This is a genomic window from Flavobacterium sp., assembly GCF_035195345.1.
In the GTDB taxonomy this organism is placed as follows: Bacteria; Bacteroidota; Bacteroidia; order Flavobacteriales; family Flavobacteriaceae; genus Flavobacterium.
Genome location: NZ_CP136574.1, coordinates 519,044 through 576,714, shown reverse-complemented (window position 1 = coordinate 576,714; position 57,671 = coordinate 519,044). Strand labels below are relative to the sequence as shown.

The 57,671-nt window shown below is 32.2% G+C and carries 42 protein-coding genes and 3 tRNA genes (1 of these 45 cut by a window edge); 29 read left to right on the top strand and 16 right to left on the bottom strand.

The annotated features are described in order from the left end of the window. Window positions 1-123 precede the first annotated feature (123 nt). From RSE15_RS02705 to secA, 3 genes are all read left to right on the top strand, one after another. On the top strand, window positions 124-693 hold the full coding sequence (locus RSE15_RS02705) for a cob(I)yrinic acid a,c-diamide adenosyltransferase (protein ID WP_324069452.1): 570 nt from the start codon (window positions 124-126) through the stop codon (window positions 691-693). Between the two features lie 176 nt (window positions 694-869). Further along, window positions 870-1,091: a DUF2795 domain-containing protein gene (locus RSE15_RS02700; protein ID WP_002986941.1), complete on the top strand. Its 222-nt coding sequence runs from the start codon at window positions 870-872 to the stop codon at window positions 1,089-1,091. 88 nt (window positions 1,092-1,179) lie between these two features. After that, window positions 1,180-4,536: a preprotein translocase subunit SecA gene (secA, locus tag RSE15_RS02695; protein WP_324069451.1), complete on the top strand. Its 3,357-nt coding sequence runs from the start codon at window positions 1,180-1,182 to the stop codon at window positions 4,534-4,536. Window positions 4,537-4,614: 78 nt separating this feature from the next. On the opposite strand, the gene RSE15_RS02690 is transcribed toward secA, so the two are convergent. Together RSE15_RS02690 and uvrA are read right to left on the bottom strand one after the other, a co-directional pair. Continuing rightward, window positions 4,615-5,811: an LETM1-related biofilm-associated protein gene (locus tag RSE15_RS02690; protein WP_324069449.1), complete on the bottom strand. Its 1,197-nt coding sequence runs from the start codon at window positions 5,809-5,811 to the stop codon at window positions 4,615-4,617. Further along, window positions 5,811-8,603 carry an excinuclease ABC subunit UvrA gene (uvrA, locus tag RSE15_RS02685; protein WP_324069448.1) on the bottom strand — a complete coding sequence of 931 codons (2,793 nt, stop codon included), beginning with the start codon at window positions 8,601-8,603 and terminating at the stop codon, window positions 5,811-5,813. The genes RSE15_RS02690 and uvrA overlap by 1 nt, the downstream gene beginning before the upstream one ends. Before the next feature lie 342 nt (window positions 8,604-8,945). Here uvrA and RSE15_RS02680 point away from each other — a divergent pair, with 342 nt between their 5' ends. The 13 genes from RSE15_RS02680 to RSE15_RS02620 all read left to right on the top strand — a co-directional run bounded on the left by RSE15_RS02680 (window position 8,946) and on the right by RSE15_RS02620 (window position 31,278). Next, a complete protein-coding gene (locus RSE15_RS02680) occupies window positions 8,946-11,018 on the top strand; it encodes a T9SS type A sorting domain-containing protein (protein ID WP_324069446.1) in 2,073 nt (690 codons plus the stop codon). A gap of 108 nt (window positions 11,019-11,126) precedes the next feature. Beyond that, window positions 11,127-13,934, top strand: coding sequence for a triple tyrosine motif-containing protein (locus RSE15_RS02675; RefSeq protein ID WP_324069445.1), 2,808 nt, complete (start codon window positions 11,127-11,129; stop codon window positions 13,932-13,934). A 312-nt stretch (window positions 13,935-14,246) separates the two neighbouring features. Next, on the top strand, window positions 14,247-17,399 hold the full coding sequence (locus RSE15_RS02670) for a glycoside hydrolase family 2 TIM barrel-domain containing protein (RefSeq protein WP_324069444.1): 3,153 nt from the start codon (window positions 14,247-14,249) through the stop codon (window positions 17,397-17,399). An 18-nt stretch (window positions 17,400-17,417) separates the two neighbouring features. Further along, complete coding sequence (locus RSE15_RS02665; RefSeq protein WP_324069443.1) at window positions 17,418-18,842, top strand: Ig-like domain-containing protein; 1,425 nt, start codon at window positions 17,418-17,420, stop codon at window positions 18,840-18,842. A gap of 34 nt (window positions 18,843-18,876) precedes the next feature. Further along, the gene (locus RSE15_RS02660) at window positions 18,877-19,683 is read left to right on the top strand and encodes a glycoside hydrolase family 16 protein (RefSeq protein ID WP_324069442.1); all 807 of its coding nucleotides are present in this window, start codon (window positions 18,877-18,879) and stop codon (window positions 19,681-19,683) included. Window positions 19,684-19,792: 109 nt separating this feature from the next. Beyond that, on the top strand, window positions 19,793-23,263 hold the full coding sequence (locus RSE15_RS02655) for a 1,3-beta-D-glucan phosphorylase, GH149 family (protein ID WP_324069441.1): 3,471 nt from the start codon (window positions 19,793-19,795) through the stop codon (window positions 23,261-23,263). A 96-nt stretch (window positions 23,264-23,359) separates the two neighbouring features. Then, window positions 23,360-24,640: a glycosyl hydrolase family 17 protein gene (locus RSE15_RS02650; RefSeq protein WP_324069440.1), complete on the top strand. Its 1,281-nt coding sequence runs from the start codon at window positions 23,360-23,362 to the stop codon at window positions 24,638-24,640. Between the two features lie 46 nt (window positions 24,641-24,686). Further along, complete coding sequence (locus RSE15_RS02645; RefSeq protein WP_324069439.1) at window positions 24,687-26,132, top strand: glycoside hydrolase family 30 protein; 1,446 nt, start codon at window positions 24,687-24,689, stop codon at window positions 26,130-26,132. Window positions 26,133-26,136: 4 nt separating this feature from the next. Further along, window positions 26,137-27,660 (top strand): MFS transporter, encoded by a 1,524-nt coding sequence (locus tag RSE15_RS02640; RefSeq protein WP_324069438.1) that lies wholly within the window; start codon window positions 26,137-26,139, stop codon window positions 27,658-27,660. Next, complete coding sequence (locus RSE15_RS02635; protein ID WP_324069437.1) at window positions 27,660-28,595, top strand: glycoside hydrolase family 17 protein; 936 nt, start codon at window positions 27,660-27,662, stop codon at window positions 28,593-28,595. Before RSE15_RS02640 ends, RSE15_RS02635 begins: the two co-directional genes overlap by 1 nt. Then, the gene (locus RSE15_RS02630) at window positions 28,588-30,279 is read left to right on the top strand and encodes a family 16 glycosylhydrolase (protein WP_324069436.1); all 1,692 of its coding nucleotides are present in this window, start codon (window positions 28,588-28,590) and stop codon (window positions 30,277-30,279) included. The genes RSE15_RS02635 and RSE15_RS02630 overlap by 8 nt, the downstream gene beginning before the upstream one ends. 219 nt (window positions 30,280-30,498) lie before the next feature. Continuing rightward, window positions 30,499-31,083: an RNA polymerase sigma factor gene (locus RSE15_RS02625; protein WP_324069435.1), complete on the top strand. Its 585-nt coding sequence runs from the start codon at window positions 30,499-30,501 to the stop codon at window positions 31,081-31,083. Window positions 31,084-31,134: 51 nt separating this feature from the next. Next, a complete protein-coding gene (locus RSE15_RS02620; protein ID WP_324069434.1) occupies window positions 31,135-31,278 on the top strand; it encodes a hypothetical protein in 144 nt (47 codons plus the stop codon). A 32-nt stretch (window positions 31,279-31,310) separates the two neighbouring features. Here RSE15_RS02620 and RSE15_RS02615 read toward each other — a convergent pair whose 3' ends face one another. Further along, window positions 31,311-31,961 carry an endonuclease III domain-containing protein gene (locus tag RSE15_RS02615; protein ID WP_324069433.1) on the bottom strand — a complete coding sequence of 217 codons (651 nt, stop codon included), beginning with the start codon at window positions 31,959-31,961 and terminating at the stop codon, window positions 31,311-31,313. Between the two features lie 279 nt (window positions 31,962-32,240). Here RSE15_RS02615 and bcp point away from each other — a divergent pair, with 279 nt between their 5' ends. After that, window positions 32,241-32,693 carry a thioredoxin-dependent thiol peroxidase gene (gene bcp / locus RSE15_RS02610; RefSeq protein WP_324069432.1) on the top strand — a complete coding sequence of 151 codons (453 nt, stop codon included), beginning with the start codon at window positions 32,241-32,243 and terminating at the stop codon, window positions 32,691-32,693. A 50-nt stretch (window positions 32,694-32,743) separates the two neighbouring features. Here bcp and RSE15_RS02605 read toward each other — a convergent pair whose 3' ends face one another. From RSE15_RS02605 to RSE15_RS02590, 4 genes are all read right to left on the bottom strand, one after another. Further along, window positions 32,744-33,589, bottom strand: a complete 846-nt coding sequence (locus tag RSE15_RS02605) for a hypothetical protein (protein ID WP_324069431.1) — start codon at window positions 33,587-33,589, stop codon at window positions 32,744-32,746. A 17-nt stretch (window positions 33,590-33,606) separates the two neighbouring features. Beyond that, window positions 33,607-34,425, bottom strand: coding sequence for a 3-deoxy-8-phosphooctulonate synthase (gene kdsA / locus RSE15_RS02600; RefSeq protein ID WP_324069430.1), 819 nt, complete (start codon window positions 34,423-34,425; stop codon window positions 33,607-33,609). Between the two features lie 93 nt (window positions 34,426-34,518). Continuing rightward, complete coding sequence (locus RSE15_RS02595) at window positions 34,519-34,980, bottom strand: 2-dehydro-3-deoxyphosphooctonate aldolase (RefSeq protein WP_324069429.1); 462 nt, start codon at window positions 34,978-34,980, stop codon at window positions 34,519-34,521. A gap of 1 nt (window position 34,981) precedes the next feature. Next, a complete protein-coding gene (locus RSE15_RS02590) occupies window positions 34,982-35,485 on the bottom strand; it encodes a DUF4199 domain-containing protein (protein WP_324069428.1) in 504 nt (167 codons plus the stop codon). A 101-nt stretch (window positions 35,486-35,586) separates the two neighbouring features. Here RSE15_RS02590 and RSE15_RS02585 point away from each other — a divergent pair, with 101 nt between their 5' ends. The 3 genes from RSE15_RS02585 to RSE15_RS02575 all read left to right on the top strand — a co-directional run bounded on the left by RSE15_RS02585 (window position 35,587) and on the right by RSE15_RS02575 (window position 36,914). Beyond that, window positions 35,587-36,153, top strand: coding sequence for a YeeE/YedE family protein (locus tag RSE15_RS02585; protein ID WP_324069427.1), 567 nt, complete (start codon window positions 35,587-35,589; stop codon window positions 36,151-36,153). A gap of 4 nt (window positions 36,154-36,157) precedes the next feature. After that, window positions 36,158-36,571 carry a DUF6691 family protein gene (locus RSE15_RS02580; protein WP_324069425.1) on the top strand — a complete coding sequence of 138 codons (414 nt, stop codon included), beginning with the start codon at window positions 36,158-36,160 and terminating at the stop codon, window positions 36,569-36,571. Window positions 36,572-36,647: 76 nt separating this feature from the next. After that, window positions 36,648-36,914, top strand: coding sequence for a heavy-metal-associated domain-containing protein (locus tag RSE15_RS02575; protein ID WP_324069424.1), 267 nt, complete (start codon window positions 36,648-36,650; stop codon window positions 36,912-36,914). A gap of 126 nt (window positions 36,915-37,040) precedes the next feature. Here the strand turns inward: RSE15_RS02575 and RSE15_RS02570 are convergent, their stop codons facing one another. Next, complete coding sequence (locus RSE15_RS02570; protein WP_324069423.1) at window positions 37,041-37,802, bottom strand: C40 family peptidase; 762 nt, start codon at window positions 37,800-37,802, stop codon at window positions 37,041-37,043. Between the two features lie 87 nt (window positions 37,803-37,889). After that, window positions 37,890-39,068: an acetyl-CoA C-acyltransferase gene (locus RSE15_RS02565; protein ID WP_324069422.1), complete on the bottom strand. Its 1,179-nt coding sequence runs from the start codon at window positions 39,066-39,068 to the stop codon at window positions 37,890-37,892. A gap of 322 nt (window positions 39,069-39,390) precedes the next feature. Between RSE15_RS02565 and RSE15_RS02560 the strand changes: the two genes are divergently transcribed. From RSE15_RS02560 to RSE15_RS02545, 4 genes are all read left to right on the top strand, one after another. Then, a tRNA-Ser gene (locus tag RSE15_RS02560) sits at window positions 39,391-39,474 on the top strand. 13 nt (window positions 39,475-39,487) lie between these two features. Then, window positions 39,488-39,562, top strand: a tRNA-Pro gene (locus tag RSE15_RS02555). Between the two features lie 14 nt (window positions 39,563-39,576). After that, window positions 39,577-39,650, top strand: a tRNA-Arg gene (locus tag RSE15_RS02550). Window positions 39,651-39,774: 124 nt separating this feature from the next. Beyond that, window positions 39,775-40,371, top strand: coding sequence for a hypothetical protein (locus RSE15_RS02545; RefSeq protein WP_324069421.1), 597 nt, complete (start codon window positions 39,775-39,777; stop codon window positions 40,369-40,371). Window positions 40,372-40,614: 243 nt separating this feature from the next. Here RSE15_RS02545 and RSE15_RS02540 read toward each other — a convergent pair whose 3' ends face one another. The 6 genes from RSE15_RS02540 to RSE15_RS02515 all read right to left on the bottom strand — a co-directional run bounded on the left by RSE15_RS02540 (window position 40,615) and on the right by RSE15_RS02515 (window position 50,970). Continuing rightward, window positions 40,615-41,478 (bottom strand): bestrophin family protein, encoded by an 864-nt coding sequence (locus RSE15_RS02540; protein WP_324069420.1) that lies wholly within the window; start codon window positions 41,476-41,478, stop codon window positions 40,615-40,617. A gap of 24 nt (window positions 41,479-41,502) precedes the next feature. Then, a complete protein-coding gene (locus tag RSE15_RS02535; RefSeq protein ID WP_324069419.1) occupies window positions 41,503-42,807 on the bottom strand; it encodes a TolC family protein in 1,305 nt (434 codons plus the stop codon). Between the two features lie 4 nt (window positions 42,808-42,811). Further along, the gene (locus RSE15_RS02530) at window positions 42,812-45,898 is read right to left on the bottom strand and encodes an efflux RND transporter permease subunit (RefSeq protein WP_324069418.1); all 3,087 of its coding nucleotides are present in this window, start codon (window positions 45,896-45,898) and stop codon (window positions 42,812-42,814) included. A 14-nt stretch (window positions 45,899-45,912) separates the two neighbouring features. After that, entirely contained in the window at window positions 45,913-46,998 is a 1,086-nt protein-coding gene (locus RSE15_RS02525) for an efflux RND transporter periplasmic adaptor subunit (RefSeq protein WP_324069417.1), read from the bottom strand. Between the two features lie 162 nt (window positions 46,999-47,160). After that, window positions 47,161-49,263 carry an ATP-dependent DNA helicase RecG gene (gene recG / locus RSE15_RS02520; RefSeq protein ID WP_324069416.1) on the bottom strand — a complete coding sequence of 701 codons (2,103 nt, stop codon included), beginning with the start codon at window positions 49,261-49,263 and terminating at the stop codon, window positions 47,161-47,163. A 111-nt stretch (window positions 49,264-49,374) separates the two neighbouring features. Then, window positions 49,375-50,970 carry a family 16 glycosylhydrolase gene (locus tag RSE15_RS02515; RefSeq protein ID WP_324069415.1) on the bottom strand — a complete coding sequence of 532 codons (1,596 nt, stop codon included), beginning with the start codon at window positions 50,968-50,970 and terminating at the stop codon, window positions 49,375-49,377. Window positions 50,971-51,111: 141 nt separating this feature from the next. Here RSE15_RS02515 and RSE15_RS02510 point away from each other — a divergent pair, with 141 nt between their 5' ends. The 3 genes from RSE15_RS02510 (at window position 51,112) to RSE15_RS02500 (ending at window position 55,206) form a co-directional block, all read left to right on the top strand. Next, a complete protein-coding gene (locus RSE15_RS02510; protein ID WP_324069414.1) occupies window positions 51,112-53,178 on the top strand; it encodes a M1 family metallopeptidase in 2,067 nt (688 codons plus the stop codon). 167 nt (window positions 53,179-53,345) lie between these two features. Continuing rightward, window positions 53,346-54,365 carry an enolase C-terminal domain-like protein gene (locus RSE15_RS02505; RefSeq protein WP_324069413.1) on the top strand — a complete coding sequence of 340 codons (1,020 nt, stop codon included), beginning with the start codon at window positions 53,346-53,348 and terminating at the stop codon, window positions 54,363-54,365. A gap of 37 nt (window positions 54,366-54,402) precedes the next feature. After that, window positions 54,403-55,206 (top strand): SDR family oxidoreductase, encoded by an 804-nt coding sequence (locus RSE15_RS02500; protein ID WP_324069412.1) that lies wholly within the window; start codon window positions 54,403-54,405, stop codon window positions 55,204-55,206. On the opposite strand, the gene RSE15_RS02495 is transcribed toward RSE15_RS02500, so the two are convergent. Continuing rightward, a complete protein-coding gene (locus RSE15_RS02495; RefSeq protein WP_324069411.1) occupies window positions 55,207-56,073 on the bottom strand; it encodes a Brp/Blh family beta-carotene 15,15'-dioxygenase in 867 nt (288 codons plus the stop codon). It abuts the gene before it with no gap. A 120-nt stretch (window positions 56,074-56,193) separates the two neighbouring features. On the opposite strand from RSE15_RS02495, the gene RSE15_RS02490 reads away from it, so the two are divergent. Next, window positions 56,194-56,928 carry a bacteriorhodopsin-like gene (locus RSE15_RS02490; protein WP_324069410.1) on the top strand — a complete coding sequence of 245 codons (735 nt, stop codon included), beginning with the start codon at window positions 56,194-56,196 and terminating at the stop codon, window positions 56,926-56,928. Between the two features lie 131 nt (window positions 56,929-57,059). Further along, window positions 57,060-57,671 carry the 5' portion of a fructose-6-phosphate aldolase gene (fsa, locus tag RSE15_RS02485; RefSeq protein ID WP_324069409.1) on the top strand. It continues 45 nt past the right edge of the window, so 612 of the gene's 657 nt are visible here — the first part of the coding sequence; it begins with the start codon at window positions 57,060-57,062; its stop codon lies off the right edge, out of view.

The following is a 57,671-nucleotide window of genomic DNA, read 5'->3' as shown; positions in this document are numbered from 1 at the left end:
AACAGCTATTAAATTAGCCAATTTTGCAACGAAATTAAATACCGAAGAATATAGAACACAATTAAAAAAAATGTAGCGACAAGTCATGACTTGTCTTATCTATTGTTTAAAAAATTAAGTAAAATGAAAGTATATACAAAAACGGGCGATACCGGAACTACAGCTTTATTTGGGGGAACACGTGTGCCAAAACATCACATACGAATAGAAAGTTATGGCACAGTAGATGAATTAAATTCGCATATTGGATTAATTCGTGATCAAGATATAAGTGATTTGTATAAAAAAGTATTAATAGAAGTACAAGACAGATTATTTACCGTAGGAGCAGTATTGGCAACTCCACCTGAAAAAGAAACCTTAAAAAATGGGCAGCCTCGCTTACAAAATCTAGGAATAATAGAATCAGATATCGAGTTTTTAGAAAACAAAATTGATATCATGGAAGAGTCTTTACCTCCAATGACGCATTTTGTTTTGCCGGGTGGTCATACAACAGTGTCATATTGTCATATTGCTCGTTGTGTTTGTCGTAGAGCGGAGCGTTTAGCGGTGCATTTGAATGACATAGAGCCAACGGATGCATTCGTAATTAAGTACCTAAACCGACTTTCTGACTACCTTTTTGTCTTGGCACGAAAGTTGTCCTATGATTTGAACGCTGATGAGGTACAATGGATCCCTCGAAAGTAGTAAACAGAGTTTAGTTTTATGCTAAAAAAGAAGCCAAAAGGCTCTTACTGAACACTAAAAACTAATCACTGTAGACTAAAAAAATAAACGTTCTTAAATTTTTAAAAAAAAAGTAAAAAAAAACTTGCCTTATTGGGTAATAAATTTATTTTTGCATAAACTAAAATCGATAAAAGATGTATTGGACATTAGAATTAGCATCCTACTTAAGTGATGCCCCTTGGCCAGCAACCAAAGATGAACTTATCGACTATGCTATCAGAACTGGAGCTCCATTAGAAGTGGTGGAAAACTTACAGTCTATAGAAGACGAAGGAGAAATCTATGAATCAATGGAAGAGATTTGGCCTGATTATCCTACTGACGAAGATTATCTTTGGAATGAGGATGAATATTAAAAAATAAATAAACACAACAGAAACAAGTCTCTTCACCGAGACTTTTTTTGTGGTTATATTTGCAAACCTATTTTAGAAAATAAAAATTATGAGTATCATAAATTCAATATTGAAGGCTTTTGTGGGAGATAAATCCGAGAAAGATGTAAAAGCGATTCAACCACTTATTAAAAAAGTAAGATCTTTTGAGAGTGCATTACAAGCATTATCTCATGATGAATTACGTGCTAAAACGGCCGAATTCAAAGCTAAAATTCAACAAGCTCGTGCTGAAAAAGATGCTAAAATTGCCTCTTTAAAACAAGACGCTGAACAAACACAAGATATTGATGCTCGTGAAGATATTTATAGTGAAATAGATAAAATCGAGAAAGAAGCATATGAAATTGCTGAGAAAGTATTAAACGAAATTCTTCCAGAAGCATTTGCTGTAGTTAAAGAAACTGCGCGTCGATTCAAAGAAAATACTTCTTTAACAGTTACTGCCACTGCAAAGGATAGAGAATTATCAGCTTCTAAGTCATATATAACCATTGAAGGCGACAATGCTGTTTGGGTAAATTCTTGGAATGCTGCTGGAAAAGCAATTACTTGGGACATGATTCACTACGACGTACAGTTGATCGGTGGAGTCGTGTTGCACCAAGGTAAAATTGCCGAAATGCAAACAGGAGAAGGAAAAACATTAGTAGCAACATTACCATTATACTTAAATGCCTTGACTGGAAACGGTGTACATTTAGTAACTGTGAATGACTACTTAGCAAAACGTGATAGTACATGGAAAGCGCCCTTATTCGAGTTTCATGGATTAACGGTGGATTGTATTGATAATCACCAACCAAACTCTCCAGAAAGAAGAAAAGCATACGAAGCCGATATTACTTATGGAACAAATAACGAATTTGGTTTCGATTATTTGAGAGATAATATGGCACACGCACCAGAAGATTTGGTTCAACGTAAGCATAATTTTGCTATTGTTGATGAGGTCGATTCAGTTTTAATTGACGATGCTAGAACGCCATTGATTATTTCTGGACCTGTTCCTCAAGGTGATCGTCATGAGTTTAATGAATTAAAACCGAAAGTTGATAACTTAGTAACTTTACAACGTAAATTAGCTACAGATTGTTTAACAGATGCAAAACGTTTGTTCAAAGAAGGAAATGCTAAAGATGCTGGATTTAATTTATTACGTTCATACAGAGCGTTACCAAAAAGTAAAGCCTTAATCAAATTCTTATCGGAAGAAGGAGTAAAACAATTGCTTCAAAAAACCGAAAATCAATACATGCAAGATAACAACAGAGAAATGCCTAAAATTGATGAGGCGTTATACTTTGTTATCGAAGAAAAAAACAATCAAGTTGAGTTAACGGATAACGGAATCCAATATTTATCTCAAGATACGGATTCGCAATTCTTTGTTTTACCAGATATTGGAACAGGAATTGCTCAAATTGAAAGAGAAAATTTAGAACCAGAAGTAGCTGCTGAACGTAAAGAAGAATTATTCCGTGATTTCTCAATAAAATCAGAACGTATTCACACGTTAACGCAGTTATTAAAAGCATACACTTTATTTGAAAAAGATACCGAATACGTTATCATGGACAATAAAGTAATGATTGTAGACGAGCAAACAGGACGTATTATGGATGGTCGTCGTTACTCAGATGGTTTACACCAAGCAATCGAAGCAAAAGAAAACGTAAAAATTGAAGCTGCTACTCAAACCTTTGCAACGGTTACCTTACAGAATTATTTCCGTATGTACAGCAAATTAGGAGGAATGACAGGAACTGCGTCAACTGAAGCGGGTGAGTTTTGGGAAATCTACAAATTAGATGTGGTAGAAATTCCAACCAACCGTCCAATGGCTCGTAAAGACAAAGACGATTTAATTTACAGAACGGTTCGTGAAAAATTCAATGCAGTTATCGAAGATGTAGTGAAATTATCAGAGGAAGGAAGACCTGTGTTAATTGGAACCACATCGGTAGAAATTTCGGAATTATTAAGCCGAATGTTAAAAATTAGAGGTATTCAACACAATGTATTGAATGCTAAAATGCATAAAAGTGAAGCTGAAATTGTAGCTGAAGCTGGAAAACCTGGCGTAGTTACGATTGCAACTAATATGGCAGGTCGTGGTACCGATATTAAATTATCTGACGAAGTTAAAAAAGCTGGTGGTTTAGCAATTATTGGAACAGAGCGTCATGATTCGCGTCGTGTTGACCGTCAGTTAAGAGGTCGTGCAGGTCGTCAAGGTGACGTGGGTAGTTCACAATTCTACGTGTCTTTGGAAGATAACTTAATGCGTTTATTCGGTTCAGAAAGAGTAGCGAAAGTGATGGATAGAATTGGTCTAAAAGAAGGTGAAGTTATTCAACATTCGATGATGACAAAATCTATCGAAAGAGCTCAGAAAAAAGTAGAGGAAAATAACTTTGGTGTTCGTAAACGTTTGTTAGAATATGACGACGTAATGAACGCACAAAGAGAAGTAGTATACAAAAGAAGACGTCACGCTTTACACGGCGAACGTTTGAAAGTGGATATTGCAAACATGATGTATGATACTTGTGAATTAGTAGTAGAGCAAAACAAACTGGCAGAAGATTTTAAAAATTTCGAATTTGAATTGATTCGTTATTTTTCAATCAGTGCACCTGTAACTCCAGCTGAATTTTCAAAATTATCAGCGAGAGAAATTACTGGAAAAACTTATAAAGCGGTTTTAGCACATTACGAAGAAAAAATTGCTAGAGATGCTCACGAAGCGTATCCAATCATTAAAAATGTATATGAAAACAATAATGGTCAGTACCAAAGAATTATTGTGCCATTCTCTGACGGAATCAAATCTTTAAACGTAGTAACTGATTTAGAAAAAGCATATAGTTCAGAAGGTAAATCGTTGGTAGCTGATTTTGAAAAAAATATCACGTTAGCTATCGTAGATGAAGCTTGGAAAAAACACTTACGTAAAATGGACGAATTGAAACAATCGGTTCAGTTAGCGGTTCACGAACAAAAAGATCCATTGTTAATTTATAAGTTTGAAGCCTTCAACTTGTTCAAAAAAATGATTGATTATGTAAATAAAGAAGTAATTTCATTCTTATTCAAAGGTGATTTACCTTCGCATAATTCATCAGATATTCAGGAAGCTAAGCAAGTAAAGCAAAAAGAAAACTATACTGAAACTAAAGAAGATTTAGATAGTGAAGATACGGCAGCACAAGCAAAAAGAGCAGGAGAAATGGCAAGCCAAAGACCTCAAGTAACGGAAACGATTACAAGAGAAATGCCAAAAATCAATCGTAATGATACCGTTACTATCAAACATGTAATGAGTGGAAAAAGCGAAACCATGAAATACAAAAAAGCAGAAAGCATGATTGCTTCTGGTGAATGGGTTTTAGTAAACGAATAATTAAAACACAACAATAGATAAGTCCCTAATTACTGATGTAGTTAGGGACTTTTATTTTTTAATTGTTACTAAAAAAAATTAATCTTCTAAATTTTCATTAAAGGCAGAAGGCAATAATTGAGGAATAAATTTTATCAAAATAGGTAATAACAAACTGCCGCCTGGAAGTAAAAAAATGGTCAAAGAAGGGATGGTTTTACAAACATCTAAAAGTTGTTTTTTAACTTTCTTTTTTTCTTCTTTGCTTAAATCTTTTGTAGTAGATTTTGCTAAAAGTTGCATTAATTCACCACTTTCTTTAATTTCTTTCGTTAATCTATCTTTATTGCGAATGATTAGCTTGGTAACATTTTTATTAGCTTGTTCGTAAAAATGTTTTATAGGATTTGAATAATTAAAGAAAGGTATTTCTGCTTTGTACTGATTGATGAAAAAATTAATATCACTAATGCTTTTTTGAAGAATTATTCCTTCTAAGTTTAAATCGGTATTGATATTTTTTAAAAATACAACTTCATGCTCTTCTAATTTTTCATCGCTCCATAACGCCATTTGAGCAATATCCAATAGGTATAATTTCTCTAATAATTCGGTATATTTTAGCAGTTTAATATCTGAGAATTCAATAGAATCAATGGTTGAAAATTTGGTATAACGAATGGAGTTTTCAAACAGCTTTACCAATAATTCATCATATTTTGTTTTATTTACCTTCGTTTTTAGTGCTAAAGAAACAATTTTAATACAATCCGATTCTACATTTTTCAGGTAATCTGAAGCTAGTTCTTTGTTTTTTAAATAGGAATGAAATGCTAATACATCAATAAATAGTAACGCATTGGTTATAATATGCGAAAAGTTTTTAGTAATACTATTTTGATTCGTTTGAATTCGATCATCAATAACTTTTTCTAAGCGAGAACTATGAGAACCTTCGGGTAACATTTTTTTGATAAAATTCAGGTTTTCTGGCTGAATGATGTTGTAAAATTGGTAAACAGCACTAATAAAATCTTTCGAATTTGCGTCTTTATTTTCGAGGGAATAAATTGAAAATAAGGTATTTAAAAATCCTACTTTTGTTATTTCATCATACGACCATTTGGTAGTATTTAGATTTTCTTTCAATTGAAAATTTACTACATAGCCATAAATAAAACCTGTTTTTCTACAGCTCTCATAAAAAGACAAATAATCACCTTGAAAATCAATGAAATTAGCACGATTCTCAGCAAAAAACTTGTCAATCCATCCGATTGTAGAAGGGTTTATCATTATTTTAATTTTTCTTTTAAATATTTTCCTGTAATTGAATTCTTGTTTTTAGCTACTTCTTCTGGTGTGCCAAAAGCCATTAATTTCCCACCGTTTTCGCCACCTTCAGGACCAATGTCTAAAATATAATCAGCACATTTGATTAAGTCTAAATTGTGTTCAATTACGATAATCGAATGGCCTTTTTCTAGTAAAGCATCAAATGAAGCTAATAATTTTTTAATATCGTGAAAATGCAAACCAGTTGTGGGTTCATCAAATACAAATAATGCTTTATCTTTTATGGTTCCTTTCACTAAGAACGAAGCTAATTTTATACGCTGTGCCTCGCCACCTGAAAGGGTAGAAGAAGATTGTCCTAATTGTACATATCCCAAACCAACATCTTGTAAAGGTTGTAATTTTTGCGTAATTTTTGTTTGTTTTTGTTCGGTAAAGAAATGCAAAGCTTCATCAATGGTCATTTTTAAGACATCATCAATGTTTTTTCCTTCAAACGTAACTTCTAATACTTCTTTTTTGAAACGTTTTCCATTACAAGCTTCGCACTCTAAATGAACGTCAGCCATGAATTGCATTTCAATGGTTACTTCGCCATCACCTTTACACACTTCGCATCTTCCACCATCTACGTTGAAGGAGAAATGCTTGGCTTGATAATTTCTTAGTTTCGATACGTTTTGTTTCGCAAATAATTCACGAATATCATCATACGCTTTAATATACGTAACAGGATTCGAACGCGAACTCCTTCCAATTGGATTTTGGTCTACGTATTCAATATGTTTGATGTGCGAAAAACTTCCCGCTAATTCGGTAAATTGACCTGCTTTTTCACCAACACCTTCTAATTTCTTTTGAATAGCTGGAAACAAAATCTTCTTTACCAAGGTACTTTTTCCACTTCCTGAAACACCTGTAATCACGGTTAAACATTCTAATGGGAAAGTGAAATTTTCATTTTTTAAATTATTTTCTCGTGCGCCAATAACTTCGATATGATTTTTGAAATTTCTTCTAGTTTTTGGTACCGAAATTTCTTCTTTACCATTCAAATATTTTGCGGTAAGCGAATCAAATTTCAGGATTTCTTCATACGTTCCTTGTGCCACTAATTCGCCACCATGCGTACCGGCTTCAGGTCCAATATCGATAATCATATCAGCAGCTTTCATGATATCTTCGTCGTGCTCTACTACGATGACAGTGTTGCCTAAATCACGTAGCTCTTTTAAAACTTCGATTAATCTTTCGGTATCTTTTGGGTGTAAACCAATACTTGGTTCGTCTAAAATATACATCGAACCTACCAAACTACTTCCTAAAGAAGTGGCTAAGTTAATACGTTGTGATTCACCTCCAGAAAGTGAGTTAGAGTTACGATTTAAAGTTAAATAACTCAATCCTACGTTGAATAAAAAGTCTAAACGATTATTGATTTCGATTAACAAACGTTTGGCTACTTTAGTATCGTATTCGTTTAATTCTAATTTTTTAAAGAAATCTATCAAATTAACGATAGGTAAATCCACTAAATCAGAAACTGTTTTACCACCAACGGTAATGTAATTTGCTTCTGGACGTAATCTTTTTCCTTTACAGGTATGACATTTTGTTTTACCACGGTATCTTGAAAGTAAAACGCGGTTTTGAATTTTATAGTTTTTCTCTTCTAATTCAGCAAAGAAATCGTTTAATCCAGTAAAATAGTTATTTCCATCCCAAATCAACTGTTTTTGTTCGTCTGAAAGTTCAAAAAAGGGTTTATGTATAGAAAAATCAAATTTATAGGCATTGTTTACCAATTGATCTCGGTACCAACCCATACTATCACCACGCCATGGAAATATAGCGTTTTCATAGACAGATAAAGCCGTGTTTGGAATTACTAATTCTTCGTCGATTCCAATGACACTTCCATAGCCTTCACAAGTGGGACAAGCCCCGTAAGGATTGTTAAAACTAAATAAATGAATATTTGGCTCCAAAAACGTAATACCATCCAACTCAAAATTAGCACTATATTCTAAACGTTTTTTGGTATCCACTTCTTGCAAATAACAAACGCCTTTTCCTTCATAAAAAGCAGTTTGAACAGCATCCGCCAGGCGATTGAAGAATTCTTCTTCTTCTTTGACAACAATTCGGTCTACAATTAATAAAACATCTTTATTGTCTAATTCATGTTGGTCTAAGGTATCTAAACGTACCATTTCGTTATTTACTAAAATACGAGCAAATCCTTGTTGTAATAAAACTTTTAGTTTGTCTTCTAGAGCGCGTCCTTCTTCTAAATGAATAGGAGCAAGGAGTAGCCATTTACCATAAACTGGAAATGTTTTAATGTTATTGATTACATCAGAAACGGTATCTTTTTTAACTTCTTTACCAGAAATAGGTGAGTAGGTTTTTCCAATTCGGGCAAAAAGAAGTTTTAAATAATCATAAATTTCGGTTGATGTTCCTACAGTTGAACGTGCATTGCTAGTATTTACCTTTTGTTCAATAGCTATTGCAGGTGCAATTCCTTTGATGTATTCAACTTTTGGTTTGTCTAATCTTCCTAAAAATTGGCGTGCATAAGATGATAAACTTTCAACATATCTACGTTGTCCTTCAGCATAAAGTGTATCAAATGCCAAACTTGATTTTCCAGAACCAGAAAGCCCTGTAATTACTACCAATTTATTTCTTGGAATAGCTACATCTAAATTTTTTAGGTTGTGCAATTGTGCCCCTTTTATAAGGATATTTTTTTTTGCTTCTAATGTTGAAAAATCGGGTTGTATCATTCTTGATTTTAATAGTATTGCAAAGATAATTATTCTTACTTAAGTTATACCTTAACTTTAATTATCAATTGTTTTTTATTTTAAAATAACCAAATGAAAAAGTTATAGTTCCAATTCATATAAAATAAAAAACTATACATTTACTATACATTTTGTAAAATAACTAGATGATGTATTTTGTAACTATTTGATTATTATAATTTTATGTTTTTTATTTATTTTTTCTATTTATTCCTAAATAAAACAAATTGTATAGTTTGTATATAATGGTTCGTAAATTGTTTAAAAATATTATCAATTAAATTTACAATATTAATGTTTAACCAAATAAAATTCGATATTATGAAAAAAATTACTTTTTTGCTATCACTTATGATAAGCTCATTGGGTTTTGCTCAAAACCTTGTGACTAATGGTGATTTTCAAACGGGTACCGCAGCACCCTGGTACAATAATGCTGCAAATGTAGTTGATTTAGGTGGAGGAAACTTTTTAAATCAAGCCAATGTGCAAGGTGTTGGTAATCCTTGGGATGTAAACTTAAGTCAAGAAATTTTATTAGACAATGGTAAAACATACAACTTTACTTTTGATGCTTTTACAGATGCAATAACGGGTTCAAGAACTATTCTAGCTGGTTTAGGACAAACAGGAGCTCCTTATTCTTCTTTAACATACACAACTACTTTAACTGCTACACCTCAGACTTTTACTTATCAAATTACTATTAATTATGGTAATGCTGTTCCTGATAGGGTTATTTTTGATTTAGGGGCTGCTTTAGGTTACGTTTTTATAGATAATGTTTCTGTTACAGAAGTTATTAATACTTGTACCAATGGCGTTCAAGATGGAACTGAAACTGGTGTAGATTGTGGTGGAACTTGCACACCATGTTCATCATTACCAACTACTAATGCGCCTATTCCTACTCATCTTGCAGCAAATGTTGTTTCAGTTTTTAGCGATTCTTATCCAAGTATTGCAACAAATTTAAATCCAAATTGGGGTCAAAGTGGATCAGTTAATCCAAATTTTGTTGTTGCTGGTGGAAACAATATTTTAGCTTACACAAATTTTAATTATCAAGGAACAGAAGTTACACCTTCAAATTTATCAACTATGGAATTTTTACATGTTGATGTTTGGTCTGTTTCTAATCCAACAAATACCATTCTAAAAGTTAGTCCTATAAGCAATGCCGGTGGAGCAGTAGAAGTTTTAGTTACTTTAAATCATGTTCAAGGTAATTGGTATAGTGTTGATATTCCAAAATCATCATTTACTGGTATGACTTGGACAAATGTATATCAAATTAAATTTGCAGCAAATGGACCTGGAAGTATAACACCTGCAAATTTTTATTTAGATAATATTTATTTTTGGAAAGTTGGCGTTGATCCAACTGCAGATGCAACTTTAAGTGACTTAAAAATTAATGGTTCAACAATTGCTGGTTTTGGTTCAGGTGTTGAAAATTATACTTATGAATTATTAACTGGCTCAACAGTTGTTCCTCAAATTACAAGTGTTACAGCCACTAACTCATCAGCTACTACTGTGATTACTCAAGCTACAGGTTTACCAGGAATCGCAACTGTTGTTGTAACTTCTGCAAATTCTGCAGTTACTAAAACGTATAGAGTTAATTTTGTGGTTACAGGTCCATCAACAAATGCACCTACGCCTCCAGCGAGACCAGTTAATGATGTCATTTCTTTATTTAGTGATGCATATACAAATATTGGTGTAACAGAATGGTCAACATCATGGGATGATTCAAGTATTCAAGATATTTCCCTTTTAGGTAATGCAATGAAAAAAGTAAATTTTGTAAACTTCTTAGGAGTTCAATTTGCTGAATATCAAAATGCAACTTCAATGACACATTTTCACATGGATTATTACATTGATGCAGGAACAAATTTAACAGGTAAAGTACTTAATCCAAAATGGTCAAATCATGCTGCTCAATCTGGTGAAACTTCTGCATTATTACTTACAAACCTTCCAACTACAGCTGGTTCTTGGGTTTCTTTAGATGTTCCATTAACTACTTTTGGCGGAACAGGATCAGCAAAAAATGCATTATATCAGTTCTTATTAACATCTAATTTATCGTCTGTTTATATTGACAATATTTATTTACATAAAAACACTATTTTATCTTCTGATAACTTTGCTGTTTCTCAAGTTAAATTATATCCAAATCCAACAGCAAGTACTTTAAATATTGAAGCTTTAGCAAATATCCAATCTATTGCTATTTACAATATTATAGGTCAAGAAGTAATGACTAAAGAAGTGAATAGCTCAACAATCAGTCTTGATGTTTCTAGCCTTAAATCAGGTGTTTATGTTATAAAAACTATGATTGATGGTAATTTATCTTCTACAAAATTCATTAAAGAATAATTTTTAACAATAAAATTTTGAAGACTGTCAGAAATGGCAGTCTTTTTTTTAAAATCATTTTTTTATGAAACTATTATTATATATCTTTAATTTCTAATATCATTGCAAATGCAACTTCATAAAATTCTATTTAGACTTAGTTTATTTTTGGTTTCTTTAGTTTGTTCAGCTCAACAACTTCCTCCCATTGTGAAATATTCTAAAGATATATATAATGCTGGCATTCAAAACTGGATGATTTCTCAAGATAATCATCGTTTTATGTATTTTGCTAATAATGAAGGATTATTAGAATTTAATGGTTCAAAATGGATATTAAATCCTTCTCCCAATGAGACAATTATACGTTCGGTGAAATGTATAAATGATAAAATATATACAGGAGCTTTTATGGAATTTGGCTTCTGGGAACGCGGTGTTAATGGACAATTATTTTACAACTCATTGAGTGAAGCAATAAAGGATAAAATTAATGATGATGAACAATTTTGGGGTATCTTTCCATTTGATAATTGGATTCTTTTCCAATCTCTTGAAAAAATATATGCCTACAATACAAAAACAAAATCGTTTACTATAATTGATCCTAAAAGTACTATAAATAAAGCATTTAAAACATCTAATGGTATTTACTTTCAAACTACTAAAGGGCTTTACGAGATTGATCAAGGCAAAAGTAAATTATTCTTGAATCATGAAATTGTCAACCAAAACAAACTGATTAACATATATTATGCTAATAACGAGTTAATTTTAGTTACACAAAACCAAGGAATTTATAAATATAAAAATGGTTTGTTAAGTAAGTTTACGACTACTATTGATTCAGAAATTCAACAAAGTAATATATACAGTAGTCAACTATTGTCTGATGAAAGTATCGCTTTGGGTTCAATTTCAAATGGTATATTTATTATATCCAAAGAAGGTAAACTTATTTACCATATTACACAAAACGATGGATTGAGCAATAACACAGCGCTTTCACTTTTTGAAGATATAGATAAAAACTTATGGATTGGTCTAGATAACGGCATTAATTGCATTAATCTAAAATCGCCTATAAAAATTTATTCTGATAATACAGGAATTTTAGGCACAACATATACTTCTATAACTCACAACAATAAATTATATATTGGAACAAATCAAGGACTATTTTGTAAGGATTTAAATTCAGCTACTAAATTTGAATTTGTTCAAAACACTAAAGGTCAAGTTTGGTCTTTATTCTCGTACCAAAATACCCTCTTTTGCGGTCATGATTCCGGAACTTATATTGTTAAAGGTACAACTGCAAACTTTATTTATAAAGGCTCTGGTACCTGGAAATTTGAACCTTTTTTCAATGGAAGTAATTATATTTTACAAGGAAACTATAATGGAATATCTGTTTTAGAGAAAAAAAATAATTCTTGGGTTTTCAGAAATAAAATAAAAGGTTTTAATTACTCTTCAAAACATTTTGAGATTTTAGATGCTAAAGAAATTTATATAAGTCATGAATATAAAGGGGTTTATAAAATTAAAATTGATAAATCTCTACTTAATGCCTATGATTTGTATAAATTTAAAAGTCCCAAAAAAGGGAAGAATGCAACTATTGCGAAGTATAATAATCAAATCTATTATGCTTCCAAAGAAGGAGTTTTTAAATTAAATACAAAATCAAAATTATTTGAATATAATTCTATATTAAGTGTAATTTTTCAAAATGATGAATATGTTACAGGAAAAATGATTGTAGATAAGTCCAACAAATTATGGTTCTTTACAAAAAATTACATTCATTACTATTCATCAGGTAAGTTGTCTTCAGAATTAAAGAAAAATAGTTTGCCCATTCCTTCTTTTTTGACCAACACCATGCCTGGTTATGAAAACATTTTACAATTAAGCGATGATAGTTATTTAATTGGAACTACTGATGGTTATTACGTATTAAATAACAATGATATTAAATTTAATAATCATAAAGTATTGGTTTATGGAATTTCAAATAATGTAATCAATGCAAAATCTACCAATATTTCACTGAACGAAAAGGGAACTTTTAAACATGATGAAAACAATATTGCGTTTAATTATACGGTACCAGAATTTGATAAATATATAAATGCGGAGTATCAATATAAATTGGACGGGCTTCATAACCAATGGAGTGATTGGTCGTTTGAATCCCAAGTTGTTTTTGAAAATTTACCAGCGGGTGAATATGAATTTAGTGTTAGAGCTAAAGTTGCTAATTCAATAACTGAAAATATTGCAACGTATTCATTTGTTGTGAAAAAACCATGGTATTCTAATAATTGGGCTAAGTTCATATATTTTATTTTACTTACAACTATCGGATATTATATCCATAAGTTTTACACAATTTATCATGAAAAACGCCACCAAAGAATTATTTCTGAAAACAACATTTTGTTAGAACTGAAAGAGTTGGAAAACGAGCAGAAAATAATGAAAATTAAAAATGAACAGCTTACGTTAGATGTAGATAAAAAGAATAAAGAACTTGCTGTTTCAACAATGAATTTAATTAAAAAAACAGAACTATTAAATATTATTAAAGGCGATTTAAAAAATTCTGCGGATAGTTCCACAAATAGTATTAAATCGGTTATTTCAACTATTAATAAAAACGTAAAAGAAGAAAATACTTGGAATATTTTTAAAGAAGCTTTTGATAGCGCCGATAATAATTTTCTTAAAAAAGTTAAAGAGATTCATCCATCTCTAACGCCAAATGATCTTAGACTTTGTGCTTATTTGAGATTGAATTTATCATCTAAGGAAATAGCACCTTTACTAAATATTTCAGTACGTAGTATTGAAATTAAAAGATATCGTTTGCGTAAAAAAATGGATTTACCTCACGAACAAGGCTTAGTTGAGTATATCTTACAATTTTAAACTATACATTTAGTTGATTTAACCTATACAATAACTCATCACTAACGTTGTAGTTTATTTTTATTCATTTTTTCTACATTCTAATTTTTCCATGTTTTATTAATAATTTATTAGTAATATATGTAATTATTTATCATGTATGTTTTTTGTTGTGGTTCTTTTTCAATTTTATATAATAATTACTTTTATTTTTATAAAATGATTACGAGTTTATACAGTAGGTATTAATTAACTAGACAAATTATTACCCCATAATAAAATTAGATTGTAATCATTTTTTCAAAACATTAAAAACGTTAATCAAATTAATATATGAGAAAAATTATTCTATTACTAACCTTTTGTTTTTCTTCTTCAATATTTGCTCAAGCAGATAAAATTGTTGTTGAAAATAATAATTCAGGTCATCGACTTAAAGTTAATGGTAAAGACTTTATGGTTAAAGGTATGAACTGGGATTATTATCCTATTGGTACTAACTATAATTATAGTCTTTGGAAGCAGTCAGATGACGTAATTATAACTGCACTAGATGCCGAAATGTCTTTATTGAAAAATATGGGTGTTAATACCGTACGACAATATACAGGTGTTCCAGCTAAATGGATTAAATATATTTATGAAAAGTATGGTATTTACACCATGTTAAATCATTCGTTTGGAAGATATGGTCTTACAATCGATGGTACTTGGGTAGCTAATACGGAATATTCAGATAAAAGAACGCAAGAATTATTGTTATCTGAGGTGAAAAGTATGGTTACAGAATATAAAAATACTCCAGGGATATTGTTGTTTTTATTAGGTAATGAAAACAATTATGGTCTTTTCTGGGATGGTGCCGAAACAGAGGATATTCCAATTCAAAACAGAAAATCAACCGTGCGTGCTGAGTCGATGTACAAATTATTTAACAAAGCTGTTTTAGAAATGAAAGCTATAGATAATTCTCATCCAATGGCGATTTGTAATGGTGATTTACTTTTCCTAGATATCATCGTAAGAGAATGTAAAGACATAGATATTTTGGGTACTAATATGTATCGAGGGGCAACTTTTACAGATGCTTTTGAAAGAGTTAAAAAAGAATTTGGAAAACCGTTATTATTGACTGAGTTTGGTTCCGATTCTTTTAATGCAATTGACAATCAAGAAGATCAAAAAACGCAAGCTTATTATATGATTGAGAATTGGAAAGATATCTATTCTAATGCTGCAGGACTTGGTAAAAATGAAAATTCATTAGGAGGTTTTACTTTTCAATTTAGTGATGGTTGGTGGAAATATGGCCAAACTAAAAATTTAGAAGTGCATGATAATAATGCTTCTTGGTCTAATGGTGGTTATCCATTTGATTTTAAAGAAGGTCAAAACAATATGAACGAAGAATGGTTTGGAATTTGTGCAAAAGGTCCTGTGAATTCTAGAGGTTTGTATGAATTATATCCAAGAGCTGCCTATTATGCTATTAAAGAAGTGCATAGAATTAGTCCGTATGATGAAGGGGTTACTGCTGATAATTTAAATGAATATTTTAAAAATATTAATTTAATGGACGCTTTGCTACGAGCAAGATCGGATAAGGCTGCTTTAGGAGGTAAAGAGGGTGAAATAGTAAAAATAAGTAATTTAAGAGCTGAGTTTACAACCTTCAACACTGGTGGAAGTTTGATTACAACTCCAAATGTTGCGGATCCTGATAACGTTGTTTATCCAAATGAATTAGGCTTCGATCACATGGAATCATATTACATAGGTGTAGAGGGTAATCCTGCACCAAATATGAAAGCAAATGTGAATGTTAATATTTTAGGAAGAGTAGCTGAAAATCCAATCAACGAAATTTTTTACGAAAACAGAGGGCGTACGCAAACAGTTGATACACCAGACGGACCTGTAGTTATAGGCGATAATAATAGAGTTCAAGTATATAATGCTTCTTATTCATGGAATGAAAAAGATTTTGAATTAAGAGGTTTTTACAGAACAGGTCATTACCACTGGGGGTATGAAGGTGATATTTTTGCACTATATCCTGAAGCAAATTATGGTCCTAACCTAGATATTTATAATGGTGAAACACTAGGTTTCGAAATTGATGGTAAAAGAAGTTTAGACGGATTAAAAGTGGCTGTAGGTCCTCAATTATGGTGGGGCGCTAATCCAACTTATTTATTAAAGTATAGTAAAAATGTTTTAAACTGGGATATAACAGGTATTTATCATAGAGATATAAATACAGATGTAGAATATGATTCAAGTGGTAAACGTATTTTAAATCAAAATCAAGTTAGAACGGGTATCATTCCTGCTTGGCCAACTGAAAGAGCAACCATTGCATTACAAAGAAAATTTGGAGCTTTCGGAATTACTTTAGGCGGTATATGGGGTGGAAGACCATTAAATGGAAGTACTTTCCAAATGTATGAAAATGGTATAGTGTATAATGATTACATTAATGCAAAAGATAATTGGGGTGGTAAAGCTAAGTTTACTTTCTCCAAAGGAAGATTTAATATTTACACGCAAGGAGCAATTATGGGATTAGTTGCTAATGGAGGAGCAGATAATGTCCAAACATTTACAGGCTGGAGATTAAAAGATAGTGGAAGTGGAAACCAAATGAACTTTTTAACCGGTTTTACTTATAATGTGAACTCAAATTTACAAATTGCACCTAACTTTTTATGGCAAAAACCATTAGTTGAAGCGATGCCTAATGGTGTTGATGCTCCCGGAAGATTAAGAAATTTTCAAGATGATCCATTTGTTGTTAGAGTGAATAGAGAAACAGTTGGTGGTGAGTTATTATTAACATGGGACCCAACTCCAGCAACTTGGATGTATGAATGGAATAATGATATGGTTGAAGACGCAAAATTTGCTTTTAGTACTGGTTTTGTATACCGTCATTTACCAACAACAATGGATGCAGCTATTGGATTTTTAGCAAATCGTACAGCTTTTGCTTTTGAAAAATCAGCACCTGCACAAGATTTATGGGAGTCAAATACTAGAATTGTTTCTAAATTAACACCAGATCTTGGTTTAATTGCTAATGTCTATTTTGGAAATGGTCAAGGTAATGGTGATTCAGAACGAACTATTAATAGATCTGGAGCTGATGTTAGAATGATTTACAAAAAAGTTAAATTAACAAGTTCTATCAAATTTAACGATTGGGGACCTTACGATTACCACCGCGATTTCAACTTAACTTATCCTGTACAATCATCAATCGATCTTTCAACTTCTGTTGGAAAACCAAGCTGGTTTATTTTACCTGATACTAGAATTGGAATCATGGGTATTTGGCGTTCATTAGATCAATATTCGCCACGTTATTCACCTAATGCTGTTCCTGCTAATACTTATCCTCCAGTACCTACAATTAGTCCTGTTGGATTTGGAAATGGTTCTGAATGGGAAATTAGAACATACATTCACATAAATATTGGTAAATAATTTTAAAATTAAATTAAAATGAAAAATAAAACATATAATTATTTAAGAAATGCATTTCTTTTAGGATTAGTGGTAATTACTAATTTGAATTGTGAAAGAGAAATGTCTGACGATGCTACCTTGGCAACGTTTTCTAAAAATGGAGAAATCTTTACAGACAATTTTATTGGTCTCGGAAGTGATTTTTATTTTCCTTACGGTGATTCAAAATTTACTGCATTTTCTGTTGATGATAACGAAGCTTATCTTGGAAACGCTTCTATACGAATAGATGTGCCTAACGCAAATGATCCATTAGGAAGTTATGCTGGAGGTATTTTTAGAATAGATGGTGCTGGGAGAGATTTAACTGATTTTGATGCATTAACTTTTTGGGCTAAATCTTCGCAAGGGGTAACTATTGGTGAATTTGGTTTTGGTGAAGATTTCTATCCTAATGAGTTCATGGTTACTATGAAAGATGTTAGTGTTGGTACCCAATGGACAAAATACATCATCCCAATTCCTGATGCTTCTAAACTTTTACACGAAAGAGGAATGTTCAGATTTGCAGCTGGTACTAATGGTACAAACGGATTTGGTTATACCTTGTGGATTGATGAATTGCGATTTGAAAAATTAGGTACTATTGCACATGGTCAAGCATCTATTGAAAACGGAAACAATGTGACTGAAACAACATTTGTTGGTGTTAATTCAAGAGTTGAAGGTGTAATAGCTACGTTTAATTTGCCAACAGGAATTAATCAATCTATTACCATAAGTCCATCTTACATGAACTTTACGTCTTCAAATCCTTCTGTTGCTTCTGTTGATGCTGCAGGTTTAATAACTTCCTTAAGTGCTGGAACTTCTACGATAACTGCAACATTTGGAAATCAATCTGCTACGGGCAGTTTAACCATCAATTGTCAAGGAACATTCGTTGCTGCACCTATACCTACTAGACCACAGTCTAATGTAATTTCCATTTTTTCAGATAGGTATGCCAACGTTCCAGTAAATTATTATAATGGCTATTGGGCTCCATGGCAAACAACTCTTTCAAATGATTTTTCAGTGAATGGCGACAATATTTTAAATTATACAGTTTTTAATTTTGTGGGAATTGAATTTAGCAGTCCAACGATTAATGCTACAGCAATGACACACGTTCATTTAGATGCTTTTATTCCAGGTCCAATTGCTCCAGGTAGACAACTTAGAGTACTTCTTATTGATTTTGGTGCAGATGGGGCATATGGTGGCGGTGACGATACAAGACACTCTACTACTTTTACTGCATCAACACCAACAGCTGTTGTATCACAAAATTGGATTTCTATAGATATACCTTTTTCTGCAATGCCAGGTCTAGTAAGTAGATCGCATTTAGCTCAACTTATTCTAGAAGGTGGTGATAGTTCAGTAATTTATGTTGATAACATTTATTTTTATAACTAACACAAGACATTTAACATTATAAAAGATATCAAAAATGACTAAAAAAATAAAGAAAAGTCTTCTCTTAGCAAGTACATTATTATTGTTATTGGGATGTTCTACCGATGAAAAACAAACCGTTACTACTATGAAACAATTGGTATGGCAAGATGAATTTAATGTAAATGGCGCTCCTGATAATACATTATGGTCGTATGACATTGGTACAGGAAATAACGGATGGGGAAATAATGAATTACAATATTATACTAGTAGACCAGAAAATATTGTTGTAGAAAACGGAATGCTTAAAATTACAGCAAAAAGAGAGCTGTACTTGGGTTCGGGTTATACTTCTGCAAAAATAGTAACCAAAGGAAAGTTTGAAAAAAAATACGGCCGTTTTGAAGCCCGTATTAAATTGCCTTGGGGCAGAGGATTATGGCCAGCATTTTGGATGTTAGGCTCTAATATTGACCAAGTAAGTTGGCCACAATGTGGTGAAATAGATATCATGGAATATTTAGGAAATCGACCAACATCTATTTTTGGAACAGTTCATGGTCCTGGTTATTCAGGTGGGGCTTCTATTTCTAAAACGTATACACTTCCTAACAATAGATTTGATAATGATTTTCACGTTTTTGGAATAGAATGGGGTGAAAATTACATCAATTATTATGTTGACGATGTTTTATACAACCAAATTACACCTGATGATGTGCCTGGAGATTGGGTTTTTAACGATTCTTTTTACATGATTCTTAATATGGCTGTAGGGGGTAACTTACCAGGGAGTCCTAATAGCGATACCGTTTTTCCACAAGAAATGTTAGTGGATTATGTTAGAGTTTATCAATAATTAAATTAATAGAAATAATTAAAATTTAAAGTAATAACTACTAGGCTATTTACAAATGGCCTAGGTGTTATTATGAATAAAATAATATAGAATTACTTTAAAAATTACCATGAACAATTGCCAAACTATATTTGTTGAAAATGAATTAGAAGATAAAAAGGTATCCATGGATATCGTTTTATTAAATGGAGAAAAATATTATAAAATCGCCAATAACGATAGTATGCGCCCATTTTTCATGAGCATAGTAAGCGATTCGAATCATTGGATGTTTATTTCAAGTAATGGTGGTCTTACTGCGGGTAGAAAAAATGCTGAATTTGCGCTATTTCCTTACTATACAGATGATAAAATAACAGAATCTTATGATAGTACTGGAAGCAAGTCTATTTTTCAAATCCATTGGAACAATGAAATTAAAATTTGGGAACCTTTTTCAGAACGTTTTTCAGATAATATTTATGCTATTTCAAGGAATTTATATAAAAACTTACACGGCAATAAGGTAATTTTTGAAGAAATTAACCATGACTTACAAATTACATTTCGATACCAATGGAATTCAAGCCATCAATATGGATTTATTAGAAAGTCAGAGTTAATTAATCATTCTAACATTGATTATCAAATTTCATTCGTTGATGGAATTCAAAATATCATGCCTTATGGCGTTAGTAGCGATTTACAAAATGCCGCAAGTAATTTAGTAGATGCCTACAAACGAAGTGAATTAGATGCAGAAACAGGTGTAGGAATTTATGCTTTAAGTGCTATCATTGTTGATAAAGCAGAACCAAGTGAAGCGTTAAAAGCCAATATTGTTTGGTCATTAGGACTACAAAAACCTAATTATTTGGTTTCTTCATTACAACTTTCTACGTTTAGAAAAAAACAGCCTGTTGTTCCAGAATTTGATGTGAAAGGTGAAAAAGGAGCTTATTTTTTATCCTCTGAAATTTTATTACCTAAAAATTCTAAACAAAATTGGATGATTATTGCGAATGTAAATCAAGATCATTCAGATGTTGCACAAATTCAAAAAATCATTCAGTCGGAAAACAATATTTTAGACTTAATTCAACAAGATATTGAGCAGGGTACAAAAAAACTAATTGAACTTAATGCGTCTTCTGATGCTTTACAGCTAACAAATGACAATTTAAGAGATACCCGACATTTTGCAAATACGTTATTTAATATTATGCGTGGTGGTATATTTGATTTCAATTATCAAATTGAAAAACAAGATTTCCTCATTTATATAAAAAATGCAAATAGCAGCGTATTTCAAAAACTTGAAAATGACATAAATCAATTACCCAATACATTTTCTTTAGAAACGTTAAAAGACTTTGCTGTTCAACATCATAATACTGATTTTGAGCGTTTAAGTTTAGAATATTTACCTTTAAAATTCAGTAGACGCCATGGCGATCCTAGTCGTCCATGGAATAAATTTTCCATCAATACACAAAGCGAAATTGACGGTTCCAAAATTTTAGATTACGAAGGAAACTGGCGAGATATTTTTCAAAACTGGGAAGCCTTAGCGCATTCTTTTCCTGATTTTATTGAAAATATGATTCATAAATTTCTGAATGCTACCACTTTTGACGGTTACAATCCATATCGCGTTACTAAGGGTGGTTTTGATTGGGAAACGGTTGAAGAAGATAATCCTTGGTCCTATATAGGATATTGGGGAGATCATCAAATAATTTATCTATTAAAATTTTTAGAATTTATTGAAAATCACCAGCCTAATAAACTGGAAGCTTATTTTAATAACGATATTTTTGTTTATGCAAATGTTCCGTATGTAATTAAATCTTACGAGGATATTTTGAAAAATCCAAAAGATACAATTCTATTTAATCATGAATTGGATGGGAAAATTCGTGAAGAACGAAATATAATTGGTGCTGATGGTGCTTTATTAAAAGATGCCAACGGCGAAATTTATAAAGTCAATTTTATTGAAAAAATGTTGGCGACAGTATTGGCAAAAATGTCAAATTTTATTCCAGAAGGCGGTATTTGGCTAAATACACAACGACCAGAATGGAATGATGCCAATAACGCATTAGTTGGAAATGGAGTTTCTATGGTTACACTATATTACCTTAGAAGATTTCTAAATTATTTCCAAAATTTGATTGCTACGACCGATGTTGAGCAAATCAAAATTTCTAATGAAATGGTAGAATTCTATCATTCCGTTAGAGAAAATTTAATCAAATATGAACCTTTGTTAGTAGGTAAATTTACCGATGCCGATAGAAAAACAATATTAGATGCACTAGGTAAAGCGGCTTCAGAATACCGTCACCAAGTATATCAAAATGGTTTTTGGGGTAACAAAAGAACACATTCTATGGACGGATTAAAGCGTTTCATAGCTGTAAGTATAAAATTTATTGATCATTCTATTGCTGCCAATAAACGAACAGATAATTTGTATCATGCCTATAATTTAATGACGATTGTAAATGATAAAGAAGTTTCGGTTTCTTATTTAAGCGAAATGTTAGAAGGTCAGGTAGCTGTTTTAAGTTCAGGCTATTTATCTTCAAAAGAAGTGTTACAAGTATTAGATGGATTAAAAAACAGCAAGCTTTTTAGACAAGATCAATACAGTTATATTCTGTATCCTAATAAAGAGTTGCCAAAATTCAATGAGAAAAATACAATTCCAAATGAGATTGTTGCAAAATCAGCATTACTTTCTGAATTAATTGCTGCTAACAACACCCAAATTATTGAAAAAGATTGTTTTGGAAAGTATCATTTCAATGGGAATTTTAAAAATGCGGCCGATGTAGAAAAAGCACTAGATGCATTATCAAATTCTTCCTATTCGATACAACTTAAAAATGATAAAAACCTTGTTTTACAAACTTATGAAACCGTTTTTAATCATAAATCGTTTACAGGGCGTTCGGGTACTTTTTACGGGTACGAAGGTTTGGGCTCTATTTATTGGCACATGGTTTCTAAACTACAATTAGCAGTACAAGAATGTTGTTTAAAAGCTGTTGAAGAAAGAGAATCTCCTGAAGTTATTGGCAGACTATTAGAACACTATTATGAAATAAACGAAGGAATTGGTGTTCATAAATCACCCGCTTTGTATGGTGCTTTTCCAACGGATCCTTACTCACATACGCCTGCAGGAAAAGGAGCACAACAGCCTGGTATGACAGGGCAAGTTAAAGAAGATATATTGAGCCGTTTTGGAGAATTAGGCGTTTTTGTGAAACAAGGAACTTTATTCTTCAATCCATGCTTATTGCGAAAAGATGAGTTTTTATCTGAAGACACTTTATTTAATTATGTTGATGTCAATTTTAAACATTCTTCAATTCAATTAAAAGCAAATTCACTTTGTTTTACGTATTGTCAAATACCAATTGTTTATAAAATAGCGCAACAAAATACTATAGAAGTAATATATAAAGATAATCACATTCAAAAGTTTGATGGTTTGAAATTAGATAATCAAACCAGTTTAAAAGTTTTTAAAAGAGCTGGTGAAATTCTTCATATTACCGTAAGTGTTGTTGAAAATGAATTAAAGTAATAATTTAAAATCACTAGTCACAGAATGTTTGCGTAAGCTAAGACCAATGTGCAAAATAGTGATTCAAGCTGTGACCATTAAAAATAAAAGTTACCAATGAAAATATTTGTTTATATAGAATCAACTTTCAAATATGTACTGATAGCTACAGTACTATGTATCGTTTGTTCCTGTAAACAAGTGTATAATGGTAGTACCCAAAAAAAATATAACGTGACTGCAAAAGAAATACTCGGAAATCCAAACTATTTAGCCATTTGTTATGGCGGTTATAGAAAAAATAGTAGAGAAATTCAACCTACAGTGAATCAATTAAAGCAAGACTTATTGATTTTAGCAGCTATGAATATTAAAATAGTGCGAACCTACAATGTTCATTTAGTACATGCTTCTAATGTGCTTAAGGCAATTTCCGAATTAAAAAAGGAAGATAAAAATTTTGAAATGTATGTCATGCTTGGCGCTTGGATTGATTGTAAATATGCATGGACTGAGCAAACTCCAGATCATGATTTAGAAAGTCAGCGAAATGCAATTGAAATTAACGAAGCGGTTCGACTCGCTAACTTATATCCAGAGATTGTGAAAGTCATTGCAGTTGGAAACGAAGCAATGGTAAAATGGGCTACAGCGTATTATGTGCAACCAAAAGTTATTTTAAAATGGGTAAATTATTTACAACAATTAAAAAAGGAAAATAAATTATCAAAAGATTTATGGATTACTTCATCAGATGATTTTGCTTCATGGGGCGGAGGAGATGATAGTTATAAAACGAAAGATTTAGAAGATTTAATTAATGCAGTTGATTATGTTTCAATGCATACGTATCCTTATCATAATACCCATTATAACCCAAGTTTTTGGAACGTTCCTCACGATGAAAATCAACTAACCGAACAAGAGCAAGTAACTAAGGCAATGCATCGTTCAATCGCATTTGCTAAAATGCAGTATGCAACTGTAAAAAATTATGTTCGAAGTATAAATCCTAGTAAACCTATTCATATTGGTGAAACTGGCTGGGCTTCAAGTTCAGATAGTTTTTATGGAAAGGAAGGTTCTAGAGCATCTGATGAATACAAACAAGCTATTTATTACAAAGCCATGAGAGAATGGACAAATAGTGAAGGAATTTCTTGTTTTTTCTTTGAAGCTTTTGATGAACCTTGGAAAGACAGTAATAATCCGCTAGGTTCAGAAAATCATTTTGGGATTTTTACAGTAGATGGTAAAGCAAAGTATGCAGTATGGGATAAAGTAGAGAAAAATGCTTTTTATGGCTTAAAACGTGACGAAAAAGTAATTGTAAAAACATATTCTGGGAATAAAGAGTTACTAATACAAAGTGTTTTAGCACCACCAAAAAAAGGGTAACATGAAAGGGAAAAATTACATAGTAAGTCTTTTAATTTTTGTAACAATGATAAATTGCAAAGGTGTAAATAATGCTTTTGAAGTAACTGTATATGAAACTTCAGCCAACAAAAATGCTCTTACAAAAGTAAATCAATTTTCTACTTCAGAAAATAAGGCAAAAATTACGATTAATACAGCGCAAAAGTTTCAAACGATTACGGGTTTTGGAGGTTCCTTTACTGAGGCTTCGGCCTACCTATTGAATAAATTAAGTAAAGAAAACAGGAAGAAAGTTTTAGAAGCTTACTTCAGTGAAAACGGAGCAAATTATACATTAACACGAACAACAATAGCGTCTTGCGATTTTTCGCTCAATAATTATACTTATGCTAAAGTAGAAAATGATGTAGCATTAGAGCATTTTACGATAGAAGACGATAAAGCAGATATTATTCCCATGATTTTAGAGGCGAAAGCTATTTCTAAAGAAGGATTTAACATCATTGCATCCCCTTGGTCATGTCCGCCTTGGATGAAAGATAATAAAAGTTATGTTGGTGGAAAATTACTTCCTGAATATAACAACACTTTTGCCTTGTATTTTTCTAAATATTTACAAGCCTATCAAAAGGAAGGGATTGATATTTGGGGAGTCACGGTTATTAACGAACCACATGGAAATGGTAATAACTGGGAAAGTACTTTGTTTTCTCCTAAAGAAATGACCGATTTTGTACAAAATCATTTAGGGCCTAAATTAGAAAATGACGGATGGAAGGATGTTAAAATATTAGGTTACGATCAAAATAGAGCTGGTTTAAAAGAATGGGTTGATGAAATGTATCGTGATGAAAAGGCTTCAAAATATTTTGGAGGTACAGCCATCCATTGGTATGAAAGTACCTATGAAGTATTTCCTGATGCACTACAATATGCACACCACAAAGCGCCTACTAAACATTTAATTCAAACCGAAGCTTGTGTTGATTCAGAAGTACCCCATTGGCAAGACGATGCTTGGTATTGGAAAAAAGAAGCTACCGATTGGGGCTGGGATTGGGCAAGTGAGCAAGATAAATATTTGCATCCAAAATATGCTCCCGTGAATCGTTATGCAGAAGACATTATTGGTTGTTTAAATAATCAAGTTGATGGTTGGGTAGATTGGAATATGGTTTTAGATAGACAAGGTGGCCCAAATTGGTTTAAAAACTGGTGTGTAGCTCCCGTAATTGTTGATGCTGAAAATGACGAAGTGTATTTTACCCCATTGTATTACGTAATGGGACATTTTAGCAAATTCATGCGACCCGGAGCGGTTAAAATTGGTTGCGAAGTCAATAATAAACAACTTAAAGTTACTGCCGTTCAAAATCTAGATAAGTCAATTGCTCTTGTAATATTTAATCCAACAGCAACTAAACATACATTAGAATTACAAATTAACAATCAAAATACAATCCTTTCAATTGATGCACAAGCATTACAAACAGTGATTATAAAAAAATAAAAATATGGAACAAAATAACCAACACATAGTAACTAAAGTTCCTATTGTTCAAAAAGCAGCTTTTGGAGCAGGACATTTAGTGAATAATTTATTACCAGGTGCACTTGGCGTTTTTTCGTTTTTCTTAATTACAGCCTTTGGAATTGAGCCAGCTATTGCAGGATTGTTATCGGCAATACCAAGATTTTTTGATGCTCTTTCCGATCCAATTATGGGGTTTATTTCCGATAATACCACTTCAAAATGGGGGAGAAGAAGACCGTATATTTTTTCAGGGGCTATTTTAGCTTCAATCTTGTTCGTGATACAATGGCAAATGTGGGAAGATAACGGTGCAACTTACAATTTTTGGTATTTTTTACTATTCTCTATTTTGTTCATTTTTGCGAATACCGTTTTTTCTACCCCTTTGATTGGAATGGGGTATGAAATGACTACAGATACTAAAGAACGTACAAGATTAATGGGAATTGCTAATAGTGTTGGACAAATTTCTTGGATGATAGTTCCTCTATTTTGGGTTTTAATTGCTAATAAAGATTTGTTTGATTCTCAAGCAGATGGAGTAAGAACTTTGTCAATTTTTGTGGGGTTTGCTTGTTTGTTTTTTGGTGTTATGCCTGCCATTTTTTGTAAAGAAATGGATGTTTCTGATGCAGAAAGTAAAGCCAATTTAACAATGAAGGATTTAACAAAAAACATGAAAATTCTATGGGAAACCATGAAGAACATGACTAAAAATAATCCATTCATGCGTTTGTGTGGAGCTACTTTTTTAGTATTCAATGGTTTTCAAATGGTAGCTTCTTTTAGTTATTTTATTATTGTTTTTTACATGTATAAAGGTAGTTACGAAATGGCGGGTACTGTTCCTGCAATATTTTCTATACTGGGAGCATTTCTAACCGCTGTGTTAATCATTCCTATTGTTTCATGGTTAGCCAATAAATACGGAAAAAGAAATGCCTTCATCATTTCTACTATTTTATCCATTATAGGTTACAGTCTAAAATGGTGGGGCTTTGTAGTTGTAGATGAAAATACAGCCGTGCTATTTAATGATGTTGTATTGCAAATTGGCGTTGTAAAAATTTCTATTGAAATGCCATTAATTTTATTATTACCCATTCCATTTATAGCTTTTGGATTAGGAGGATTGTTTACTTTAATGATGAGTATGACGGCTGATGTATGTGATTTAGACGAACTTAAAAATGGATTACCAAGAAGAGAAGGAACTTTTGGAGCGGTATATTGGTGGATGGTTAAAATAGGACAATCTATTGCTTTAGCTTTAGGAGGATTAGTTTTGTCGATGGTAGGTTTTGATGCGGGTAACGCAACACAATCTTTTGAAACAATGAATCAATTGCGAATAGCAGATATTATCATTCCTTGTTTAACAGCAGCTTTAGCCGTATGGGTAATGTGGAATTACGACCTGAACGAAGATAAAGTAGCGGAAATTAAAAAGGAATTAGAACTAAAAAGAGCTGAAAAATCAAATACACCCAAAAATATTTCATAATGTCAAATAGAACTACCTATAATTTTCATCTTTTTGATTTTAAAAATGAGGAAAACTTCGGTATTCTTGATAGTTTTGAAGGCTTTCATTTTTCAAATTCAAAATCAGATTTGATTGATTTATTTGCAAATACTTTAGCACAAGGGATGCACGGACTTTGTTTTAGTCTCTATGAAGATGGACAACAGCCAGGTGATACTATTTCTGAGGAACAAGTGCGAAGAAGATTAGAAATTATGGCTCCTTATACGAAATGGGTGCGTTCTTTTTCTTGTACCGAAGGAAATGAATTTATTCCGAAAATTGCTCGTGAATTAGGAATAAAAACTCTTGTTGGTGCTTGGTTAGGAGATGATGCCAAAAAAAATAATAAAGAAATTAAAGCTTTAATTGAACTAGCAAATGAAGGTTTTGTTGATATTGCTGCGGTAGGAAACGAAGTAATGTACCGTAAAGATTTATCGGAACACGAATTGTTAGAATATATTGCAAATGTAAAAAATGATATTCCATCTCATATTCCAGTGGGTTATGTAGATGCCTATTATGAATTCACAATTAAACCAAGGATAACAGAAGCTTGCGATGTGATTTTAACCAATTGTTATCCCTATTGGGAAGGCTCTAATCAAGATCATGCTTTGGCACATATGAAAAGTATGTATTATCAAGCTAAAAGTGCAGCCCAAGGAAAAAAAGTAATCATTACCGAAACAGGCTGGCCTAGTCAAGGCGAAAGTTTTAAAGATTCGCATCCATCCAAAGAAAACGCAATGAAATATTTCATTAATACGCAACTTTGGTCAAAAGCATCCAATATTGATATTTTTTATTTTTCTTCTTTTGATGAGTCATGGAAAGTAGGAGCTGAAGGTGAAGTGGGTGCTTATTGGGGTATTTGGGATAAAAACGAAAAACTAAAATATAATGATTAATAAAATAAAAAAGTTAGTAGTACTGTTATTTTTCGTGAACATTAGTTTTGCGCAGGTTGATGTCATTTATAACGATTTGGTATGGTCTGATGAATTTGATGTAAACGGAGCGGTAAATGCAACCAACTGGTTTCATCAAACACAATTACCCGCTGGCGGTAGTTGGTTCAATGGAGAAGTCCAACATTACACAGATCAGTTAACCAATTCGTTTGTAAATGGTGGTTTTTTAAATATTGTAGCCAAAAAAGAGCCTTACACCAGTCAAGGTGTTACGAAACAATATACATCGGCACGTTTAAATTCAAAATTTGCGTTTAAATACGGAAGAGTAGATGTTAGAGCTAAATTACCTATACAAGCCGGTACTTGGCCTGCCATTTGGATGCTAGGAAAAAATGTTAATGAAGATGGTGCTTTTTTTGATGCCGCTTTTGGAACTACCAATTGGCCTGCTTGTGGTGAAATTGATATTATGGAACACGGTATTACACCGTCGCAGCCTACTAATTATATTCAAAGTGCTCTTCATACCCCTTCTTCCTTTGGAAATACATCAAATATTGGAGGCGCTATAGCCAATAATTTAGGAACTGATTATCATGTGTATTCTATGAATTGGTCACCCTATCAAATTACGTTTTTGTTAGATGGCGTAGCTTTTTATACCTACAATCCTGCAGTAAAAACACCAAGCAATTGGCCTTTCGATTTAGAACAATATCTTTTATTAAATATTGCAATGGGGGGAATTGCAGGAACAATCGATCCAAGTTATACACAAAGTTCTATGGTAATTGATTACGTTAGAGTGTATCAAAATGTGCAAGTAGATACTCAAATTCCAATTAATTTTACAGCTACTGTTGGAAATGTAACAAGTTCATCTGTACAATTATTATTAAATGCTACGGATAATTCTGGAAACATTGTTTATAATGTTACATATGGAAGTACAACAGTTACTTCTGCTGGAACATCGGGTGTTCAAAAGTCATTAGTTATTTCAGGCTTAAATTCAAATACAAATTATACTTTTTCTATAGCAGCAAGTGATATTTCAGGAAACAATGCAACCAATAATTCGATTGTGTTAAACGCAACAACTACAGGGGTTATAGGTTGTAACGGTACAGATACAGTCGCCTCTCAAGGTTCGTTTACTTCAGGTTACAATTATGCTTTTGAAACAATAGGGACAGATGTTAAAATTACATTTGAATTATTAGATACGGATAAAGTAGGAGTGGTGGCTTATTTATGGAAACAATCACCTTTTACCGAAACACCAATGTCTAATGTCTCAGGAAATATTTTTACGCATACGATTACGGGTCAAACGATTGGAGCTACCATTAACTATGCCGTTAAATTTGCGTATGCTAACGGAATGTCTGTAACCCGATATATATCCTACGTAGTGGGAAGTAATTGTACAATGAGTCAAAATGATTTTATGGATTTTTCTGATTTTTATTTTACGAATCCAGCTCACAATTATATTTATATTCAATCCTCATCGAATATTGATAAAGTGGAAATGTACTCTCTCATCGGTGTAAAGGTAATTAGTCAAACCAACAATACAAATGAAATCGAAGTATCAAATTTATCCAAAGGTGTGTATCTAATGGTGGTCTATTCTGGAAATAAAAAAGGGAGTAAGAAAGTAATTATCAATTAGGTACTTTTTAAAGAACCATCTCAACACCTTCAATTTTGTTATAAATTGAAGGTGTTTTGTTTTTTTATTGCTTTAAAAGTGTTAAATTTTTACTGAAAATTTGTTTTATAAAAAAAAATAATGTTAAATTTGGCTTAAATAATCTTAAAAGCAACATTGCCTATACAATAAAAATACTTTTTAGAATTCCCGAATCTTAAACAACTAAAAGGTATTATTATGGCTAATCTTGTACTTCCTGATGCGGTATTGGTGAAAAATTATATGAGTGGAGATGAATCTGCTCTAGCAACACTAATACAAAGACACCAATCTAAAATATTTGGTTTTATTTATTCTAAAGTAAATGATAGAGATTTATCAGATGATATATTTCAAGATACTTTTATTAAAGTTATTAAAACATTAAAATCGCAATCCTATAACGAAGAAGGTAAATTTCTACCTTGGGTGATGCGTATTGCTCATAATTTGGTGGTAGATCATTTTAGAAAAGCCAAAAAAATGCCTTTGCAACGTGAAACAGATGAATATTCTGTTTTTAATTTTATGACCGATAATGGTTTAAATATCGAAGGACAAATGATTTCAGACCAAGTAGCTTCTGATTTAACTAAATTGTTAGATGAACTTCCAGAAGATCAAAAAGAAGTATTGGTAATGCGTATGTATCAAGACTTAAGTTTTAAAGAAATTGCCGAATTAACAGGAGTTAGTATTAATACGGCTTTAGGAAGAATGCGTTATGCGTTATTAAATTTGAGAAAGATTATTGAAAAAAATCAAATTATTTTAACCAACTAATACTAAAAGTAATTTTTTGCCGTTATTTACTTATAAATCAAAATAAGTTAAATGGCAAAACTCTACTCTAAGAAAAAATTAGCGAATCAACAAATTAAACCTAAAAGAGAAACAATTTCTTTTTTGCTTAATTATTCAAAAGCGTTAAAGGTCTACAAAGTTGGAAATTCAACAATTGAAATTATAGCTAATTAAAGAAAATGCCTCAAAGAGATTTGAGGCATTTTTTATTTCTTTGAATATTCTTCCAAAACACTTTTCCTTCCAATAGTTTGGGTAATAATATCTTTTTCTAAATTCCAGCCACGAGCAGGCGAATATTCGCGTCCGTACCAAATAATTTGCAAATGTAAGTCGTTCCAGCAGGTTTCTGGGAAAATGCGTTTGGCATCTTTTTCGGTTTGTTGTACGTTTTTTCCATTGGTTAAACCCCAGCGGTACATCAATCGATGAATGTGCGTATCAACCGGAAAGGCAGGAACTCCAAAGGCCTGACTCATCACAACACTTGCAGTTTTGTGTCCTACAGCGGGTAACGATTCCAATGCTTCAAAACTTTGTGGAACTTCGCCATTGTATTTGTCAATTAAAATTTCAGATAAACCATGAATTCCTTTCGATTTCATAGGCGATAACCCACACGGACGAATGATTTCTTTGATTTCTTCCACCGTCATTTTAATCATATCGTAAGGATTATCGGCTTTAGCAAATAGGAGTGGTGTAATTTGATTGACTCGAACATCTGTACATTGTGCCGAAAGCAACACTGCAATCAACAGAGTATAAGGATCTTTATGGTCTAATGGTATCGGAATCTCGGGGTATAATTCATTTAACGTATTTATAACAAATGTTACCTTCTGGCTTTTGGTCATTTTCATTACTTTTGAGAGTAAAAATAATATAAATTTTAAGTTTAAAGTAATTTTTAACGCAAATCCCGAAGCCTCGGGAGTAAAATTTTTAGCAAAGTCCTTGTAAATATTTAAACACATAGGTACATAGAATTTCTTTGTGGATATTTTAAGTTGAAGTTTAGGCCGTTTCACTTAACATAGAAAACATAGAATTGGCTTATCTGAACTTGTCAAGACAAAGAAATCCTTACATTTGCTTATATGACTTATATGTTTTAAACCATAAAAAATAAAAATATGACAACATTAAAAACCGGAGATAAAGCACCCCAATTTTCAGGCTTAGACCAAAATGGGACTTCGCATACATTAGCCGATTATAAAGGAAAGAAATTAGTAGTTTTCTTTTATCCTAAAGCAAGTACTCCAGGTTGTACAGCCGAAGCTTGTGATTTAAGAGATAATTTTGAGCGATTTAAAGCAAACAATTACGAATTATTAGGGGTAAGTGCCGATAGCGCTAAAGCCCAAGCTAAATTTATAGAAAAGTATGAATTACCATTTCCATTACTTGCTGATGAAGACAAATCGGTTATTCAGGCATTTGGAGTTTGGGGACCTAAAAAATTCATGGGTAAAGAGTACGATGGAATTCATAGAACTACTTTTGTTATCGATGAAAACGGAATTATTGAAGAAGTCATTTCGGATGTTAAAACCAAAGCTCATGCTGCTCAAATTTTAAAATAAAAAAAAGCACGAAGTTAATTTCTTCGTGCTTTTTTTATCTATTTTTAAGGTTAGATTCTAAATATTCCGCCTATAGTTAGTATTCGTTGTAAAAACCAAAAGTTTTGTTCAGCTGAATCGGCACTATCCTTAGTTGTTCTAATGTTATTCATTTCAATATAACCGCCTTTTAATTCGGTTTGAATGAAGAAATATTTAAAGAAGGTAAAATTCAAGCCTACTTTAGCAGCTAATCCAAAACCCGCCACATTAAAATCGTCATGGCGTTCTTTGCCTAAGAGCGTAGTATTTGTTTTTGGATATAAAAATCCTCCTCCTATACCTTCGGTTAAATTAATCTGAAATTTATCGGTATTTCTAATTTTAAAAATGCTTGATATATCATCAACTCTTGCAATTTCAGTATTGATATAATTCAAACCATCGGTATGTTCAAAAAGTAAAAAGTCTTCGTCTAGTGTTAGTTGACCATTCGCAGGGTTTTCATTGTAAGAACCTGCATTTGGGTAATAACCAGAATAATCCACTCGTAGATCGTTATACATTACATATTTCATGTGGTCAAATCCAATAGAAATATTGTAATGGTCAGAAATAAAATAACCTATTCTCATGTTGGTTTGAGGAATAGTCATTCTAGCTGGATTAAAATAATCGATATGAAACCCTTTAGGTTTGTCGTGCGCTTCGATATTATAAATGGTGAAATCATAATCAGCGCCTTTAAATCGTATATCAGATTTTGTAAACGATTCGCGATTTCCACCCCAAAAAATATAGAACTTACCTTTGTTATGAGCTGTGTATTTATCAGGATTTTCTACTGTTTCTTGCGAAAAGGCGTACTGTGAAAACACACAAAAAGTTAGTACAACCATTAAAAATGGATGTTTCATTAAATAAAAAGAAATAATTAAAATTGATTGATTGTTTGTCTGATGGCTACCAGTTTAGTCATTAAATTTTCAAAATAATCTAAGTGTAACATATTAGCTCCATCACTTTTAGCATTTGCTGGATCAAAATGAGTTTCAATAAAAATTCCGTCAACACCAACCGCAATTCCTGCTTTTGCAATCGTTTCTATCATATCAGGACGACCGCCAGTAACTCCCGTCATTTGGTTAGGTTGTTGCAAAGAATGGGTTACATCTAATACGGTAGTAGCTTGTTGTTGCATCGAAGGAATCCCTCTAAAATCTACAATCATATCTTGGTAGCCAAACATCGTACCTCTATCGGTAACCATGACATTTTCATTTTGACAATCCAATACTTTTTGTACTGCATGTTTCATGCTTTCAGGACTCATAAATTGTCCTTTTTTTAAATTTACGGTTTTACCTGTATTAGCCGCTGCCACTACTAAATCGGTTTGACGTACTAAAAAGGCTGGAATTTGTAAAACATCTACATAAGCTGCTGCCATTGGTGCATCTTCATTGGTATGAATATCAGTAACCGTTGGTACACCAAATTCTTTAGAAACTTTTTGAAGAATTTTAAGCGCTTTTTCATCACCTATTCCAGAAAAACTGTCAATTCGAGAACGATTTGCTTTTTTGAAAGAACCTTTGAATACAAATGGAATTTGTAATGTGTCTGTAATTGAAACTAGTTTTTCTGCAATGCGCATTGCCATCTCTTCGCCTTCAATAGCGCAAGGACCTGCAAGCAAAAAAAAGTTACCACTTTCAGTATGTTTAATTTGTGGAATGTTTTTTAAATTCATTTTGTGTTGATTTTGAAGTTGCAAAGATAAAAAGAAAAACCTTTCCTACAGCAGTAGAAAAGGTTACATATGTTACAGATAATGAAAATGTTTTTATTTAGCTTCTGCAAGCGATTTTTTTATAGAAAATCCTTTTGGGCATAAAATTTTACCTTTCTCATAAATGTTGAAATAAAGGGTTGTTTTTTTGTTGCTGCCTTCAAAAGTTACTTCATAAATTCCAATAGTTCCAGCGCCCATTGTGTTGTTTTTTGTAGGGAATGGACAACAGGTGTCTACTTTTTTAAAACTAATTTTTTCGCCATTAGAACCTTCTATACCATTAAAATAATAGGCAATATTAATATCTTCTTGATTTTCTCTAATGTTTCCAATGTTGATTGGATAATCTTGATCGTATGCATATTTTGAGTCGGTGGCATATTCAGTAATTATGTAGGCTTTGTCTTTTACCATTGGGCGAAGCGCAGTATTGTCTACGTTTTTTAAAGTGGAGTTAGTACTCACACAACTAACTAAAAGAAAGGCCGAAACGATAGCCAATAGGTATTTCATTTTATTTTGATTTATTGGTTGATACTTGTTCTTTAGGTTTTAAAATGTAAGCAATAATCGCGCCAATTACCACACCAAATGATAATCCTCCTGAAATGCTTTGCCAAATGTAAGCGGTTAAATTAAAATAATTTTGAGCGTCTTCTAACGTTAATTTTTTACTTTCTACAGAATACGCAATTAATTTATCGAAGTAATTGGGTGAAATGAATTCATGCGTAATGAATTGTGTAATCGGACTAAAGAATACAACAATGAATGAAAGTACCACACCCGATATAAAGCCTTGTCTCCAATTCATCACGCCGTTGTAGTAGTTTTTCTTCTTATCGCTTAATGCTAAATAATACAATATAAAATTGGGTAAGATAATCAGCATCGTAAAGGCTATTTGCCATTTGATTTTTTCGTCATGAAAACCCAATTGCTTTTCTAATGTCATCCAAGCCAAAAATATAATAGACATAATTACAGCCCATTTGAATTCTATTTTAAACTTTTTCATCTTGTATCCGTTTTTTGTTGCTTCAAAATTAGCCAAAATTGTATGATTTGTTATCAAAACCGATCTTAAATTTCTATTTTTGCACAAAATTGTATATCGATATGGAATATATTTATGGTACTTGGCATTGGACAATTTCTGGTTTTTTAATCGGATTTACGATGTTATTGTTGACCTACTTTGGAAAATCGTTTGGGATGTCGTCTAATTTGCGCACAATGTGTACTATGGTGGGCGCTGGGAAGTTTAGTGATTTCTTTAAGTTTGATTGGCGTGAACAAAAATGGAGTTTAACCATTGTTTTAGGTGCTTTTGTTGGCGGATTTATTGCCTTCTATTTTCTTTCTAATGGAAGTGGCGTGAATATCAATCCAGATACAATTTCGCAATTACAAACATTAGGGATTGATGCTCCCAATGGTAAATTAATGCCTGATGCTATTTTTAGTGTGGAAACGCTTCAATCTCCAAAAGGATTCGCCATTTTATTGATTGGGGGATTATTAATTGGTTTTGGAACGCGCTATGCAGGGGGCTGTACTTCTGGTCATGCTATTTCTGGATTAAGTAACTTTCAATTGCCTTCTTTGGTAGCCGTCATCGGATTTTTTATTGGAGGCTTGCTTATGGCACATTATCTTTTACCATTAATTATTAAAACACTATAAGCACATGAAATTAGCTAGATTTTTTTTAACTGGAATTTTTTTCGGAATAGTTTTAACTAAAGCAGAGGCTGTTTCTTGGTATCGTATCTATGAAATGTTTCACTTTCAATCGTTTCATATGTTTGGAATTATTGGAATGGCTTTATTTACTGGTGTTATTGGACTTCAAATTATTAAACGATATAAGATTAAAGATTACAAAGGGTTTCCAATTCATGTGATTGATAAGGAACGTGGTTTTTGGCGTTACATTATTGGAGGTACTTTGTTTGGCTTAGGTTGGGCATTAGTAGGAAGTTGTCCAGGGCCTATTTTTATTTTGTTAGGAACCGGAAGTTATGCAATTGCCGTAGTGTTAATTGGTGCTTTACTAGGGACTTATATTTACGGCTTGCTAAAAGACAAATTGCCTCATTAAAGTTAAGTTAAAGTATGTTGTCTTTTACTTTGTTTAGTGTTATATTATGTAAATTTGTAGTTATAAATGAAATACAATGAATACTACAATAAACATACAAAATTTAAAATGTGGCGGTTGTGCTAACACTATCACAAAGAATTTAGCTCAACTAGAAGCTATTACTGAAGTAACAGTAAATGTTGAAGAAAGTTCGGTTTCTTTTGCTTATCCTACAGAGGAAAGGCTTATGGAAGTAAAAGAGAAATTAAAAACACTAGGATATCCTGAGGATGGCGAAGCAAATAATTTAGGTTCAAAAGCTAAATCGTATGTGAGCTGTGCCATTGGAAAAATGAGTTAGTTTTCAAAAAAAAGTGCTAATTTATTTTAAGTTTAGAATTTGACTTTTTTTAGTAAATTTTCAAGATTTTAAATTTGAAGTATAGTAATTCCTGAATTTTTATCTTTAAAAAGAAATCAACTCTTGTTAAATAATCTTTTTAATAACTCTTAATTTGTGAGTATGTCGATTGGTATCTGCATTGTATATTCCTAAATGGTCTAAACGATCTATTCTTACTTGACCAGAAGCATGAATGATGTAGTTATTTTCCATCATAATTCCAACGTGAATAATGTTGCCTTCCTCGTTATCAAAAAATGCTAAATCACCTGGTTCACTTTCTTCAATAAAACTTAGTGCTTCTCCTTGACTTGCTTGCTGTGAAGCATCGCGTAATAGTTTATATCCATTTAGTTTGTAAACCATTTGAGTAAAACCAGAGCAGTCAATTCCAAAAGGTGTTTTTCCTCCCCATAAATAGGGTGCATTCAAATACAAAAATGCGGTTTTAACAATTTCAGATTTTGGCTTTTCTCCACACACTTTAATTCCTTCAAAAGAATATTTATTAATGTTGATTTCCTCATTATCTAAAAAGGATAACGAAGCGCCTAGAGTTATTGAGGTTAATTGATTGGTTGGAGCAGTAATATATTCTACAAAGTCAGCATTTAAAACAATAGGAGTATTGTTTAAAATGGTATACTGTTGTTCAGTAATTGTTTGAAATTGTTTTGTGTCAATCCAACCGTTGTAGCCATCATAAGCCAATTCTACTTGCGCCCATTTGGCAGTCATTTCAATTATTTTAAAGTGTTCACCAAAGAGTAATTGCGAAACTTGTTCGCTTTTATCACTGGCTTCTGCTCTTATGGGTACTATGGCTAAATTACAAATTCCAAACATGTTGGTCGAAATAAAAAATGATGAATTAAGAATTTAATTACAAATGTAACTAAATTTCAAAATTCATCATTAGTAAATATAAATAAATTATGCTTTTTCAATTACAATTGCCGAAGCACCACCACCGCCATTACAAATTGCGGCAGCACCAATTTTAGCATTGTTTTGTTGTAATACATTAATTAATGTTACGATAATTCTTGCACCAGAGCATCCTAGAGGATGACCTAAAGAAACTGCACCACCGTTTACATTGATTTTATTATTGTCTAATCCTAAGATTTGCGCATTAGCTAATCCAACCACAGCAAAAGCTTCATTGAATTCAAAGAAATCAACATCAGCAACGGTTAAACCAGCTTTGTCTAATGCTTTTGGTAAGGCTTTTGCAGGCGCTGTTGTAAACCATTTTGGTTCTTGAGCTGCATCAGCGTATGATTTTATGTAAGCTAAAGGAGTTAATCCTAGAGATTGTGCTTTTTCTTCACTCATTAAAACCATTGCAGCAGCCCCGTCATTAATAGTAGATGCATTTGCAGCAGTTACAGTCCCTTCTTTAGTAAATACAGCTGCTAAAGATGGGATTTTATCTAATTTTACATTAGTGAATTCTTCGTCTTTAGAAACTATGATAGCGTCACCTCTTCTTTGAGGAACTTCAACAGTAACAATTTCTGCATCAAACTTGCCAGCTTCCCACGCAGCCGCAGAACGCTCATACGATTGAATTGCGAAGTTATCTTGCGCTTCTCTTGTGATATTGTATGTAGCAGCACATAAGTCAGCAGAAACACCCATAGCGTTATTGTCGTATGCATCTGTTAAGCCGTCCTTTTGCATTCCGTCTACTAAAGAAGTTGGACCGAATTTTACGCCATTTCTTAAATGAACATAATGCGGAATTAAACTCATGTTTTCCATACCACCCGCTACTACGATTTCAGCATCTCCAGCGATAATTGCTTGAGCTCCTTGCATCACAGCTTTCATACCACTAGCACAAACTTTATTTATGGTAGTACAAGCAACACTTTCAGATAAACCAGCATATAAAGCGGCTTGTCTAGCAGGAGCTTGGCCGTTTCCAGCTTGAACTACATTACCCATTAATACTTCGTCAACTAATTTAGGGTCTAAATTGATTTTATTTAAAGCGCCTTTGATGGCAGCAGCACCTAACTTAGTTGCAGGTACACTAGATAAAGCTCCCATGAAACTTCCAATTGGAGTTCTTACGGCAGAAACGATAACTACTTTTTTGTTCATGATAGAAAGGTTTTTTATTTGAATTGCGAAATTACTATTTTTATTCGAATTTTGATAAAGAAAACACTATAATTCTTCCTTAAAAAGGAAATGAAATTGATTTTTAATAATTAAAATGGATTTCTACTATTTAGACTTTATTTTTGATTTTCTATGAAATGCGAATTATTCCTGAATTTTTAATCATTGTTATTGCATTGACTATTAGTGCTTTTAAAATTTATATTAAAAAAATATTAAAAAATCTCTAATAATAGTTGTATATTAAGGAATGAAAACATAAATTTGCAACCGCAAAAAGATAAGTTCTTACAGAATAATAGGAGAGGTGCCGGAGTGGTAACGGAGCAGATTGCTAATCTGTCGACGGGTAACCGTCGCCAGGGTTCGAGTCCCTGTCTCTCCGCTTTTTTTGTTTTCGGGGTGTAGCGTAGCCCGGTTATCGCGCCTGCTTTGGGAGCAGGAGGCCGCAGGTTCGAATCCTGCCACCCCGACGATAACAATTTTAGGTTGCGTAGCTCAGCTGGATAGAGCAACTCACTTCTAATGAGTAGGTCCCAGGTTCGAATCCTGGCGCGATCACAAAAAAGCCTTGCATTTGCAAGGCTTTTTTGTTTTTAGTAGTTTCTTGTAATTTTTTTTTTGGTAAAAAGTTTAATAGATTTGAGTATATAAACAGATTGTAGTTTCTTATTAATTAACGCAAATGAAAAATATTAATTTTTTTAAAACAATAATATTCATATTTATTCTTTCTACTAACTATTTATTTGCTCAACAAAAGCAAAATTTCAATCATTTAATTTTGACAAAAGTTGGTTATTTAAATAAAGATCAAACCCTCGATTCAATAGTAGTTAAACAAGATACTATAGATATATATAAACCTTACAGGTTAGAAATTTATCTTACCAATAAAAACGAAGGTAAGTTTTTATCAATATCTAGAGATAAAGCTATTACTCCAGATTGTTATCAAGGAATTAATGGTTTACACTGTGAAAAAAAATTTTCTGATATAGAAATTATTGACAATGTATTTATAATTAAGCATATTACTGCAAATGTAAAAAGTGAGTATTCATTTCAGCTTAGAGGGAAAAAGTTTAAGCTAATTAAATATAATTTAATCAAAAGTGATACTAATGGAAAAGTATATTATGAAACCATAAATTTTAATAATAATTTAAGAAGAATTAAAGCGATAAATACTCTAGATAATACTATCCTCTATGATACTGAATATCGAATAATATTTAATTCTAGAAACTTAAATAATTTTTCTTTAGATCCAAAACATTAACATTGTTTATTAAAAGTTAAGATTTTTTTACATTATTGGTTTTTGTTTTCAATGATTCTTATACAAATTCTCTTTTAATTACATAATCTTTAGAGGCGTTTGAAAATTGAATTCTAACTAATGAAATGGAACTGTTTTTTTAATTCTTCAAAAATTGTTTTTGGTAAAATATAAATATATTATTTATTTTTTTATTTTTCTAGATTTATTATTCATTTAATATATTGTATACAAATAAATACATCACAAAATCTCTTCCACATGCTTTTTAATATTAGAAGCAATTTTTGTCATCGGTAAATCGTTCGCGTCGTTGCCAAATGGGTCTTCGATTTCTTCGGCAATTAATTCTAAACTCGCTAACACATAAAAGATGAAAATCACCACAGGAATTACATAGTAGCCCAAACTAAATACAAATCCGAATGGTAAGGTCATCACAAAAAAGAAGATGAATTTTTTGATAAACGAACTATACGAGTAGGGAATAGGCGTGTTTTTAATACGCTCGCAAGCACCACAAATATCGGTAAATGATTGTAATTCTGAATTGATGATAAAAAATTGGTCACCTGTAATTTTTCCAGATTTATACAAATCATTCGCTTTTTGAAACAACATTTTTGCTACTTGATTTGGTCTGTGTTTGTGATGATCCATTTCTAAATCTAAGCCATCAAACAACATTTTGCTTACTTCTTCATTTAATAAATGTTTAGAAAGTACTGAAGCATAAGCAGGAATTACTTTTCTAAAAAAAATTCTATCATTTTCATCAGATAAATAGGCTGAAAATTTCAAAGCGAGGTTTCGACTATTATTTACTAAGGCGCCCCATTGTTTTCTACCTTCCCACCAACGGTCGTAAGCGGTATTGGTTCTGTAAGCTAATAATAACGACAATACGAAACCAACTGTTGTATGCATTACGGTTAGGTTTTTAACATAACTACTTTCGGAAAGATTCCAATATTCTAACTCTAAATAGGCGATGCCTCCTGCATAAAATCCAATGAAAATCATCATCGGAATCAACTGACGAAAGGTGTCTGATTCGTGAAAACGGAAGATGAATGTAATCCAGTCTTTTGGGTTGTATTGAACCATTTGTAAGTAAAAAGTTTAAATATATTAATTTAATTGTAAAGTGCCTGCTAATTCTTTTAGGTTAATTTCGGAAAGTTTGGTTACATATTGTGCATTTGAATACCGAACGGCAGCTTCTACAAAATTTTGTTGTGCGGTTCTGAATTCGATAGTGGTTATGGTTCCAATTTTGAATTTAGCTAAGGTGATATCTAAGTTTTGTTTGGCGATTTCTAGGTTTTTTTCTTCCATTTTTACCAACTCTAAATTGGTTTGATAACTGTTAAACAAGGAAGCTAATTGTGAGTTTAGCGATAGTTTTTGCTGTTCTAAAAGTAAACCTGCATTTTCCACTTGATATTTCGCTACTTTTTCGTTTTTGTTTTGAAGAAAGCCATTAAAAATGGGTATGGTAGCTGTTACTCCATAAACAAAACCTTGCCCAGAAGATTGCGTGATGAATCCCAAAGAAGCTTCTGAACGCGTGAAATTGTAACCCGAAGTAATTCTAACCGTTGGATAACGATTGCCTCTGACTTGTTTCAAATTCAAATCGGCTACTTTTTTAGTCAGGATTTGCGCTTGCAATTGTGGATTTTGTTTTTCGGCGGTTGCTTTCAATTCGTTGAAATCTAAATTTTGTTCCAATGAAATTTCTTTTGCTACTTTAAAATCGGTTTGTGTATCGCGCACTAATAATTCGTTCAATCTAATTTTACTGATTTTGATAAGTTCTTGTTGTCTTAATTGTAAACTCAAATCGCTATTCAAATCTACTTGGGCATTCAATACTTCTAATTTAGAAGCTTTTCCAATACTAAAACGATTTTGAGCAGTAGTTACTCGTTGGTTTGAAATCACAATCGCCGTATCAATCGAAGCTAAAACTTGTTGTTGTTGCACCAAATCGAAATAGGTGGTATACACATCGCTAATTCGGGTTAAAATTGCAGTTTGTAATTCGGCTTTTCCTTGTTCTTCTAAAACGTTTAATTGTTCTTTTCGGGCAAACATACTCAACCCATCAAAAATAGTCCAGTCTAAACCCACGCCATAGGTTAAGTTCATGTTTTTGGCTCCGTCTAATTCACGAACGGTTCCATCGCCTTGTGTTTGTTTGGTATCTAACTGACTGTTATTGTTGGTGAAATTTGCATTCAACGATGGCAACATTCCAGCATTTGCTAAATTGTTATTGGTGGCATCAATTTTGGAATTATTATCCGCAATTTTAATATCGTAATTGTTTTCCAAAGCAATTTTTACAGCATATTCAAGCGAAAGTAATTCTTGTGCTTGCGCTGAAAATCCAATGATGAAAAGGAATACTATTTTATATAACTGTTGCATACTATTATTTCTCTAAAGCGTCTAAATTATCAAATTCTGGTCGGTGTTTTTTAGCTCTTGACCACATTAAATAAATGGCTGGTATTACAAATAAAGTTAAGATTAATGAAAACATCGTTCCGCCCACAATTACAACTCCCATTCCCATTCTACTTGCTGAAGCTGCTCCAAGTGATAAAGCTATTGGTAAAGCTCCTAAAGCGATGGCTAAACTGGTCATTAAAATTGGTCGTAAACGCGCTTCTGAAGCCTCTAAAATGGCATCGTATTTCGATTTTCCTTGTTCTCGAAGTTGGTTCGCAAATTCGACAATCAGAATTCCGTTTTTGGTAACGAGTCCAATTAACATCACGGTTCCAATTTGACTAAAAATATTCCATGTTTGCCCAAACAACCAAAGCGAAAATAGCGCTCCAGCTACTGCCATTGGTACGGTTAAAATGATGATAAATGGATCAATAAAACTTTCAAACTGAGCCGCTAAAATCAAATAGATTAATAACAAAGCTAAGCCAAAGGCGAAAGAAGTATTTGAACTACTTTCTACGAAGTCACGCGATTCTCCACCTAAATCAGTTGTAAAGGTATCGTCTAATACTTTTTCTTTGATTTCGTCCATAGCGTTGATACCGTCAATCATACTTTTTCCGGGTGCTAAACCAGCAGAAACCGTTGCCGACATGTAGCGATTGTTATGAAATAATTGTGGTGGATTACTTTGTTCTTCTACCTCAACTATGTTGTCTAATTGAATTAATTCACCCGCTTTGTTTTTCACGAACATTGAAGTCAAATCCAAAGGAGCATCTCTATCTTTTTCATCAAATTGTCCAATGACTTGGTATTGTTTTCCATTTTGCGTGAAATAACCAAAACGTTGTCCGCTTAACGATAATTGTAAAGTTTGCGCCACATCTAAAACTGAAATCCCTAAACTTTCTGCTTTTTCACGATTAATCGTTACGTTGATTTCTGGTTTATTGAATTTCAAATTCACATCTACATTCGAGAAAGTTTCATTTTTACTCGCTTCTTCCATGAATTGCGGAATCTTTTCTCTTAATTTTTCAAAATTAGGCGCTTGAATGATATATTGAATGGGTAAACCACCACGTCTGTTCACCGAAATAGTTGGTTGCTCGGAAACATTTACTTTCGCTTGCGGATATTTTTTCGCCCATTTGTTCAAATCATCTACCACTTCTTTTTGCGACTTTTCTCTTTCACTTGGGTCCACCAATGCCAAACGAACCCTTCCAGCATTTACTGATGAAGACATAAAACCTGGTGAAGTAATTACTAATGCCACTTTCTTTTCAGGAATGGAATCATTAATCAATTTTGATAACTCATCCATGAATTTGTCGGTGTATTCAAAAGTAGCACCTTCGGGAGTTGTAACACTCACAACTCCTAAACTACGGTCATCATAAGGAGCAGTTTCTTTTGGAAGAATAGCAAAGAATAACACAATTAATCCAATACAAACTCCGATAATTGGAAAACTCAACCATCTTCTTTTTAAGAAATTAGTTAATGAATTCGCATATCCTTTATTCAGATTCACAAAAAATGGCTCAGTAAATTCATAGAATTTGGTTTTCTTTTGTTCGCCACCTTTCATTAAATACGCATTCAACATAGGTGTTAAGGTCAACGATACGAAGGCGGAAATCAATACAGCAGCACCAATGACAACACCAAACTCTCGGAACAATCGTCCTACAAAACCTTCTAAGAAAATAATCGGTAAGAATACTGCAGCTAAGGTTACCGAAATAGAAATTACTGCAAAGAAAATTTCGTTGGAACCTTTAATAGCCGCTTCAATTGGCGACATACCTTCTTCTACTTTTTTGAAGATATTTTCTGTTACTACAATTCCGTCATCTACTACTAATCCTGTGGCTAAAACAATGGCTAAAAGTGTTAATACATTGATGGAAAAGCCACACAAATACATGATAAAAAACGTAGCAATCAACGAAACCGGAATATCAATTAATGGTCTAAATGCAATTGACCAATCTCTAAAGAATAAAAAGATAATAATAATTACTAAAACAATTGAAATGGCTATGGTTTCCGCTACTTCAATTACTGATTTTTTGATAAAAAGAGTATTGTCTAGTGCAATATCTAATTTGATGTCACTTGGTAAATCTTTCTTTAATTTTTCCACTTCGGCATAAAACTGTTCCGCAATTTCTAAATAATTGGTTCCAGGTTGTGGAATAATTGCCACCGCCACCATTGGATTTCCTGATTCGGTAAACTTAGTTTCTAAATTTTCAGAAGCTAAAACGGCATAACCAATATCACTTAATCGAACGGTTTTATTCGCATCAGCTACTATGATAATATCATTAAATTCTTTTTCAGTAGATAAATTCCCAAGGGTTTTTACCATTAATTCGGTATTGGCACCTGTCAATTTTCCCGAAGGCAATTCCACGTTTTGTTTGTCCAAAGCATTTCGAACATCAGCCACCGTGATTTCGTAAGCATTTAATTTGATGGGATCCATCCAAATTCGCATCGAATAACGTTTTTGTCCCCAAATTTGCACACTACTCACGCCTGGAATCGTTTGCATTCGCTCGGAAATTACGTTTTCAGCATAATCACTTAATTCTAAAGCATTTCTAGATTGACTCTGAACGGTCATCGAAATAATAGCATCTGAATCGGCATCTGCTTTTGCTACAACGGGTGGTGCATCGATATCTTGTGGTAAGCTTCTAACGGCTTGTGAAACTTTGTCACGCACATCGTTGGCAGCTTCTTCTAAATTTTTTTCTAATTTGAATTCGACCGTAATATTACTCGAACCTTGGTTACTTGAAGAGGTAATATTTCGAATTCCATCAATAGAGTTAATGGCTTTTTCAAGTGGTTCGGTGATTTGTGATTCTATAATTTCGGCATTAGCGCCTGTATAATTGGTTCGCACATTGATAACAGCTGGGTCAATCGATGGGAATTCACGAACACCTAAATAACTATAGCCTAAAATACCAAAAAGTATAATTAATAAATTGATTACAATGGTAAATACGGGTCTTTTTATACTTATAGTAGATAAACTCATTTGTAAGTGGGAAGTTAGAAGTTAGAAGCTGGAAGTTTAGATTGTTTTACTTTAACTTTAATTTCGGCTTCTTCTTTTAGAGCCATAACGCCAGAAGTTAGAATTGTATCGCCAGATTTTATACCTTGTGTAACGATAACGTCTTTTTCTGTTCGAGCAATGGTTTCAATTTTTACTTCTTTTGCTTTTCCATTGTTGGCAATATACACCACTTTTCCATCTTGAACAGGAACAACTGCTTCGGAAGGAATTTGAATCGCACCTTTTATATTTTTCAATGGAAGTTCAATAGTAGCGAATGTTCCCGCTAATAATTTTCCATTTGGATTTTCGGCAATCGCTCTGATTTTTAGCGTTCGAGTGGAAGTTTCAATCTCAGGTTCGATAGCGTAAATTTTAGCTGTGAATTTTTCAGGATTATTTGGAATCGTAAATAGAATAGGTGAGTTGTTTTCTACTTCTGAAGCATATTTTTCAGGAATTGAAAAACTTATTTTTACTTGATTTGCACTTACTAATTTAGTGATTAGCGTAGTTGGAGTTAGATACGTTCCAGGAGAAATATTTCGCAATCCAATTTTTCCCGAAAAGGGAGCTTTTAGAGTTGTTTTAGCAATTTGCGCTTGAATTAATTGCGTTTGCGCTTTTAAACTTCTGAATTCGGCACTTGCAATATCGTATTCTTCTTGACTAATGGCTTCTTTTTGTAATAATAGTTTAGCTCTTCTTTCATTTTCTGAAGCTAAACTTTGACGGGTTTGAGCTTGCGAAAGTTGGGCACGTAATTCGATATCATTTACTTTTAATAAAACTTGACCTTTGCTCACATTGGTGCCTTCTGTAAAATATATTTTCTCTACGATTCCAGAAACTTCACTTCTTATTTCTACATTTTCATTGGCTTCAATAGACCCTGAAAGCGAAATGGTATTCGCAAAATTAGTTTCTGAAACGACTATAGCATCGACCATCATAGGTGGTTTTTTATCTCCTTTTCCACCGCCTTTTTCAGATTCTTCACTATTTTTTGTAATTCGATATCCAATTAAACCTAAAAGAGTTAAAGTAATTAACGTGATGCTTATAGTTTTTATTTTCATAATATGATTTGATTCTTATTGATGTTGCTACAAAGTTAGCTTTTACAGCATAATTTCAACTCAAACTTACGATTTATTTAACATAGTTGTAGGTACAAATGTTGGAAAAATTTAAAAGTTTAGTTGTTTAAAAGTTTAAAAGGGGAAATGTTTTAAAAAGAACTAACTAATATAGTTCCAAATAGTTTTCTTCTTGCTTAATTCGATAAAAGCTTCACGTAGTTTTGCATGTTCTGGTTTTTCCATTGGCGCATCGTCTTTTAAGAGTTTGATAGCATGATGACGTGCTAATTGCAAAATATCTTTGTCTTTAACTAAATCAGCAATTTGAAGGTTTAAAACGCCACTTTGTTGTTTGCCCATGATATCACCCGGACCACGTAATTTTAAATCGACTTCTGAAATTTCAAAGCCATCATTCGTACGAACCATCGTTTCCATACGGATTTTACTATCGTTGCTTAGTTTGTGACTTGTCATTAAGATGCAATAACTTTGTTCGGCACCTCGACCCACACGACCGCGTAACTGATGCAATTGTGATAACCCAAAGCGTTCTGCACTTTCAATCACCATTACGGAAGCATTTGGTACATTCACACCAACCTCAATTACAGTCGTTGCAACCATAATATTGGTTTTTCCTTCTGAAAATCGTCGCATTTCTTCATCTTTATCAGCTGGTTTCATTTTTCCGTGAACAATGGAAATAGAATATTGAGGTAAAGGAAAATCCCTTGAAATACTTTCGTAACCATCCATCAAATCTTTGTAATCCATCTTCTCCGATTCTTGAATTAACGGATATACAATGTACACTTGGCGCCCTTTTGCAATTTCATCTTTTAAGAATTTCCAAACCTTTAAACGATTACTATCATAACGATGTACGGTTTGAATAGGTTTTCTTCCAGGTGGCAATTCATCTATTACGGAAATATCCAAATCGCCATATAAACTCATGGCTAAGGTTCGTGGAATAGGGGTGGCGGTCATGACTAAAACATGAGGAGGAACATCATTTTTCTTCCAAAGTTTTGAACGTTGTTCAACACCAAATCGATGTTGTTCATCAATAATCGCTAAACCTAAATTATGAAATTGTACTTTGTCTTCTAATAAAGCATGAGTTCCAATCAAAATATCTAAAGTGCCGTTTTCTAAAGCTTCATGAATAATTTTTCTATCTGCAGTTTTGGTTGAACCAGTTAATATTTTTATATTGATATTCAGTTGTTTTGCTAATTCGGTTATTCCGTTAAAATGTTGGTTGGCTAAAATTTCGGTTGGTGCCATTAAGCAACTTTGAAATCCGTTATCTTTTGCCAAAAGCATACACATTAACGCTACAATTGTTTTTCCAGAACCCACGTCGCCTTGCAATAAACGATTCATTTGAGCGTTGCTTCCTAAGTCGTTTCTAATTTCTTTTAAAACACGTTTTTGCGCATTCGTTAAATCGAAAGGCAAATGGTTATTATAAAAATCTGTGAAGTTTTCACCTACGCGCTCAAAAGGCATTCCTTTTATTTTATGTTTCCGAATAAGGTTCTTTGTAATCAACTGCAGTTGAATGAAAAACAATTCTTCAAACTTCAATCTGAATTGCGCTTTTGCCAACAAATCTTGACTCTTTGGAAAATGAATATTGAATAAAGCGGCATTTTTAGGAATTAACTTCAATTCGTCTAATAGATAATTCGGTAAATTTTCCGAAAACATAGCTTCGGTTTCTACAAACAATTGTTGTATCATTTTATTAATGACTTTGTTTGAGACCCCTTTGTTTCCTAGTTTTTCAGTGCTTGGATAAACGGGTTGCATGGCTGAACGAAGACTCGCTTTGTGTTCTTCTAATAATTCCATTTCGGGATGCGCCATGTTGTAGGTAGCTCCAAATTGGCTTACTTTTCCAAAAACCACATAGGGTGTATTAATTTTGATGCTTTCGCGAATCCATTTTTGACCTTGGAACCAAACCAATTCCATTTGACCTGTATCATCCACAAAAGTGGCGACTAATCTTGATTTTCCTTTGCCTTGTTCTATGGTTTTGATATTGATTATTTTCCCTACAATTTGAACTTCTGAGTTGCTGTTTTGTAGTTCGTTAATTTTATAATAACGCGTTCTATCAATGTAGCGATTTGGGAATAAATTTAGTAAATCTACATACTTATGAATGCCCAACTCCTTGCGCAATAAATCGCCACGCTGAGGACCAACGCCTTTGAGATATTCTATGGGAGTTTCGAGTAGGTTCAATTTGAATTATACTATCAATTTAATATTATAAACACTAAAAAATAAATTGATTACATTTTTTGAATTAATGTCTAAAAATTATTAAGCGAAGATAGTTATAAATTCTAAATTTTATTCTTTTATAAATTTATAGGTATCATTTCCAGTTTCTGAAATTATTTTAATTAAATAAATTCCATTTTGAAAACTAGAAACATCAATATTTGTTTCATTATTCAATAATGAACAAGTAAATAGTTTCTTACCTATTATTGAAAATATTTCTACTTTTTGCTTTGTATTTTCTATGTTTAGGATAGTTAATTTGTCTGAAACAGGATTTGGGAAAAATTTAATTTTTGAACTTTTTTGAAAATTTGTATTTGCTAATGAAGCTTCTTGATATACCCTTACATAATCAATCTCCATAGTAGATTGAATAAAGTTTGCAGGTACATTTGACAGGATTGCTATATTTAATAAGATATATTGTTCCGCATCAAAAGGCCAAGTAAATTGGTTTTTTATTAATGGCTCATAGGTTAGATGATTAATGCCATCTACACTTAGTGTTATTCTTTCATTACTCCATTCAAGCGCATAAATATGGAAATCACTTGTTACCCCTTCTTTATATTGATAATTTGCGACGTATTCATCTACTGATAAATTACCATTTATTGGATGATGAACTGCGCTTGAAATGACATTAGAACCCCAGTATTCCATAATGTCTATTTCACCACAGGCTGGCCAAGTCACAGAACCATATCCATTTAATTGCCAATACGCTCCTAACTCGTTAATGTTTTTGCCTAACATCCAAATGGCAGGCAAAGTTCCATTTCCCTCAGCTAATTTTGCACGTACTTCTACGCGACCATATTTAAAAGCAAATTTTGAATTCAATCGTGCAGAAGTAAATTGTTTGGTGATTCCTTGATTTGTATATGCTTCCCGTCTCGCAACAATCTTTAAAGTACCATTACTAACATAAGAATTATCAACACGGTTTGTATAATGTTGTTGTTCATTGCCAAACCAACTAGTACCCATTGGAAATTGAGTTTGTTGAAACCAATTTAAATAATTTATTGCTCCATTTCCATCAAATTCATCGCTCCAAACCAAGTTATTATTAATTGATGCTGCTCCTTCATAGGAGAAATCATCAATGTAAGCCATTACGTTTGAGTTGTTGTTTTCTCCATTTATCTGAATTAATACTCGATTAAAATCTGAACGATTTAATGGGTTTTGTGAATTTGAATCAAAATTAATAAAAGCATCTGTAGCAAAGTTAAAGGAAATGGTTTGCCATTGATTTAAAACGATAGGCTTAATAATTTCACATTGAGTTGACCAAGGTGTTGCTGATGAACCATTTTGAAGCTTTAATGCAATTTGATTAGGCTGATTTCCTGTTATTTCGGCTGATGAAACATAAATTTTTAGCGAAAAAACGCTACTTGTAGCTAAATTAAAACTAAATCCCGCATCAAAACCAATATTGGCATATTGACCGCCAACGTCAGTGTACTTTAAAACTTTTACAGAAGAATTTATACCAGAGGGATGTGGGTTATTAAAATTAGTATCAATCAAGCAATTGTCTCCAAACCAAGATGCTATAGTGCTATTTCCCTCAAAGTTGTCTTGTGAAACTTGTGTTTGTGAAAATAAACTTACTTGAGAAAATAAAAGTAATAATGAAATATTGGTGCGCATTATATTTTTTTCAAAAATAATTATTTTTTTTTGATAAGGTAAATTCTTGACCTTTACTAAAACTATACAATAATAAATTTTTAGTAAATTATATTTCTAACAAAATCAATTAATATATTTGTATGTAATTGATTTTTATTTATGCGCTATATTTTTCTTTTTTTATCCATTCTTACTTTCTCTCAGCAAACAAAATCGGTTGATTTTATCAGTTGCGAAGCCTTATTGTTTCCCGATGCTAAAACTAAATCAATATCAGGAACGGTTCATTATTTATTCGAAATCAAGAATAATATTGATTCTGTAAAAATAGATGCAAAAAACATGATATTTTCAGCGATTTATATAAATGATAATACTAAATTTAAGTACAAGATCACAAATGACCAAATAATTTTATATGATGGACTTAAAAAAGGGTTAAACGGAATTACAATTAAATATGAGGCAAAACCCAAGCAAACTCTTTATTTTACGGGAGAAAGAGAAAATCTTCAAATTTGGACACAAGGCCAAGGAAAGTACACGAGTCATTGGTTGCCAAGTTTTGACGATGTGAATGAGAAAGTGATATTTAAATTAGGTGTTTATTTTGATCAAAAACATCATGTTTTATCTAATGGTAAACTTATAAATAAAATAAATCAAAAATTTCCAAACGAAAAAAAAACATTGTGGGAATATGAAATGCAAAAACCCATGTCTTCTTATTTAGTCATGCTAGCCATTGGAAATTTCGAAAAGCAAACTGCAACCACTAAATCAGGAACACTTTTAGAATTTTATTTGGATAAAAAAGATATTTCAAAATTTAAACCAACGTATCGCTATTCTCTAGAAATGTTCGATTATTTGGAACAAGAAATAGGCGTAAAGTATCCTTGGGGCATTTACCGACAAGTTCCAGTTCGTGATTTTTTGTATGCTGGAATGGAGAATACGACTTCTACGATTTTTGCACAAGATTTTGTAGTAGATGAAATAGGTTTTAACGACAGAAATTATATAAATGTCAATGCGCACGAGTTAGCACATCAATGGTTTGGTGATTTGATTACGGCGCAATCTGGAAAACACCATTGGTTGCAAGAAGGTTTTGCAACGTATTATGCTTTATTGGCGGAACGTCATTTGTTTGGTGATGATTATTTCTACGAAGAATTAAACGATTATGCCGAACAATTAAAACGTGCTTCCAAAACTGATACAATTCCAGTAATGAACGAAAAGGCGAGTTCGTTATCGTTTTACAAAAAAGGGGCTTGGGCGTTGCATGTGATTCGAGAAGACATTGGAGCAAAGAATTTTCAAAAAGCAGTTAAAAAATATTTAAAGAAATACCAATATAAAAACGTCAATACAGATGATTTTTTGAAAATCGTGAAAGAAGTTTCAGGTTATGATGTTGAGAATTTCAAAAAGGTTTGGTTAGAAACGGCTGGATTTGAAATGGAAATAGCTCAAAAATATCTATCTAAAAACAAATTCATTCAAGAGTATTTTGCTTTAAAGAAAAGTAAAAAATCGTTATCAGAACTAACAGAAATTTTAAAATCAAATGCCTATTATCCGATTAAACAATACATCGTATATCAAACACGAAATATTCCTTTTGAAGAGCGCAAAGTCATTTTAGAAACCGCTTTAGCCACAAATGATATTTTGGTAAGAAGAGCGGTTGCCGAATCCACACCAATAATTCCAGAAGTTTTTAAAACGCAATATGAAACGTTACTAAATGACAATTCGTATCAAACGAAAGAAATTGCATTGATTAATTTATGTGAAAGTTTTCCAGAAGAGGTTGAAAAATATTTGAAACAAACAAAAGGTATTGAAGGTAATAATGATAAAAGTTTAAAATTAACTTGGTTGAAATTAAAAATACTAAAAGGTCAAAATTCAAGATTCGATCAAGAAAATAGTATTGATGAATTACTAAAATATGCTTCTGTAGATTTCGAAAGTTCAATTCGTCAAAATGCTTTAGAAATTTTGTTAGTGGTTAATTATGAAAATCCTAAAGTAATCGAAGCTTTATTTTTAGCTACGAATCATCACAAATGGCAGTTTACCAAGTTTGCTAGAGATAATGTTCGTTTACTACTTAAAAAACCAGAATACAGAAACATTGTTGAAAAATTAGTAGCAAATTCAAATTCAACTATTAAAGAATTGTATACAAAGTTTTTGAACGAGAAATTTTGATTAAACATTACACTTTAGATTTCATGAAAGCTATTGATAAGCAAAACGTTATGCATTATTAATAAAAAGTCATTATTATTAGAAATGTTGCTTATTCATTAAATAATTATGTTTTATCTAAAGGATACTAATAAAGTAAAAATTTATTTTAAAAGAAATAATAAAAATTGTCAACAATTCTAATTCCTATGCAAATCAATTGGCAAATAGTTCGCTTACAACTAAAAGAAACGTTTTCAATTAGTTACGGAAGTTATACGTTTAGAGAAGGCTTAATCATCTTGCTTTCTAAGAGCGGAAAGACAGGTTATGGCGAATGTACAGCAATTGATTATTACGGAATTAACTTGTCAGAATTCACTCAGAAATTAGCCGAAATTCAAACCCAAATTGAAAAACAATCCATAAATCATCCTTCCGAATTTTATGCTTTTTTGGAAAGTTTACAATTGCATTCTTTTTTACGTTCGGCTTTAGATTGTGCGTATTGGGATTTATTTGGAAAATTAGAAAATAAGAGTTTCTTAGAATTAAATTTGATAGAAGTAAAACAATTAGCCGAATCTTCCATCACAATAAGTGTCGCACCCATCGAAGAACAATTGCAAAAAATCGCAAAATCCGATTGGAATAAATTTAAAGTAAAATGGAATCATTGCGATGAAAAAGCGTTGGATTTATTACTGAATTGTGAAAAAGAAATCGCTTTAGATGCGAACGGAAGTTTTTCAATTTCCGAATGTCAGCAATTGGAAGAAAATCCGTCATCTGCTCAATTTACTTACATTGAACAACCCATGAAAACTGGAATTTCAAATTATTCCCATTTGAATGCATCTAAATTTGCGAATTGGATGGCCGATGAAGATTGTCAAGAACAAACCCAACTTTCCGATTTAAAATCGCATTATAAAACCATCAACATTAAATTAGTTAAAACTGGAGGATTAACTCCAGCTTTGGAACTAATTAAAGAAGCACGAGCAAATGATTTCAAAATCATGATAGGATGCATGACCGAATCTACTGTAGGAATTTCAGCCGGAGCTGTTTTAGTTCCGTTAGTAGATTATGTGGATTTAGATGGCGCGAATTTAATTGCAAACGACATCGCTTTCGGAAGTACCATTGAAAAAGGTAAAGTGCTGCTTTCGGAGAAAGTTGGGTTAGGAATTTCCTTGAAATAATATAAAGCCGTATTTTCGCACTATAATTCACATTAAAATGAGTAAAGTAGTATTAATTACAGGTGGTTCATCAGGAATTGGAAAATCAATTGGAGAGTATTTGCATCAAAAAGGTTTTATGGTGTATGGCACGAGCCGAAATCCTGAAAAAATCACGAATTCGATATTTCCATTAGTAGCTTTGGATGTTCGCGATAAGCAAAGTATTGTAAATTGTGTTGCTGAAGTAATTCAAAAATCTGGTCGATTGGATATCGTAATTAATAATGCTGGAGTGGGAATTACAGGTCCTATTGAAGAAATTCCAACGGAAGAAATCCGAAATAATTTCGAGACGAATTTATTTGGTCCAATAGAAGTGATGAAAGCGGTTTTACCTCAAATGCGTGAACAAAAATCGGGTTTAATCATTAATATTACTTCAATTGCAGGTTATATGGGATTGCCTTATCGTGGCATTTATTCCGCTTCAAAAGGCGCTTTAGAATTAATAACCGAAGCCATACGAATGGAAGTAAAGTCATTCGGAATCCAAATTACCAATGTAGCTCCAGGCGATTTTGCTACTAACATTGCAGCAGGACGATATCATGCGCCGGTATTGAAAGGTTCAGCTTACGAAGTTCCTTACGGAAACACCTTAAAAAAAATGGATTCGCACGTGGATAGCGGAAGTAATCCAAACGAAATGGCAGAAGCTATTTTTGCTATCATCCAAACAGATAAACCAAAAATACATTATAAAATTGGGGCTTTCATGCAAAAATTCTCTATAGTTTTAAAACGCATTTTACCAGATACGGTTTATGAAAAAATGTTGATGAATCATTATAAGTTGTAACTACTTTTTAAACATTTTTAATATTACAATTGCGTGAGGAAAAGTTATTGAGGCTAATAAAGAAAAGAATAAGGCATCAAAAACCACCAAATCTTTCGCTACAAAATATAGTATTGTAATTCCAATAAGAGATAGTAACCAATATAAGAATGCGGTTTTAACGTATTGTTTAAAATTATGAAAACTATATTTACCGTATAGAAATATAATTTGATCATTTAGCGACGGGATACTGTGCCAAAAAATAAAGTATATAGTGAAACCCCAAATCAAACTAGAACTTTTAAATATAACACAAAGTAAAACAAGATAGAATAATTGTTCTATTAGATGTTTTTTAAAATCAAGATGTTTTTTAGTCATCAAATAAGAAAGTAAAACTAAAAACATTCCTGTTGTAATTAAAAAAGTTTCATAGGCAAATGCTATTAATTGAATTCCTGTAATCTCAAAAATTATTTTTGTTACTTCTTCCGCATTTATGTATAATAAGATTGATAATATAAATAGACCATACAGTAATTCAAAAGGTTTTTTATATCTACTAGCATTTTGAATTAACGATTCCCAATGCTGTTCACCAAAATGATAACCACTAACCAACACAAATAAAAGCAAGGCTAAAACTGGTATTAATGTAAATAATACAGCTGAAACTATAACGATTACTATGTAAGAAGCAATAATTTTGAAAAAAGTTATTTTTTTACGATTTTCAATTTGATTAATTAGTACCAAATCATTAGCACCATGTAAAATTCCGAAGGTAAAAATCAAAATAAAGCCAAAAATTAATTGGTTTCTATCTGATAAATAAGAAGTTAGCCAAAGCCCTGCAAAGCTTGTTATGATTGATATTTTACTCATTTCTAATCGATTTTAATTAATTTTGTTTAATAATTTTTAAAAAATAATCAACAAAAATTTTTTTATTCTGTTTAATTTTTTATAAATTTACTTAAACAAACTAATTTAAACTATATTATTATGACAAATTTAATGTTTCTTTTATCTAGTGTAACAAAAATGTTACCTAATGATTATGTGGGATTTACCTTTTTTATTGGAAGCATGGCTATGATGGCTGCTTCAGCATTTTTCTTTTTATCATTGAACCAATTTGATAAAAAGTGGCGTACTTCAGTATTAGTTTCAGGATTGATTACTTTTATTGCTGCGGTACATTATTTTTACATGCGTGATTATTGGAATGCATTCCAAGAATCACCAACGTTCTTTAGATATGTTGATTGGGTATTAACTGTGCCTTTGATGTGTTTAGAGTTTTATTTGATTCTAAAAGTAGCTGGTGCTAAACAAAATTTATTGTGGAAAATGATTTTCTTTTCAATAGTTATGTTGGTAACTGGATATTTTGGAGAAACAATTTTTAGTGATCAAGCTGCTTTATGGGGGTTCATCTCTGGTTTAGCTTATTTTGCAATTGTTTACGAAATTTGGTTTGGTGAAGCTTCTAAACTTGCTGCCGCAGCGGGTGGAAATGTTTTAGCTTCTCACAAAATTTTATGTTGGTTCGTATTAGTAGGTTGGGCAATTTATCCATTAGGTTACATGTTAGGAACTGATGGTTGGTACACAGATTTCTTAGGAAAAGGAAGTGTAGATGTAGCTTATAACATTGCTGATGCAATTAACAAAATTGGATTTGGATTGGTTATATACAATTTAGCTGTAAAATCAACTTCAAACGAAAAGGCTTAGTTCTATTTTTTAGTTTTTGGTTAGCCGCCTTATTTTATGAGGCGGTTTTTTTATTTTATTATTTTTTTCTGATTTTGATTTCTTACTTTTGCATTTCAAAACAACACACAATACTTTAAAATTTAAAAAGGATGAAATTTTTTATTGACACAGCTAATTTAGAGCAAATTAAAGAAGCACAAGAATTAGGAATTTTAGATGGCGTTACTACAAACCCATCGTTAATGGCTAAAGAAGGCATTACAGGAAAAGATAATATTCTAAAACATTACGTTGATATTTGTAACATTGTTGACGGAGATGTAAGTGCAGAAGTAAATGCAATGGACTTAGAAGGTATGATTAGAGAAGGTGAGGAGTTAGCTGACTTACACGAACAAATTGTAGTGAAATTACCTATGACTAAAGAAGGTGTAAAGGCATGTAAATATTTCTCTGATAAAGGAATTAAAACCAATGTAACCTTAATTTTCTCTGCTGGTCAAGCTTTATTAGCTGCAAAAGCGGGAGCAACCTATTGTTCACCTTTCTTAGGTAGATTAGATGATGTTTCTACAGATGGTTTAAACTTAATTGATGAAATTCGTCAAATTTATGATAACTACGGCTTTGAAACGCAAATTTTAGCAGCTTCTGTTCGACACACAATGCACGTAATTAACTGTGCTAAAATTGGTGCTGATGTTATGACAGGTCCTTTATCATCAATTACTGGATTATTAAAACATCCTTTAACTGATATT

Excerpts from the sequence above, each read along its gene's own strand:
- RSE15_RS02590 (WP_324069428.1), bottom strand. The coding sequence starts at position 35,485 with ATGAAAAAGTTTAAAATAGAATTCAAATGGGCTGTAATTATGTCTATT.
- bcp (WP_324069432.1), top strand. The coding sequence starts at position 32,241 with ATGACAACATTAAAAACCGGAGATAAAGCACCCCAATTTTCAGGCTTA.
- RSE15_RS02680 (WP_324069446.1), top strand. The coding sequence starts at position 8,946 with ATGAAAAAAATTACTTTTTTGCTATCACTTATGATAAGCTCATTGGGT.
- RSE15_RS02660 (WP_324069442.1), top strand. The coding sequence starts at position 18,877 with ATGACTAAAAAAATAAAGAAAAGTCTTCTCTTAGCAAGTACATTATTA.
- RSE15_RS02675 (WP_324069445.1), top strand. The coding sequence starts at position 11,127 with ATGCAACTTCATAAAATTCTATTTAGACTTAGTTTATTTTTGGTTTCT.
- RSE15_RS02645 (WP_324069439.1), top strand. The coding sequence starts at position 24,687 with ATGATAAATTGCAAAGGTGTAAATAATGCTTTTGAAGTAACTGTATAT.
- RSE15_RS02655 (WP_324069441.1), top strand. The coding sequence starts at position 19,793 with ATGAACAATTGCCAAACTATATTTGTTGAAAATGAATTAGAAGATAAA.
- uvrA (WP_324069448.1), bottom strand. The coding sequence starts at position 8,603 with ATGATACAACCCGATTTTTCAACATTAGAAGCAAAAAAAAATATCCTT.
- RSE15_RS02585 (WP_324069427.1), top strand. The coding sequence starts at position 35,587 with ATGGAATATATTTATGGTACTTGGCATTGGACAATTTCTGGTTTTTTA.
- secA (WP_324069451.1), top strand. The coding sequence starts at position 1,180 with ATGAGTATCATAAATTCAATATTGAAGGCTTTTGTGGGAGATAAATCC.
- RSE15_RS02535 (WP_324069419.1), bottom strand. The coding sequence starts at position 42,807 with ATGCAACAGTTATATAAAATAGTATTCCTTTTCATCATTGGATTTTCA.
- RSE15_RS02620 (WP_324069434.1), top strand. The coding sequence starts at position 31,135 with ATGGCAAAACTCTACTCTAAGAAAAAATTAGCGAATCAACAAATTAAA.
- RSE15_RS02640 (WP_324069438.1), top strand. The coding sequence starts at position 26,137 with ATGGAACAAAATAACCAACACATAGTAACTAAAGTTCCTATTGTTCAA.
- RSE15_RS02690 (WP_324069449.1), bottom strand. The coding sequence starts at position 5,811 with ATGATAAACCCTTCTACAATCGGATGGATTGACAAGTTTTTTGCTGAG.
- RSE15_RS02665 (WP_324069443.1), top strand. The coding sequence starts at position 17,418 with ATGAAAAATAAAACATATAATTATTTAAGAAATGCATTTCTTTTAGGA.
- RSE15_RS02580 (WP_324069425.1), top strand. The coding sequence starts at position 36,158 with ATGAAATTAGCTAGATTTTTTTTAACTGGAATTTTTTTCGGAATAGTT.
- RSE15_RS02700 (WP_002986941.1), top strand. The coding sequence starts at position 870 with ATGTATTGGACATTAGAATTAGCATCCTACTTAAGTGATGCCCCTTGG.
- RSE15_RS02510 (WP_324069414.1), top strand. The coding sequence starts at position 51,112 with ATGCGCTATATTTTTCTTTTTTTATCCATTCTTACTTTCTCTCAGCAA.
- RSE15_RS02500 (WP_324069412.1), top strand. The coding sequence starts at position 54,403 with ATGAGTAAAGTAGTATTAATTACAGGTGGTTCATCAGGAATTGGAAAA.
- RSE15_RS02530 (WP_324069418.1), bottom strand. The coding sequence starts at position 45,898 with ATGAGTTTATCTACTATAAGTATAAAAAGACCCGTATTTACCATTGTA.
- RSE15_RS02670 (WP_324069444.1), top strand. The coding sequence starts at position 14,247 with ATGAGAAAAATTATTCTATTACTAACCTTTTGTTTTTCTTCTTCAATA.
- RSE15_RS02625 (WP_324069435.1), top strand. The coding sequence starts at position 30,499 with ATGGCTAATCTTGTACTTCCTGATGCGGTATTGGTGAAAAATTATATG.
- RSE15_RS02650 (WP_324069440.1), top strand. The coding sequence starts at position 23,360 with ATGAAAATATTTGTTTATATAGAATCAACTTTCAAATATGTACTGATA.
- RSE15_RS02490 (WP_324069410.1), top strand. The coding sequence starts at position 56,194 with ATGACAAATTTAATGTTTCTTTTATCTAGTGTAACAAAAATGTTACCT.
- RSE15_RS02565 (WP_324069422.1), bottom strand. The coding sequence starts at position 39,068 with ATGAACAAAAAAGTAGTTATCGTTTCTGCCGTAAGAACTCCAATTGGA.
- RSE15_RS02515 (WP_324069415.1), bottom strand. The coding sequence starts at position 50,970 with ATGCGCACCAATATTTCATTATTACTTTTATTTTCTCAAGTAAGTTTA.
- RSE15_RS02605 (WP_324069431.1), bottom strand. The coding sequence starts at position 33,589 with ATGAAACATCCATTTTTAATGGTTGTACTAACTTTTTGTGTGTTTTCA.
- RSE15_RS02495 (WP_324069411.1), bottom strand. The coding sequence starts at position 56,073 with ATGAGTAAAATATCAATCATAACAAGCTTTGCAGGGCTTTGGCTAACT.
- RSE15_RS02615 (WP_324069433.1), bottom strand. The coding sequence starts at position 31,961 with ATGACCAAAAGCCAGAAGGTAACATTTGTTATAAATACGTTAAATGAA.
- RSE15_RS02525 (WP_324069417.1), bottom strand. The coding sequence starts at position 46,998 with ATGAAAATAAAAACTATAAGCATCACGTTAATTACTTTAACTCTTTTA.
- RSE15_RS02545 (WP_324069421.1), top strand. The coding sequence starts at position 39,775 with ATGAAAAATATTAATTTTTTTAAAACAATAATATTCATATTTATTCTT.
- RSE15_RS02705 (WP_324069452.1), top strand. The coding sequence starts at position 124 with ATGAAAGTATATACAAAAACGGGCGATACCGGAACTACAGCTTTATTT.
- RSE15_RS02595 (WP_324069429.1), bottom strand. The coding sequence starts at position 34,980 with ATGAAATACCTATTGGCTATCGTTTCGGCCTTTCTTTTAGTTAGTTGT.
- RSE15_RS02575 (WP_324069424.1), top strand. The coding sequence starts at position 36,648 with ATGAATACTACAATAAACATACAAAATTTAAAATGTGGCGGTTGTGCT.
- RSE15_RS02630 (WP_324069436.1), top strand. The coding sequence starts at position 28,588 with ATGATTAATAAAATAAAAAAGTTAGTAGTACTGTTATTTTTCGTGAAC.
- kdsA (WP_324069430.1), bottom strand. The coding sequence starts at position 34,425 with ATGAATTTAAAAAACATTCCACAAATTAAACATACTGAAAGTGGTAAC.
- RSE15_RS02570 (WP_324069423.1), bottom strand. The coding sequence starts at position 37,802 with ATGTTTGGAATTTGTAATTTAGCCATAGTACCCATAAGAGCAGAAGCC.
- RSE15_RS02635 (WP_324069437.1), top strand. The coding sequence starts at position 27,660 with ATGTCAAATAGAACTACCTATAATTTTCATCTTTTTGATTTTAAAAAT.
- RSE15_RS02540 (WP_324069420.1), bottom strand. The coding sequence starts at position 41,478 with ATGGTTCAATACAACCCAAAAGACTGGATTACATTCATCTTCCGTTTT.